This window comes from Fodinicola feengrottensis (genome assembly GCF_039530045.1).
Lineage (GTDB): Bacteria > Actinomycetota > Actinomycetes > Mycobacteriales > HKI-0501 > Fodinicola > Fodinicola feengrottensis.
On sequence record NZ_BAAANY010000030.1, the window covers coordinates 62,100 to 106,250 of the forward strand.

The window sequence follows — 44,151 nt, forward strand, 5'->3', positions numbered from 1 at the left end:
GGTAGTAGCCAGGGCCGCCGTGCAGGATCGTGTTCGGGTCGCCGCCGTTGGCGATGAACGCCCGCGGCGCGAACACCGCGGTCGCCACGCTGGCGATCATCGCGAGCGTGAAGAACATCGACTCGGCGCCACCGTGTCCGAGCCCGGCCATGATCGCGCCGTTGGGCGTACGGTTGCCGCGCATCGATTTCCCCACCCGGAAGCTGAAAAATCGGAGGACCTCCTCACACACCGCGTAGACAGCCGGCGCGATCAGTCCGGTCATCAGCAACCCGGTGGCATGCGTAGTGGCCCGAATGCCCAGAAAAATCGGCTGCTGGACGATCAGGTTGAGCACGTAAAAGCCAGCCGCCACAACGAAAATCACCAATGGCACCCGCAGCCGCTTCCGCAGCACAAACGCCACCACCAGCGCACCCAGTCCGGCGATCAGCGCCGCGACCGCCAACGCCACCAACGCTCCTGTGTTCATTTCACATCCCTCTCAGACGTACAGCTCACTTGACAAGATGTACAGCGCCCTTGACTTGATGTCAAACGACCTTGTCATACGGGAACGTGTGTGTACGCGGGAGGTGTTGCTTAAAACTCAAATGATGTGCAGTTCGGAGCGGGTGGCGCCGGCGACGAAGCGGTCGGTGGACATCGCTGAAACGTCAACGAAAGGCTGCCGGCGCAGGTAGAGATCACGGACGACCTCGCCGACGGCGGGTCCCATCAGGAAGCCATGGCCGGAAAAGCCACACGCGTAGAGGAAACGGGACACCCCCGCCACTTCGCCGATCAGCGCGTCGTGGTCCGGGGTGACTTCGTAGAGGCCCGCCCAGGTGTGCGCGATGCCCACGTCGGCGAGGGCCGGTGCGCGTACGGACACCGCCTCGGCGAGCCCGGACAGCCAGCGGTCATCGGTACGCGTGTGAAAGCCCGGCTCTTCGTCCGGCGACATCCCAAAAAGCAGTCCCGGACCTTCTCGATGGAAGTAGAACGTGGACGAATAGTCCAACGTCATCGGGAATCGCTCTGGCAGAACGGAAACCGGCTCGGTGACGGCGATCTGCCGACGTACCGGCGTGACCGGCAGCGCGGTGCCGGCCATCTCCCCCACCGACCGCGACCACGCGCCAGCGCAGCAGATCACCGTGTCCGTACGCACAAAGCCCGCACTGGTGTGGACACCGACGATCTCGTCGCCGGACTTTTCGATCGAGGACGCACAAACCCCGGTGACCAGCCGAGCACCATGCCGGCGGGCCGCGGTGGCATAGCCCGCGACCGCGGCCTCGGGTGTGCAGTAGCCGTCGCCTGGCGAGTACGCGGCGCCGACCAATCCGTCGGTGACCACCAATGGATTGAGTCGCAGGACCTCGGCCGGGTCGATTATCCGTGATTCCAGAGCAAAATCGGCCTGCACTGCGACAGCTTCCGAGAAGCCGCGCAGATCGTCCTCAGTGGACAGCAGGAAGAGATATCCAACCTGCTCAAGGTCAATCTGCCCGCCTGGACGGTCCGCGAAAGTGCGCCAGGTCCGCAAAGACCGGGCGCCGAGCGCGATGTTCGCCAGCGTGGAAAACGACGCCCGTACGCCGCCGGCGGCCTTGGAGGTCGAACCGGCGCCGAGAGAATCCCGCTCTATCAACAGAACATCTCGCACACCGGCCTCGGCGAGGTGGAATGCCGTGGAAACCCCGACAATCCCCCCGCCGATGACGACAACCGAAGCCCGCTCGGGCAGCGTACGGACCACTAGACGCGGAAGTCGAGATCGGCGGGCAGCACGGTGGTGTCCATCTGCGCCTTCTGCAGCTTGCCGGAGTAGTCCCAGTTGAGAGACTGCCACTGGGTCACCGCATCGAGCACCCAAATGCCGGACTGGCGCGAGCCGTTGCCAGACTTTCCGTTGCCGCCAAAGGGAAGATGCGCCTCAGCGCCGGACGTGGAGTTGTTCACGCTGGTCATGCCGGCGCTGATGCCGTTGGCGAAGGTGAAGGCCGTCCGCGGGTCGTTGGTGTAGATCGCGCTGGACAGCCCGTAACCGTGCCCGTTCGCCAGTTCGATCGCCTCGGCGATGTCGGTGTACGTGCCGACGCCGACCAGCGGCCCGAAGGTCTCCTTCGCATAGAGCTCGTCGCCGGGCTTGATGCCGTCGACGATCACCGGGTGCGCGTAAAAACCGTCACTCGGGTCGCCGACGAAGCCGCGCCGCGGCGCGTCCGCGGTGATCTGGCCGGTGCTGCCGGAGCCGGAAACCTTGTGGTGGTCGGCGATCCAGTCCAGGAACGCCTCGTAGCGGTGCAGATACGTCTCAGAAATCATCGGTCCGTAAAGGACGTTCTCCGACGGGTCGCCGATGACGGCGTTCTCTACGGCGGCGCTGAACCGGCTGAGGAACTCGTCGTGTACGTCCGCGTGCACCCAGATCGTGCCGGTCGACGTGCAGCGCTGGCCGGCCGTACCGAAACTGCCGAAGAGCGCGCCCTCCACCGCCAGGTCGAGGTCGGCGTCAGCGGCCACCACCAGCGGGTTTTTGCCGCCCAGCTCCAAAATCGGGGTCTGCAGGTAACGGCCGGAGAGCTCGCTGATCTTGCGGCCGGTCTCGGTCGAACCGGTGAAGCCGATCTTGTCGAGCGTGCCGGCCTCCAACGCGGCTGCCAGGCCGTCGGACGTACTCGGACCGTCGGCGTGTACGAGGTTCAACACACCCGCCGGCACGCCCGCGCGGACCATGATCTCGGCGAAGGCGTCGCCGATCGCGGGGGTCAGCTCGGACGGCTTCCAGACGATCGAGTTGCCGGCCAGCAGCGCCGGGATGATGTACCACGACGGAACGGCGATCGGGAAGTTGGACGCGGTCACGATCGCGATCGTGCCCACCGGCCGGCGGAAGGTGAACAGCTGCTTGTCACCAACCTCGCTCGGCACGGTCTGGCCGTACAGCCGGCGGCCCTCGCCGAGGAAGAAGTCGCAGGTGTCGATGACTTCCTGCACCTCGCCGAGCGACTCCGCGTACGGCTTGCCCATCTCGCGGGTGACCAGCCGGGACAGCGCTTCCTTGTTGGCCCGTACGAGCTGGCCGATGGCGCCGATGACCTGGCCGCGCACGGGAGCCGGCACGGCCGCCCAGCCGGCCTGCGCGGCGCTGGCCACCCGGCACGCGTCGACGAAGGTCTCGGCGCTGGCCATCGGGAACCGCGCCACCACGTCGGTGCGCTGGGCCGGGTTGGTCGAGTCGAGCAGCTCGCCGGTCGCCGCGACTCGCTGGCCGCCGATCAGGTGGGAGAGCACACGGGTGTCAGAACTAGTGGAGGGCATAAGGGCACCGTAATTTCTCGGACCCTGCGGAATCAACCCGGGCTCCGTGTGAAAGTCTTCCTGCTTTTTGGCAGTGACGCCGGATGACCTCCGGTCGACTCGGCAATATTACGACAAACAATCGCGACCTTCCCTCTTAGTTGTCTACATCTAGTTGCCAAGACACTAGATGTGTGCGTATAGTTGCCAACGACTAAGGAGGTGGTCATGACCCAGCGCAGGATTTCCAACCCACTCGCGCTCGCGGTGCTCGGCTTGCTGTTCGAGAAACCCCTGCACCCGTACGACATGGTCGCCACCCTCCGCGACCGGGAGAAGCACGACAGCATCAACATCAAGTACGGGTCGCTCTACACGGTCGTACGGGCGCTGGAGCGGGACGGGCTGATCGTCGGGGCCGGGACCGTACGCGAAGGGCGTTATCCCGAGCGGACGCTGTACGAGATCACCCCGGCCGGGCGGGTCGAGTTCCACGACTGGCTCGCCGAGCTGATCGGCACGCCCCAGCAGGAGTTTCCGCAGTTTCTCGCCGGTCTGTCGTTGCTGCCCGGGCTGCCGCCAGCCGAGGCAGCCAATCTTTTGGAGGCCCGCGCGGAAAAACTCGCCGCCCGAGTGGCCGAGTTGCGGACCCAGCTGGCCGAGCGGCCAGCGGATTTCTGGGAGGTGTTCGTGATCGAGGACGACTACCGGCTCACCGTTTTCACCGCCGAGCTGGACTGGGTCCGGCGGCTGGCCGCCCGCATCCGCAGTGACGACCTCAGTGGCATCGCCGAGCTGCGCGAGCTGCACCGACACCACGGAAGCGGCCCGATGGAGTGAAACGAGACGGTCCCCGGGCGATGCGGCAACACCGCGCCGGAGACCTGGATGGCACATCCCGGCCGAGGCCTGAGACCCGCGTCCCCAAACCGCACGGTATCAGGGCGCCTCGGTAGTTCGTACGTCCCTGATATCCCGAGGAGTTTTGCTGTGTCTTCACCACGTGTTCTCGTCATTGGCGCTGGTACGGGCGGTCTCGCGTTGGCCCACGGGCTCAAACGCGCCGGCATTGCGGTCACCGTTTTCGAGCGGGACCGCACTCGTACCGACGGCCTGCAGGGCTACCGGGTCGGCATCTCGCCGGATGGTAGCCGAGCCCTGCATGACCTGCTGCCGCCCCAACTGTTCGACATCTTCGTCGCGACTACCGCTCGCGGGCCGATCTATTTCAATCAGTACACCGAAAAATGGGGTGAGCTGCTGTCGATGGGGCCGGAGTCCTCACCCACCCCGGCACCGGCACCGGACGCGGTCGCCCAGGACCGCTCGGTCAGCCGCATGACGCTGCGCCAGGTTTTGTTGACCGGACTGGAGGATGTCGTCCAGTTCGACAAGGTTTACCAACGGTATGAGCAAAACGTCGACGGCACCGTGACCGCCTATTTCGAGGACGGCAGCACCGCGACCGGCGACGTGCTGGTCGCCGCCGACGGCACGAATTCGCGGGTACGCCAACAGTATCTGCCGCAGGCGAAGATGTTCGACACTGGTTTGGTCGGTATCACCGGGAAAACTGCTTTGAACGACCGCACCAGAGCGCTGCTGCCGGAGAAGGCGCAGCGTGGGGTGTCGATGGTCTTCGCTCCCGGCGGCACCAGCTGCATCGTGCACGTGATGGAGTTTGGCTGGGACGAGAACGGAAAACCGAAGAACACCATTGGCGGCAGCGATGCCGAACTGCTGGCCGGCTGGCCGGGGCTGCAGTGGGACAACACCCGCGACTACGTGATGGTCGGTTTTGGTACGGCCGCACGACTGTTGCCGACGAATATCATGCAGATGCGTGGACAGGAGCTAAAAGACCTGCTAGTTGCCCGTACAAGCAGCTGGCACCCGCACTTACGTGAGCTGTTCTCGGTGATCGACCCAGGCAGCTGTTTCCCGCTGAACATGCGCACTACCGAACGACTTCCGCAGTGGCCGACCACGAATGTCACGCTCATCGGCGACGCGATCCACACCATGACCCCGGGCCGCGGAGTCGGCGCCAACACGGCTCTGCGGGACGCCCGGCTGCTGTGCCGGATGCTGGTCGCCGCCCGCGACGGTGAGGTCAAACTGCTCGACGGCATCCGGTCGTACGAAACGAAAATGATCGACTATGCCTTCGACGCAGTCGAAAAGTCGCTGTCCGGGATGACCGTCGACCAGCCGATGTTCAAGCCGGTGATCGGGCCGTTGGCGATGGCCGGCATGCGCACTTCGATGCGGGTCATCAACCGTGTCCCGGCGCTGAAACGCAAAGTGGCCCGCTCGTACGCCGACGTTCGCGACCAGGACGACGACTAGAGCCTCCCGAGCTGGACGTTTTCGCTGTCAGTTTCGACAGCGAAAACGTCCAGTTCACGGAAAGGCACTACGCAAGATAGCCGGCCACCATCGTCAACGGCAGTGCGACGAGCAATGTCATGCCGGCCAATTGCACGCCCCGCAACGGCCAGCCATCGGGTCGAGCGTAGGTCTCGGGTTCCGGAAGCATCACGGCCACCATCAGCGGCACCCCGAAGAAGGCGCCGTACGCGAAGCCGCTCCACTGCGGCGCGACGTTCAGAAACGCGCTGAGCAACAGGACCCACGACGTGCACGAGACCCGGAAGGTGCTCCAGATCAAACCGGTGTCCAGGCCCCAGAGCAGCGGAGTCACCCACCAGGGGCGGTCCGGATCATGTCCGAGGACCTTCGCGGTCTGCCGCTTGAGCCCGACCGTGTACGTGTTGCGAACCACCGCTCGTACGTCGACACAGATGGCTACCACCGCGGCGAGCGCGCAGATCGCCACCGCCAGCGGACGCGCGACGTACGAGCTGACCACCGTGCCGACCTGGTAAACGACCGCGACGACCAGCGCCGCCATCGCGATGTGCGCACTGGCGAGCACGGCCGGGTAGGCGAGCGCTCGACGGTGGGTGACTGGATCCCCTTGCACGAAGGGGCGGATCACTCCGATGAAGGATCGGCCTCAAGGACTGAACAGCTGCGCGAAGCCCGCGGCCGCCGCCACCGCGAGGGCCCACACCGCAGGCCATGGCACCGCCGCGCTACCAGCGGAACCAGATGGAGCAGTTGAACGGCCCCTGCCAGCAGGTCGACGCGTTCCCCGAGCATTCGCCACAGCCCCAGGTGAAGCCGCCGGACGTACACGTCCACAGCACCCGGTGGTAGCCGGACGGACAGGTGTATCGGTCGCGGCTGACCTGGTAGTAGCACCACGTACAGGTGGCGAGCGAGCAGCACGGCGAGCCGAGGCAGTCAGCCGCGGCGGCCTTGGAGTCCAGCAGCACGGCGAGCCCGGCGATGAACGCCGACGACGCCGCCAGCAGGCCGAACCGGCGCCGGCCGGAGATCGTCTGCTCGATCTCCTCGGTCGCCTCGGGAGTGACGCATTCCAGGGACGCAGTCATGTCCGGACCGTTCCTTCCTTCATCACAGAGCGCGGCATGGTGTGCGGCGACAGCAACGGGGTCAGCTGCCGGAACGACGGAATGGTCTGGGCCAGCAGCGGCTCACCGTTTCGGTAAATGGCGACCGACGGGATCACATCGATTTCCAGCGCGACCGCGACATCCCCGCTGACGTCGACCGTCGACCGGTCCTGGGCGATCCCCATGTTCGCCAGCCACTGTGCGCCTTCGGCCTCGGAATGGGCCTGTTGCAGGACGACCCACAGGTTCGACGAGTTCTGCTTGCGCAGTCCGTCGGCGATCGAACGACAGGTCGTACAGGAGGTGGACAGGAACAGCAGGACGAGATAGGGCTCGCTGTCCAGCTCTGCTGGCAGACCGATCGCCGACGGCGCGATCAGCCGGTCGACCGGCAGCTGGATCGGCTCCGGGTTGTCCTCCAGTTTCAGTCTGGCCCGGATCAGCTCCAGAGTCCGGTATTGGTCGACCAGCGCGAGCAGACAGACCGCCAGCAACAGACCGAGAACGGCGATCGCTATCCAGACAAACGTCATGGCATCTCCTGGTTCTTGCCGGCCGCCTGTGTCTGCAGGACCCGCAGGTACGCGCGGTTTCGCAGCATGGGGGCCAGAAGTTGCGTTCCGGCGACCACCACCGCGAGGGCGAGCGTCAGGCCGGCAAACTGCCCGATTCCCGACCAGGCGTGGTCGGGAGCCAGAAAGCTGTCGAGCGCGACGACCAACCACAACGGCAGCGCGGCGAGTTGACGCCAGCCGAGGGTGGCGTCACCGGTGCTGCCATAACACGCGCACCGGATACGCTCACCGCGCGACATCGCGACCACGGCCGCACCGGCAAACGCGAATCCCAGCGCGGCCACCAAAGCCGCGGAGCCGCCGGGTGCGACCGTCAATCCGATGGCGGCGGCGATCTCCACCAGTGGAACGACAATCGCCACCGCCGCGGCGAACGGAACCCGCAATGCTTGCAGGGTCTGCCGAAAAGGACGTGGGGCGGCCAGTTTCTGGGTCGCCGCGTACAGCAGGACCAGCGCCGCGCCGAATCGGAGCGCGACGTCCAACAGCGCGATCACGACTACGCCGTGCGGGTGGCCAGAACCTGCGCGGTGGGCAGTTCGGTGTCCAGGATGCAGACCTGGATCCGCTTTTTGCCCATGTTTTCCAGCAATGGCGTCGGCGCGAGCTGGGTGCCGGCGACGCTGAAACCACCGTTGGGCAAGCTCTTGGGCATGCCCTGGATCCAGTGACAAACCGGAATCGCGGCCACCGCTGCCCCTGGCCAGTCGTCGGTCACGGTGACCAGGTCGCCCACCCGCGGCGTGACGTGGGCCGGGAATCCCGCGTACGGCACCATTTGCGGCGACGTGACGGGCCGTGCGTTCGCGGTGTTGGACCGCTCAACCAGCAAAACGGCGCCGCCGGCCTGACCTACTCGGCCAAGATCAGCGCGCTTTCCCGTTGGCTGATATGGCTCACTTTGCGCGGCATTCGCGGTGTTGTCGACGGCAAGAGTGGTGGCCGTAGCGGCTGCCACCACGGCGCCGACCCTCAGGACCTGGCGACGCGAGATCTGACGGCTGATTGTCATGGAAACCCCCGTTGTCGATGAGCGGGCGTTGTCGATGAGCGGAAAAGGCATAAAAGATGCCTTACTCAGCGTCCTATCGGCCTTACGTGTTGTCAAGGACGAGATGGGATGTCCACGGCCACCAACTCGCTACGTATCGCTCGACGGTAGGTATTTGTCCATTTCAATAGAGAAACGACGCCGCGAATCGGGTCATTTCTCCAGCACGTCAAAATGATTCTTGACCTGAAGTGGTCAGTGGGTGGCCGCCCGCGAGGGTGACGTTGTGAGGCGTCACGACGTCACCCTCGGCGTGGGTCAGCTGCTTGCCGTGAGACCACCGTCGGAGGACAGGACCAGGGCGATGGTGACCTTGCCGGTCTTCAATGCCTGCTTGCTGAGCGGGCCGGCGGCATCCAGCGAGGTGAAAGACCCGAACGACAGGGCGTAGGTCTTCACCAGTCCGGGCACGCAATATGGCCGAGCCGCACTGTTGCACTCCGGCGGACCACCGATGATGGTGGCCTTCCCCGAGCACTTGCTGGCGAAGTCGGACAGGGTCTTCACGCTGTTCTTCTGCGCGAATGCGGTGGTGACGGCGAAAGCGTTCTGGTCGGTGGCGGCGGCCGGCTTGCCGAACGACAGCCCCTTGTCCTTGCCCAGCGCGGTCAGCGCTGCCACCGTCTTGTCAATATCCGGCGTCGCCTGCGGCTTGGCCTTGTCGGGGTTCATGAACTCGGTGAGGGTGGCGGCGTATTCCGGAACCACCTGGATCTCGCCCTTTTCCAACGCCGGCAGGTAAAGCTCGCGGTTGCCGATGGTCTTCACCGAGGAGGTGAAGCCGGCCGACTTGAGCACATCGGCGTAGATGTTGGCCAGCGTCTGGCTTTCGCTGAAGTTGGCCGCCCCGATCACCACTGTGCCGGAACCCTTTTGCAGGCCATCGCTGAGCTTCTGCGCGGCGATGAAACCGCTGGCCGCGACCGCCGAGGTCTGCCGGTCGATGTCGACCTGCTTGTTGAGCGCGATCAGCGTTTTGCTGTCCAGCGCCGCCGACACCTTGTCCAGTGCCGCGGTCAGCGCGGGGGTGGCGGCCTTGGTGTTGATCGCCGGGATGACGTTGTCCGAGTTCTGCAGCTTCTTGTCGTCGTCCAGCACGACCAGGTCGTTGCCGGCGACCGGTGCGCAGCCGGCCTTGGTGGTGGCCGTGCCGTTGGAGCCCGTGCCGCCGCCGGAGGAGCCGGCCTGCCCGCAGGCGGCCAGCGAACCGGCCATCGCCAGTGCCGCTATGCCCAGAACAATGCTTCGAGAGCGCATGAACGCCCGCCTTCTGTGTCCCGCTGGCAACCCTGCCAACGCGTGTCCGACGGGTCGCATCGCGGCCCGCACTTTCCCTAGCAGCGTACTGAAGGCGTACGACAACGCATCCCCAGCCCGAAGATCGGCGTTCCGTACGTACGAGTTTGGCTGGTTTCAGGCTGCCGCGCCGGCTGGATCCGCGGTGATCGGCTTGGTGGTTTTCCGGCGTACGCGGCCCGGGGTCAGCATTCGCTGGGCGAGCGCCAGGATGCCCTCAGTGGCGAGCGCGAGCACCGCCACCAGGAAGCCGCCGGCCAGGATCACGCCACTCTTCTGCTGGCCGAGCCCGAGGTTGATGATGTTGCCAAGGCCACCGCCACCGACCAGCGCGGCCAGCGTGGTGGTCGCCACCACCTGCACCGCGGCGGTCCGGAAACCGGCCGCGATCAGCGGAATCGCCAGCGGCACCTCCACTCGCCACAGGGTTTGACTGGCGGACAGGCCCATGCCGCGAGCCGCGTCCACCACGTCCGGATCGACGCCGCGAATGCCCACATACGTGTTGGAAAGCAGTGGTGGGATAGCGAAAACGGCGAGCGAGATCACGGTCGCTGGCGTACCAAAGAACCACGCTCCGATCGACGACAGGATCGTCAGCAGAGCGAGCGTCGGAATCGCCCGGGAGGCATTGGAGATCACCACCACCGCGTTGCCGCCGCGGCCGGTGTGGCCGAGCCACAGTCCCAGCGACCAGGCGATCGCGCAGGCGATCAGGACGGCCAGGAACGAGATCCACAGGTGCTGGCCGGTGAGCGAGAGGATGCCTTGCGGGCCCTGCCAGTTGTCGGGGTCGTTGAGCCAGACGACGGCGTCGGTGATCGGGTTCACAGAAATGCTCCAGCAATCCGGCTCACGTGGCCCGCCTTCGGGCCCACGGAGACAACATTTTGGTCACAGTTGCCAGCAACACGTCCGCGAAGAGCGCCAGCACCACGCACAGCAGCGAGGCGGTGACGATCTGCGCACGATAGAAGTTCTGGTTGAACCCCTGCAGGATCAGCTGCCCGAGGCCGCCGCTGCCGACCGCCGCACCCACCGTGACGAGCGCCACCGTGGACACCGTCGCGACCCGGATGCCGGTCATGATCGACGGCAACGCGATCGGCAGGTCTACCTGCCAAAACATCTTCCCGGCGCCATAGCCCATCCCGCGCGCGGCATCTCTTACTTCCTCCGGCACGCCGTTCAGCCCCGCGACCGTGTTCCGCACCAGGATCAGCAGCGCGTACATGACCAGTCCGACCACCACCGGTGTGTCGTTCAGGCCAGTGAAAGGCACCAGGGCGGCGAAAAGTGCCAGCGACGGGATGGTGTACATCACCCCGGTGATGCCCACGATAGGGGCCGCCAACCAGCGGACCCGGCTGGCCAGCAGGCCGAGCGGGATGGCGATAACCGTCGCGATCACGATGGATTCGAGCGTTAAGGTGACGTGCTCGAGGAAATGATTAAGGATGGAACCGGCGTTGTCTTGCAGGTACGACCAACTCAACCACGGGTTGGGCGCATCGGCCGGGCTCGCGAGCACGGCAGTGTCACTATGTAACGCGCCGTACCGAATGACCGCCTGGAGATTGGACACGGGGTGGACGCTACCGCGAAGCCCGCGATCCGGCTGGACAATGTCAGCAAGCAGTATCCCGATGGCACGGTCGCCGTCGCATCGCTGACCATAGAGATCCCCGAGGGGGAATTAGTCGCTTTTGTCGGCCCATCTGGCTGTGGGAAATCCACCACACTCCGGATGATCAACCGGCTCACCGAACCGACCAGCGGCACGCTCTGGCTGGAGGGCGAGGACGTCACCCGCGTCGACACCGTTCGGCTGCGCCGCCGGATCGGGTACGTGATCCAGCAGGTCGGGCTGTTTCCGCACCAGGACGTGCGGACCAACGTCGGCACCGTGCCACGGCTGCTCGGCTGGGACGCCAAGCGCATCCGGGAGCGTACGGAGGAGCTGCTGGACCTGGTCGGCCTCGACCCGGCCGTCTTCGGCAAGCGCTATCCGCATGAGCTCTCCGGCGGCCAACGCCAGCGCGTCGGGGTCGCCCGCGCGCTCGCCGCGGACCCGGTCGTCCTGCTGATGGACGAGCCCTTTTCGGCCATCGACCCGATCGCCCGCGGCCGGCTGCAGGAGGAGTTTCTGCGTCTGCAGGCCGAAGTACGCAAGACGATCGTGATGGTCACCCACGATGTCGACGAGGCCGTACGGATGGCCGACCGGATCGCGGTGTTCTCCGAGGGCGGCAAGCTCGAGCAGTACGCCGAGCCGGCCACCATCCTCGGCGCCCCGTCATCCTCGTTCGTGGCCGACTTCGTCGGCGGCGACCGGTCGTTGCGCCGGCTCGCCGTCACCCCGGTCGACCTCACGATGCTGGCGCCGCTGTCGGACTTCTCGCTGACCAACCGGGACGACATCCCGACCATCCCGGTGAAGTCGAGCCTCAAGGACGCCCTCGCCGTCCTGCTGGCCGGCGATACCGGCTGGGTGGCCGTACGGGATGGCTCGGAGACTTTGGGCGTGCTGTCCCCGCAGGCTCTGCACCAGACCCTTCGGCACGCCCTGCCTCCCGAAGCCGCGTCCGTCGACGACTGAGGCTTGCCTTGAGATTGGTCGTTGGGTGATTTCCCGCACTCGACGTCATTCGTGGGAGGAGACCGAGCTGAGCGTCACCGGATCGGGGTCGAACTGGACCTTCGGGTCGAACGTGAGTGTTAGTCGACCCGGTTGCCGCTGACAGGTCACCGTGTAGGAGAACGGCGTCTCGACGAACCTCACGGTGGCCACCAACTCGTCTCCATCGCCATGAGCGCTGGTGAGAATTCGCTGCCTGTCCTGAAATTCCTGCCAGTCGCCGGCCGCGCAGACGACGCTTTCACCGTACTGATACTTGCCATCCTGGAAGTCGAGCACCAGGCTGCCGTCGGTTTCCCACCTCGCGGCAGCGAGCTCGACCTGGTTCGGCTCGAACTGGTACGTCCGACCGTCGCCGGCCGGCGGCGTCGAGCCGGTCGGCGGCTCGATCCGCAGCTGGCCAGGCAGAGCGACCTCTCGTACGTCCTCATGACGCAGCGCCGGCAACCCGAACTCCCACACCACGTCCAGCACCGCCTGCATGTCCGGAACCGCGCCGGTCATGACCACGACGGCGTCTTCTGCCGGGAAAACAACGCAGAACTGGCCGAAAGCCCCGTCCCCACGATAAACGCCGTGCCGGCATCGCCAGAACTGGTAGCCGTAGCCCTGCTGCCAGTCGTCGGCACTGTCCGCGCTGCCGTTGGGCACCTGCCGCGCCGTCGCCGCCTCGACCCAGGCCGCTGGTACGAGCTGTTGCCCCCGCCATTTTCCTTGCTGCAGAAGGAACTGTCCAAAAACGGCAATGCTCTCGGTCACCAGGCTCAGGCCGAATCCGCCGAACGTGACGCCTTCCTCGCTGGCGGGCCACACCGCTTCGGTCATGCCGAGGGGCTCGAACAGCCGCGGCCGCAGGTAGTCCAGAAGAAGCTCGCCAGTCACCCTCTGCAGGATCGCTGACAGCATGTAGGTCGCGCCGGTGTTATAGACGAAATATGTCCCCGGCTCGTGTTTGACCTCGGTCGCGAGGAAAACCCGCATCATCCGCTCAGGATCGGCCCGCATCGGCTCGATGGTGTCCTCGTGGTGACCGGTCGTCATCGTCAGCAGGTCACGGATCCGCATCGCGGCCAGGTTGTCGCTCACCGACTCCGGCAGTTCGGCCGGGAAGAACGAGACCACCCGGTCATCGAGCGACAGTTTCCCGTCCTCGATCACCAGGCCGATCGCCATCGACGTGAAGCTTTTCGACAGCGAAAACAAAAGATGCCGCTCATTCAGCCGATAAGGCGCCCATTCCTCCTCCAGTACGACAGAGCCGTGGCTTACCACCATCAGCGTCTGGATTTCCTGTCCGCAGCCGGCCAACGCGCCGACGAACGAGCGCATGGCGGTGCTCGACAGACCCTGCTCTTCGGGCGTACTCCTGGAAAGTCTCACGAACCGAAGCTACCTTAATTCGCAGCGAATTCTCGACGGCTTTGTCGCCGCGGCAGAATTCGGATACTCAGCCTCGCTGTTTAGGGCGTGTCTCCTCATTCCAGGTGGATGAGGGTCGAGATCCAAGCGTCGTCCTGCGAGTGCCGGGCGGTCGCGCTCATACCTTTGTTGTATGGGTGTGATCGTCCGGTGCTCGCAGGACGGCGCTTGGGCTCGGCCCTCGCCGCCTGGGATGAGGAGACACGCCCTAGTGCTCCACGGCCTCGTGTTTGAGCAGATAGTCGATGAAGGAAGCGCGCAGCACCGGCTCGGCGTCGCCAAGACCGTGCCCGGTGAACTCCCGCCAGAGCGCGACGGCGTCGTCGACGGCCAGCCCGATGTCGCCGGTGGAGTTGTCCAGCCGCTCGGTGTCGGAGGCCGCCGGGAGATGCCGCAGAAGGTCGACGAAAAACCGGATGTCGCCGTGGTGCCGGGCGGTGCTGAAGGCGCGTTGCCGCAACTCCTCGGTGGGCAGCCCGTCCAGCGCCTGGAACCGCGGGTCGTTCGTCATCGGTGTGCTCCTGTCGTCCGAGTTAGCGTACGAGTACGCAGATCACGTCTTCGCCAGCAGGGCGGACCCATCGTGTTCGGTCACCGTCACGTCCCGGTCCGTCAGGATCGCCACGCACCCGACGTGATCCGGGTCCGGCCGCAGATCGGTCAGCCGTACGAGCGGAGCCGGCCGGCCGGGCACCGTCCAGTCCAGCAGTCGGGCCGGCTCGGCCGGTCCGCTGACCCGCAGCCGGGCCGGACTGATCGCCAAGCCGTCGCCAGTGGCCTTCAGCAGGGCTTCTTTTCGGCACCAGTACGTGAAAAAGCCCTCCGGCGGACCGGCAGCCAGCACTCGTTGCTCGGCTTGGGCGAGGACGGTGTCCCGCAGCGACTCCACGTCCAATGCCCGGTCGATCCACTCGACGTCCACGCCGACCGGATGCCCAGCCGCCAGCGCCACCGCGACCCAGCCGCCGGAATGCGAGAGCGACGTCTCCCAGCCCGAACCGGGCAGGAGCGGCTTGCCATGGTCGGCGCCGCAGTGCACGCACACCCGGCTGAAGACGATGTCGGCCGGCGGCTGCTCCAGCCGCTCAGCCAGCAGCAACCGGGTGAGGGCGTGTGCGACCAGGTAGAGGGCGCGGTCATTCGCTCGTACGTACGCACGGTGGCGGTCGCGTTCGGCGGCCGGCAGCACCGCGAGCAACTCGTCGCGAGCGTCGGCGGTCCGCGCCCACCACACCTGGCAGGTGTCAGAACCCGGGAGCATGCGGGTCTTTCGGCTCCGCGACCGGCTTGTCGTCGTCATCGTCCCGCGGCGGGATCCGGCAGGATCGCTCCAGCCACAACGCGGCCGCTATCAGCAGCCCCGCGGTGAGGACGCCACCAGCGGCGATCGGCGTCTCGGTCACCGCGACGTTGAGCCGGCTGGCGGCGGACAGCACGTAGACGAAGGTGCCCGCGTACAGGCCGCAGAACAGCGCGCCGGCGATCGACGACGCCTTGGCCAGCACGATCAACCGGGCGGCGGTCAGCGGCGGGATCGGCTCGGTGCCGGGCTTGCGGGCGATCCGGGCCCGGGTGGACCGGGCCGTCAGGGCCTCGATGACCGCGAGCAGAGCGAAGGTGGCCAACGGCAGGGTCGGCACCGCTATATCGCCGTAGAAGCGCTGGACCAGCACATACGCGGCGATGGCCGCGATCACGAAGGTGACCAGCAGGGTCACCGGCCGGGTCGGTCCGATCGACGGCTTCGGCGGCCCGCTCCTGGACTCACTCACTGCGGCCCCTCCCAGCTGGTGCGACGGCTCCGGCGAATCGTGACGGACACGTCGGTGAAGGTGCGCTGGATCGGCGCCTGCGGTTTGTGGATGGTGACGGTGGCCGCGGCGACCCGCGCATCGGTCAGGCACGCGTCGGCGAGGCGGGCGGCGAGCGCCTCCAACAGGTTGACCGGCGGCCCGGCGACCACCTCGGCCAGCCGCTCGGCGAGATCGCCATAGTCAATCGTGTCGGTCAGGTCGTCGCTCCTGGCGGCCGCGGTGGTGTCGGTTTCGAGCACCACGTCGACGACGAAGTCCTGGCCGTCCGCCCGCTCATGGTCGAAAACGCCGTGAAAACCGCGCACTCGCAGCCCGGTGAGGCTGATCTGATCGCTCATCGCTGGCCGCTGACCGCCTGCCACACCGCGATCGCGTCGGCGGTCGATCGCACGTCATGCACCCGTACGCCCCAAACGCCCGCCTCCAGCGCCAACACGGTGGTGGCGAGGGTGGCGTCCTGGCGCTCCTCGACCTGCCGTGGGGTGCCGTCCGGACCGGCCAGCAGCCGTCCCAAGAAGGACTTGCGGCTGGCCCCGACCAGCACCGGGAAACCCAGCGCGAGCAGCACGTCCAGGTGCGCCAGCAGCTGCCAGTTGTGCTCGGCCCGCTTGGCGAACCCCAGGCCCGGATCGACCACCAGGTTGGCCGGGTCGACGCCGGCCGCGATGGCCGCGTCCGCGCAGGTGGACAGCTCGTCGCGGACCTCGCTGACCACGTCCTCGTACGAGGCCAGCTCATACATGTCCCGGCTGTGGCCGCGCCAGTGCATCAACACCCAAGGGCATCCCGCGTCGGCGACCACCTTGGCCATTTGCGGGTCGGCGAGACCGCCGGACACGTCGTTGACCCAGCGCGCGCCGGCCGCGAGCGCGGCCTCGGCCACCTGCGCCCGGCTGGTGTCCACCGACAGTGCGATGCCTTCAGCGGCGAGATCCGCTATCACCGGCACGACCCGTTTGATCTCAGTGTCGGCGTCCACTCGGCTCGCGCCCGGCCGGGTCGACTCGCCACCGACGTCCACCAGGTGCGCGCCCTCGGCGGCCATCCGCCGGCCGTGCGCCAGCGCCGCGTCGACGTTCACGTACCGACCGCCGTCGGAGAAGGAATCCGGGGTGACGTTGAGAACGCCCATCACCGCCGGTGCCGCTATCCCGCCGGGCTGCCAGTACGTCATCACTTGCCGATAATCAGGCTCATCGCCTCGGCCCGCGAGGTGGCGGACCGCTCGAAGATGCCGCGCACCGCGGAGGTCACGGTTCGCGCGCCGGGCCGGCGAATGCCTCGCATGGACATGCACAGATGCTCGCACTCGAGGACGACAATCGCGCCCCGAGGATTCAACCGCTCGACCATCGAGTCGGCGATCTGCGCGGTCAACCGCTCCTGCACCTGCGGCCGCCGGGCGTAGCCGTCGACCAGCCGGGCCAGCTTGGACAGCCCGGTGATGCGGCCGTCCGCGCCCGGGATGTAGCCGACGTGCGCGACGCCGTGGAAGGGCACCAGGTGGTGCTCGCAGGTCGAATACAGCTCGATGTCCTTGACCAGCACCAACTCCTGGTGGCCGGCCTCGAACGTGGTGGTCAGCGAGGCCGCCGGATCCATCAGCAGACCGGAGAACATCTCGGCGTACGACTTGGCCACCCGGCGCGGCGTCTCCCGCAGCCCGTCGCGGTCCGGGTCCTCGCCGATCGCGATCAGGATCTCGTGCACGGCCGCCGCGATCCGGTCCAGATCCACACGCGGCGGATCCGCCACGGAAACCGTGGCGGATCCGTCCAGATCAGGCCCGTTGCTCCCGGTCAGCTCAGGCTCCCGACGGGTACGGCGGGTTGGTGCCCGGGTTGTGCGGCAGCGGGATCTGCTGGGTCGCTTCGGGGTCCGCGGCCTCGCCGTACGACGGCAGGTCGCCGCTGACCGAGGCCGACTCGCCGTACAGGTCGCCGACCGAACCGTTCGCCGGCTTGCTCATGTTCAGCACCGCCAGCTCGCGCGGGGTCATGACCGGCGGCTTGTCGCTGGGCGTGCGCTTGCCGAAGCCGTTGTACGGAGCCAGCGGCGGACGCTTGACCACCCGGTGCGCGATCCGCTCCAGGTCGGTCTTGACCAGCGTCTCCTTCTCCATCAGCTCCAGCACCATCGCGTCCAGGACATCCCGGTATTCGACCAGGATCTCCCAGGCCTCGTCGTGCGCCATCTCGATCAGGCCGCGTACTTCCTGGTCGATCAGCGCGGCGACGGAGTCCGAGTAGTTGGCCTCGTGACCCATGGTGCGGCCGAGGAACGGCTCACCGTCGGTCTGGCCGTACTTCACCGCACCCAGCTTGGTCGACATGCCGTATTCGGTGACCATCGCGCGGGCCATCCCGGTGGCCTTCTGGATGTCGTCGGACGCACCGGTGGTGGGCTCGTGGTAGACAAGCTCCTCGGCGGCCCGGCCACCCAGCGCGTACGCGAGGGTGTCGATCATCTCGGACCGGGTCTGGTTGTACTTGTCCTCGGTCGGCAGCACCAGGGTGTGCCCGAGCGAGCGGCTGCGCGGCAGGATCGTCAGCTTGTGCACCGGCGCGGAATGCGGCAGCGCCCAGGCGACCAGCGCGTGGCCGGACTCGTGGTAGGCGGTGACCTTCTTTTCCCGGTCGCTCATCACCCGGGTCTTGCGCTGCGGGCCCCCGATCACCCGGTCGATGGCCTCTTCCAACGTGTCGTTGGTGATGGCCTTCAGGTCCGTACGAGCGGTCAGCAGCGCGCCCTCGTTGATCACGTTCGCGAGGTCGGCACCGGTGAAGCCGGGCGTCCGGCGGGCGATCGTGTCCAGATCCACGTCCGGAGCGAACGGCTTGCCCTTGGCATGCACCCGCAGGATGGCCTTGCGGCCCTCCATGTCCGGGCGGTCCACCGCGATCTGCCGGTCGAACCGGCCGGGCCGCAGCAGCGCCGGGTCCAGGATGTCCGGCCGGTTGGTGGCGGCGATCATGATCACGCCGCCCTTCACGTCGAAGCCGTCCATTTCGACCAGCATCTGGTTCAGGGTCTGCTCACGCTCGTCGTGCCCACCACCGAGGCCCGCGCCACGGTGCCGGCCAACCGCGTCGATCTCGTCGACGAAGATGATCGCCGGCGCGTTCGCCTTGGCCTGCTCGAACAGGTCCCGTACGCGAGAAGCACCGACACCGACGAACATCTCGACGAAGTCCGAACCGGAGATGGAGTAGAACGGCACCGCGGCCTCGCCGGCGACGGCGCGGGCGAGCAGCGTCTTACCGGTGCCGGGCGGGCCGAACAGCAGCACGCCCTTGGGGATCTTGGCGCCGATGGCCTGGAACTTGGCGGGCGCGGCGAGGAAGTCCTTGATCTCCTCGAGCTCCTCGATCGCCTCGTCAGCGCCGGCCACGTCCGCGAACGTGGTCTTCGGGGTGTCCTTGCTGACCAGCTTGGCCTTGGACTTGCCGAAGTTCATGACCCGGTTGCCGCCGCCCTGCATCTGGCTCATGAAGAAGAACACCAGAAGCAGCAGCACCGCGACCGGCAGCAGGCTGATCAGCAGGCTGGCCCAGAAAGAGTCTTTCGTCACCTTGGTGTCGAAAGCGACGCCCTTGGCGCCGGCCTTCCCATTTGGCCAGATGGTGGCGAAAATCGCCGAGGTTGCCTCGGCCGGGTAACTGGCTTCCACCTTGGTGGAGCCGTCGACCGGGTTCTTCAGGTTCAGCTGGAGGACCTGCTCACGGTCCTCGATCGTGGCACTGACCACGTTTCCGCTGGTCACCTGTGAAAGGGCGATCGACGTGCTGACCTTTTTGTAGTCGTCACCATTGGTGAAGAAGGTGGTCAGCACCAGCGCGGCCAGAACCACCAGCACGATCCAGACGATGGGCCGACGGAGTATACGAGTGCGATCCATGCTGCATGCGAGGCGCCATGACGGGCCCCGACCCCTCCTGATCCAACGAATGAAAGCTCGGCGGTAGTGCTCATTGGCCGGACGACAACGCTAAGAGAACATGTCCAGCGGTTGGCGATATCCCTCAAGGCTACCTCCCGCTGTCCGCTGACGCCGACAGACCGAGGTGGGATTGCTTACCTCAAGTTCACACAACAGGCAACGATGCCACCCGGCCGCACGTTCCGATCAGACTCTCAGCTGACTCTCAGAGTGTGTCTGCACGTACGCGCAATGGCTAGCGCTCGTACACGCTCGGTTTGAGCAGCCCGACGTACGGCAGGTCACGGTAGCGCTCGTTGTAGTCCAGCCCGTAACCGACCACGAACTCGTTCGGGATGTCGAAGCCGACATAACGCACGTCCACCGGCACCTTGATCGCGTCGGGCTTGCGCAACAGGGCCACCACCTCGACGGACGCGGGGTTGCGGGCGGCCAGGTTGCGGCACAGCCACGACAGCGTGAGCCCGGAGTCGATGATGTCCTCGACCACCAGCACGTGCCGGCCGGCGATGTCCGAATCAAGGTCCTTCAGGATGCGTACAACCCCGGACGACGACGTCGACGCGCCGTAACTGGACACCGCCATGAACTCCAGCTGCGTCGGCAGCGGCACCGCCCTGGCGAAGTCGGCCATGAACATGACCGCACCCTTCAGCACCCCCACCAACAACGGCTCTCGCTCGCCGTAATCGGCCGCGATCTGCTTGCCCAGCTCGGCGGTCTTGACGCGAATCTCGTCCTCGGAGACCACCACCCGCTCGATGTCGGATTCGTACAGGGAAGTGGTCCGGGCCCCAGCGGAAGTCACCCAAACAGACTGTCATGCCGCCAACTGGCCAGCCATGAGTGGGGTCAGTCAGCCCTCAGGTGCGCGCCGGAGCGGCGGACACGGACCCCGCCCGGCAACGCGACCGCGCCCTGGCCGCGATAGGACACGATCAGGGCGTCCAAGGAAGCGATATGGCGGCTGGAGAGGTCGTACGGGCGAGGGGTGATCGTCGATGCCCACGAGTGCAGCACACGGCGGCGGATGGGCTCGGGCTCGGTGGCCACGACGGCCACAAGCAAGCCGTCTTTAGAGACCGCCTGCACTGACGCGGCCAGCGAATCGAGCAGGTCGGCGTCGGCGCGGGCCATCTTCGCCGTACGAGCCAACCCGGCGGTCACCCCGGGAGCAGCCTCCTCCAGCGTCGGCAACAGTTTGCGCAGGCGTGAGCGCGCGTACGCGGGATCGCTGTTGTGCGGATCGCACCACGGCTTCAGGCCGGCGGCCGCGCAAGCCGCGGTGGTGGTCGACCGCGGCAGGTCCAGCAGCGGCCGCAGATAGCGGCCGCGCCGGGCTGGCATGCCGGCGGCGGCCCGGATGCCGGAGCCGCGGGCGAGGCCCAATAACACCGTCTCGGCCTGGTCGTCACGCGTGTGACCGAGCAGGACGGCGGCTGCCCCGAGGCGGTCGGAGGCCGCGTCCAAGGCCGCGTACCGGGCCGTACGCGCGGCGGCCTCCGGCCCACCGGGACCGTCGACGGAGACCGTCAGCACCTCGGCCGGGACAAGACCGCACGACAGCGCCCACGCTCGTACGTCCGCGGCCCGCGAAGCCGATCCGTCCTGCAAGCCGTGGTCGACGGTCAGCAAGCCAGCGGGTAGACCCGCTTGGGGGGCGCAGTACGCGAGGGCGTCCGCCAACGCCAGCGAGTCCGGGCCGCCGGAACAGGCGACCAGGACCAGCTCGCCCGGGGACAGCCCGGTCAGCGCCGCGGCGACCGCGGCGCGTACGTCATTCAGCGGTGGCGGCGGGCCGGCCATGGACTCGGGTGACCCACGCGTGTGGGTCGGTCAGCTCGGAGGTGAGCGGAAGTGTCTCGGGCGAGGTCCAGATCTTGTTGAAGCCGGCCATCCCGACCTCGTCCACGATCGCGGCGACGAACTTTCGGCCCTCAGCATACTGCCGGAGCTTCGCCTCCACCCCGAGCAGCCGGCGGACCAGCTTCTCCACCGGATTCGCGCTGGCGCGGCGGGCGTTGAACGCGGACCGGATCTCGGCGACGGTCGGCACCACCTCCGGCCCGACGCCGTCCATCACGTACTCCGCGTGGCCCTCGACCAGCGTCATCAGCGCCGTCAGCCGGTCGATGATCTCGCGTTGCGCGGGCGTCTGGACGATGTCGAGCAGGTTCGAACGGGACTGCGGGTCGTTGACCACGTCCGAGAGCGTCGAGACCGCCCGTCGGACCCGGTCGGCGACCGCTTCCGGATCCAGCTCGGAGGCGTCGATGAAGGCGTTGACCTCGGCAAAGAAGTGTTCGCGCATCCAGGGCACCGCGGTGAACTGGGTGCGGTGGGTGACCTCGTGCAGGCAGACCCACATCCGGAAGTCGCGCGGGTCGGCGTTCAGCTTGCGCTCGACCTCGACGATGTTCGGCGCCACCAGCAGCAGGGTGCCGACGCCGCCGGAGAACACCTCGTACTGCCCGAGGACCTTGCCGGACATGTACGCCAGCACCGTGCCGGCCTGCGCGCCGGTGACCTTCGGACCGACCGTACGCAGCACCGGATTGGCCTGCACCGCCTGCATCCGGCTGGCCAACGGGCCGGTGACCTTGCGCAGGCCGGCGATGTTCGCCTTCGCCCAGTCGCCGCGGTCCACCACCTGCACCGGCGCCGCCTCGACCACCGGCGGCATCTCGGTGAAGGCGGCCACGTGTTCGGCCGCTTCCTCGGTCAGCCGGCGCAGCTCCGAGACCACCCCGGCGGCCTCACTGAAGGTGACCGACGGGCCGGGGCGGGCCAGTCGGGCCGCGGTGAGCGCGGCCAGATCCCAGTCGACGATCTCAGGCATTCCCTTACGTTACGGCCAGCGGCCGCCGATGGCTGGCCACCCGGCCGCCAACCCGACGCGAGGGTGACGTTCCAGGGCCGGAATGCCCTACTTTGTCGCCCTAGAAGTCACCCTCGACGAGGATTAACCAGACGCTGTCTAGGAACAGCCGCAGCCGGCGAGCTTGGCGGCGACCGCGTCGAGGGCGTCTTCGGCCGCTGAGGTGCCGCCGTTCGGGACCTTGTCGGCTACGACGGCGAAAACCAGAACCTGGCCGGAGCTGTCGACCAGAGTGCCGGCCAGCGAGCTGACGCCGGAGAGGGTGCCGGTTTTGGCTCGTACGAGACCGGCCCCGGCTCGCGACTTCCCGTCCTGGAACCGGCTGTCCAGGGTGCCGCTGTAGCCGGCCACCGGCAGCCCGGTAATCGCCGGTCGCAGGTTGGGATGGGCGGGCGAGGAGGCGGTGGCCAGCACCGAACTCAACAGTCGCGCGCTCACCCGGTCGTTGCGGGACAGGCCGCTCGCGTCGGACAGGGTCGCGTCACCGGCTGGCACGCCGAGCTTGGACAGGGTCGCGATCACCGCGGCGGCCCCGCCGGCGAAGCTGCCGGGCTGCCCGTTCTTCAGTCCGACCTGGTGGGCCAGCACCTCGGAGATCACGTTGTCGGAGATCTGCAGGTTGTCGTAGACAATCCCGGACAGCATCGGCGAGCTGACCGAACCGAGCTCGCGGGCGCCGGCCGGCGCCTTGCCGCTGGTGATGTAAGCGGACGGCACGCCGAGTGCCTGCGCGAAGCCCTGGGCTGCGAAGACCGCGGGTGTGGTGGTACGGCCGCGAGCATCCTCGGATGGGGACGTACGGCCGCCGTCGACCATCAGCGCGGTGATCGGCGCCACGTCGCCGCCACTCACGTCGGTCGGATCCCACCCAGCCGCCTGCGTCGGGCCGCTGAACAGCGAGGTGTCGACGATGATCTTGCTGACCGAGGCGCCGCCGAGCGCCTTGCGCACCTGCGCGGCCAACTGGTCCAACCGGGCCGCGTCTGGATATGCGGTCTTCGGCCCGATGCCGAGCGTCGGATCGCCGCCACCGACGAGATAGACCGCACCGGCGGCACCCGCCACCGCGCGGGTCTTGAAGCGGTAGTCAGGACCGAAACTCTCCAACGCGGCCGTCGCGGTGAGCAGCTTGGTCGCGGACGCGGCCGGCACCGAAGAGCTGTCCGTGTGGCCGTACAACGACTCGCCGGTGTTGCCATCGCGTACTGACACCGAAACGCTCGGTCCGAGCCTGCTGTCCGCCAGCGCCTGGCCGAGCTGGCTGGCCAGGCCCTCGGCGGTCGGATCGGCGCCACCGGCCGCCGCGAGCACCGGCTGCGGGGCAGCCTGCAGGCCGGGCACTGGGTACGCGACTTCCGGGGTCGGTGGCAGCGGGGTCAGATAGCCGCGGATCGGCGCCGCGAACGCGACGGACACCACAGCACCACCGGCGGTCCCGGCAATGCCCACCAGCACCGCCGCCACCAGGCCGGTTACCAGCAACCAGCGCGGGGCTCGCGCGACCACCCGTCACCTCCCACGACAACTCCGTAAGCGACACTACAAGCAAGCATGGAGTGCGCTTTTCGCAGAGGAGTAGATAGTGGAATTCGACGTCACCATCGAGATCCCCAAGGGACAGCGCAACAAGTACGAGGTTGACCACAAAACCGGTCGGATCAGACTTGACCGGGTGCTTTTCACCGCCACCCAGTATCCAGCCGACTACGGATTCATCGACAACACCCTCGGCCAGGACGGTGACCCGCTGGACGCGCTGGTGCTGCTGCCGGAGCCGACCTTTCCGGGCTGTGTGGTGCTGGCCCGCGCGATCGGCATGTTCCGGATGCGCGACGAGGCGGGGCCGGACGACAAGGTCCTGTGCGTACCAGCGCGCGACCCGCGGCAGGAGCACATGCGGGACATTCACCACGTACCGGAGTTCGAAAGGCTGGAAATCCAGCACTTCTTCGAGGTCTACAAGGACCTGGAGCCGAAGAAATCCGTCGAGGGCGCCACCTGGGTCGGCCGAGACGCCGCCGAGGCCGAAATTCAGGCGTCGTACAAACGCCTCGAGGACAACCCCGACCACTGATTACTTCAGTGTGATCACCTCGAGTTCACCGTCCGCGTAGCGCGCCCGGATGCGCTTCTTGTCGAATTTGCCGACGCTGGTTTTCGGGACCTCGTCAATGAAAGTCCACCGCTCCGGCAGCTGCCATCTGGCGACCTTGGCGGCCAGGAAATCGCGCAGCTCGGCGGCGCTGACCTGTTCCCCTTCGCGCACCACGACGGCCGCGAGTGGTCGCTCGTCCCAGCGCGCGTCCGGCACGCCGACCACCGAGGCCTCCGCCACCTTCGGGTGGCCCATCAAGTGGTTTTCCAGCTCTACCGAGGAAATCCACTCGCCGCCGGATTTGATGACGTCCTTGGAGCGGTCGGTCAGGGTGAGGTATCCGTTCGGCGTCACCATGCCGACATCGCCGGTACGCAACCAGCCGTCGTGAAACTTTTCCTCCGGTGGCGCAGCATCGCCGTGGTACGAGCCAGCCACCCACGGCCCTCGCACTTCCAGTTCACCGACCGCGACCCCGTCGGTCGGAACCAGGTTCCCGTCCGGGCCGGCCAGCCGGAACTGCACGGCGGCCGGGAAGCGGCCCTGAGTTTTCCGGTATTCCCACGCTTCGTCGGCGGTCGCGCCGGCCGGTGGCCGGGAAACCGAACCCAGCGGCGAAGTTTCGGTCATCCCCCACGCGTGAATGACGTCGATCTGGTGCCGGTCGCGATAAGCGGCCATCAGCGCCGGTGGGCAGGCCGAACCGCCGATGACGACCTCTTTCAGCGATGACGTATCAACATCGTGGGAGTCCAAATAGGACAGCAGGTCGGCGAAAACTGTCGGCACCGCGCCACCGAAAGTCGGCTTCTCGGCCGCGATCATCTTCGCCAGCGGCTCGGCCTGCAGGAAACGGTCCGGCATCAACAACGTCGAACCGGCCATCAGGCACGCGTACGGCAGCCCCCACGCCATGGCGTGGAACATCGGCACGATCGCCAGAATGCGATCGTCTCCGTTGATCCCAAACGACTCGCGGGTCAGGATCTGCAGCGAATGCAGGTAGATCGAGCGGTGCGAATACACCACTCCCTTGGGGTCTCCGGTCGTACCGGACGTATAACACATGGCGGCCGCGTCCCGCTCGTCCGCGGGCTCCACCCAGTCGAAGGTGTCTGGCTGCGCGGCCAGCAGCTCCTCGTAGTCATGGAGCTGCTTGCCGGCGTCCGCGATCGGCGCGGTGTCGGCGGGGCCGACCACGATGACGTGCTCGACAGTGATCAGTTTCGCCAGCACCCGCGCGAGCAGCGGTACGAGTGTGTTGTCGACAATGATGATCTTGTCTTCGGCGTGGTTGGCGATGTAGGTCAGCTGGTCCGGGAACAGCCGCAGGTTCAGAGTGTGCAGCACCGCGCCCATCGACGGCACGGTCAGGAAGACCTCAAGGTGCTCCGCGTTGTTCCACTGGAAGCTCGCGACCCGCTGGTCGCCGTCGATGCCCAGCGCCCGCAGCGCGTTCGCGAGCTGGGCCGCCCGGCGGCCGACCTCGGCGTACGTCCGGCGGCGGGGACCTTCCGTGGTCCAGCTCACCACCTCGGCGGCACTGTGCACGGTAGTGCCGTACTTCAGGATCCGGGTGATCGACAGTGGTGTGTCCTGCATCGTGCTGCGCATCGAAAACCTCCGCTGGCCGAGCGCCTGGCAACGTGAGCTGGGGTGACGTGGATCATGCCCTGATGGCAGCGAGCCTAAGGCTACGCACGCGTACGCGCTAACTATCCGAACGGCTGTGTCCGTACGAAAGCGGCAGGCCCCCACGAAGTTCCGTGGGGGCCTGCCGAGCAAACGTGCTCTTTCTATATCTCCAGTGCGCCTAGTGGATGGCGGCTGGAGCGACGGTCGCATCGGCGTCCGCCTGCTGCGCGGACAAGCCGTTGGTCGTCCGCAGCGGGATCTCCTTGACGAAGAACCCCAGCACGATCAGCGGGATCGCGACCGCGGCGGCCAGGATGAAAACGGTGGTCATCGAGTCGTTGAAGCCATGCAAGAAGATGTTCTTCAGCACGTCCGGCAGCCGGGTGATGAAGCTGGTGTCGTTCAGGCTGCTTGATCCCCCGCCACTGCCGGCGAGCAGGTCGCGCTGGCTCTTGGACAGATGCGCGACGGCCTGCCCGAGCGCCTGCGGCTCGGTGTGGGTGGCGTCGGTGAACCGGTCCTTGATGTTGCCGGCGACCGAGTTGAACAGCACCGACAGGAAGATCGCGGTGCCGAACGTGCCGCCCATGGTCCGGAAGAACTGCGCCGAGCTGGTCGAAACGCCCATGTCGCGGGCTGGCACGGCATTCTGCACCGACACGATCAGGGTCTGCATCGACAGGCCCAGACCAATCCCGAAGACCGCCAAATACGCCATCGGAACGATGATCGCCACGTCCGGGGTCAGCGTGGAGCAGAGCACCAGGCCAATCATCAGGAATGCGGCGCCCACGATCGGGAAGACCTTGTAGCGCCCGGTCCGGGACATCACCTGGCCGGACAGGAAAGACGCGCCCATGATCCCGAGCATCAATGGCAGCGACAGGAAACCGGCCGCCGTCGGCGAATAGCCGCGGACGATCTGCAAGTAGAGCGGAATGGCCGCGATGCCACCGAACATCACCATGCCGACCAGGAAGTTCATCACCGACGTGACACTGAAGACGCTGTTCTTGAACAGCCGCAGGGAAAGGATCGCGTCCTCGCCCATGTGCCGCTCCCAGAACACGAAGGCCACCGTGGCCACCACGCCGAGCGTGATCAGGCCAATCGACCGTCCCGAGCCCCAACCCCAGTCATTGCCCTGCTCGGCCACGGTCAGCAGCGGGACCACCCCGAGCGCCAGCAATGCGGCACCGACGTAGTCAACGCGGGAGTTGCGCCGGGTGTGCGGCAGGTTCAGCACCCGCGCCACCACGGTCAGCGCGGCGATCCCGACCGGCACGTTCACCAGGAAGATCCAGCGCCAGCCGTCGAATCCCAGAATCGTGTTCTGGCCGGCCAGAATGCCACCGATCACCGGGCCGAGCACACTGGACGTACCGAAGACGGCCATAAAGTACGCCTGGTAGCGACCGCGTTCCCGAGGCGGCACGATGTCACCGACGATCGCGAACGCCAGGGACATCAGGCCACCGGCACCAATGCCCTGCACCGCGCGGAATGCGGCCAATGTGTAGATGTCGCCGGCTATACCGCTCAGCAGCGAGCCGGCGATGAAGATCCCGATCGCGAACAGATAGAACGGCTTGCGGCCGTACATATCCGACAGTTTTCCGTAAAGCGGCGTGGAAACCGTCGACGTGATCAAATACGCCGTGGTCACCCATGCCTGCGCGGTCTGGCCGTCCAGCTTGTCGGCGATCGTACGCATCGCCGTGGAGACGATGGTCTGATCAAGCGCGGCAAGGAACATCCCCAGCAGCAACCCGGAAAGGATCACCAGGATCTGCCGGTGGCTCAGAGCCAACCCCCGCTTGGTATCGCCGGCGGCTTCGGCCAACGACTGACTCATGCTTTGTTCCGTCCTTCCTCACTACCAACCGCCTCGGCGTACTGCCGGCGACGATTGTCAAGATTTGCGTTGAAACGAACCAGAGAGCGCAGGAAACGCTTGCGCTCAGCTTCCGAAAAATCCGACACAAGCGCGGAAACGCCGTCGATCCGGGCCCGATGCTCGGCTGCCAGCAGCGCCTCACCGGCCGGGCTTACTCGAATAAGGTGCGCCCGCTTGTCCACCGGATCGGTCTCCCTGGCCAGATATCCGGCCGCGGTCAGACTCGACAGGTGCCGGCTGACCGTGGACAGATCCAGGCACAGGTGCTCGGCCAGCGCCGACGGCCGGACCGCGCCGCGCTCGGCGATCGCCCACAGCACGCCGTACGCAGGGCCTTCCAGCTTGAAGCCGTGACCTGGCGGCAGCGCGTTGTGCAGCCCCTTAAGACCCCGCATCAGCCCGAAAAGCTCCCGGACCAAGGCCTCGGCGGTTGTCTCCGCCGCAGTGTCGACCGACATGCCCTCACCTCGATAGTTACTTGCTCTCTGCAACTATCGACTGGTTGCTTGTGCCATGCAAGCGATTTTCCCGGTGACGATCATCACCGGGAAGATCGCCCGTTCGACGGGAATACCAGCCACCGCACCAAGAAGGAGCCACCGCGCGTACGCGACACGAATCCGGACAAAATCGCCAGCCAGCATAACGAAGGCGGGGCCCGTCCGATAAGGACAGACCCCGCCTTCGATTTGTCAACCGCCGGGCTCCTGCTGAGCTACTTCCCCGGCCACACTCCGATCACCCGGTGATAGACCTCCGCACTGCCGCGATCGACCGCGGTCTTCACCAAGGCGAAAATGACCGCCTCGACAGCGGCGCCAGTGAGCACTTCGGCCCAACTGGAGTCCGCCGCGGTGGGCTGTGGCCGGTCACCTTCGTGCCCCATCGCCCGCCAAACCTTGCGGAACACCATCCCGGCCAGCAACCCGCCGGCTATTCCGGCGCCAAAGCTGATCGGCTTGTACGCCAAAAGTGCCGGCTTCATGACTTCTTCTTCCTGCCGCGCAGAACCACCAGCACGCCGATCGCCAGCAGCCCGATCCCGATCGCGGCTCCGATCACCGGCGCTTTCTGGATCAGCGCCGCGCGGCCTTGCGCGATCTTCTCCTCGGCCTGCTTTCGAACGTCGAGACGACCAGCCAGCTGATCGACCGTGCCGCCGAGTTCCACCCGCAGCCGCGCGATGTCGGCATGCAACTCGGCCTCGGTGAGCTCGACCGGCTTTTGGGCATCGGTAGCGGTGGGCGCCGGCTTTACCTGCTCCGCCGTCATCGATCCGACCTTTCTTTCAGGTTCTTGAGGATGCTCACGTCCGTCTTCAGGCCTTCGATAGCCTGCTGCGGCACCGGCGGGCTGCCACGTTTGACCAACCGAATCCCGATCAAAACCAGCACCGCCGCGACCACGAGCATCACGCCAAAGACAATCAACGCGGCCGCCCACGCCGGCAACACCACGGCGAGGCCGAGAACCGCGGCGGCCAGCAGAACGCCGACGGAATAGAAAGCGATGACGCCAGCGCCGGCGAACAAGCCGATGCCCGCCCCCAGCTTCTGGGTCTTCGCCTTCAGTTCGATCTGGGCCAGCTTCAGTTCACTGCGGACCAGTTGAGACACTTGCCCGGAGAGCTGGCCGACCAGTTCTCCGGTGGAACGCTCGTCGGCCGGATCTCGTCGCGCGTCTACCGATTGCGCCACCTCGCGGCCCCCCTTTCCCATCTCTGCCGGCCGGTCCGTCGCGGTATTGCCGCGGGCCAGCACCGATCATCTTGCTGCGCAACGCTACTCGTACCGCGTTGACCGGGCGATTCGTGCACGCCGATTCCGCACCCTGGTGCGCAATCAGCACCGATCGGTGGCCGGCGACGGGCAATAGTTACCACAGCACGAGAACATTGCGGCGGGCGGCCGTACCCACGATCCGTCGAGCGAAACGCTCAGAAGCCCGGCGATCCAGCGGAGCCGACCTCCTTGATAAATGCGAACAAGATCTGCACGCCAGGTGGCGGCCCGATCGCGGCACCCGATTTTTGGCCGACAGGCTGATCAGCGGTCACCGGCGAGTCACCGCCGACCCGCCGGAAAATGACCGTCCGCAGCGGCCAGTGGTTTTGCGGACAACCGCCGGCCACGGTCTGGACCACAGATCTTCCACCGATGGCGGGCAATCGGAGGATGCGCGGCCACCGGAACCGATCGAAACAGGTGCCCGAATGGGCCGCTTCGGTGCCGTTACGGCGTACCGGCCGGCAACCCAACCGACACCGAGCCCGGCCGCCAGACTTGTGAACGAGGAACATCACCCCGATGAGAACAGGATGAGAATGCCGTCGCGGTGGCCGCCGGTGGTCGTGTTTGGGGCAATCGCGGGTGCTTTGCCGATCGTGACAGCGCCGTCAATCCGGTGTGGTCCGGGTGGAAATCGAAGTTCCTATCGATTATTCTGCTCCCGAGGCGACAAGCGGACTAGAGAAGTGGTATTAATTCCTCTAGTGATCGCGGATGTCACGCGCGCTGCGATCGAAATCATCTACTACGATTGTCGGACGCGTCAACAGTTCGACATGAGGAGAGTGCACATGCAGGTCAAGCTGGACATCGCAGACGCGGTCATCACTGTTGGCGACAAGGGGCTTCTGCTCTCCATTGCCGACAACTCCGGTTCGCCCATCGGGCATTTGCGGATCGGTCAGTCCGCAGTGGAATGGCGCAAGGGCGCGAGCCGGGCCGGGCGGGGCAAGAAGGTTCCGCTGCAGCAGTTCATCGCGGTTCTCGAAGAGACCATCGAAGGTGGCGGCGCGGCCGCGGCCCGGCCGGCCGCAAAGAAGGCCAGCAAGGCTGCCAAGGCAGCGAAACCGGCGCCCGCGCCGGTGAAGCGTGGCCGTGGCCGTCCGCGCAAGAATGCCGCCGCACCGGCCCGTCCGGCCGCCAAGCGGGCCGCTCGGCGCGCTTCCGCGGTCGATACTCAGGCCGTCCGCGCCTGGGCACAGGAACAGGGCCTGCAGATTTCCACCCGTGGCCGGCTGCCCGGCTCGGTCCTGGAGCAGTACCGTCAGGCCAACTCGTAACCTCGGCCCGACAAAGGTAAAACGCCGAGCTGCGGTTCACTCGGACGCGTCCAACGGCGCGATGCCAACCGGCATCGCGCCGTTTCGCATTGCCGGCGTTTCGATCTCCACCAAACGGGTATTGCCCAGGAGCCAAGGTCTCGATGACCAAAGTCATGCCTATTCGACACCGTCGGCCATCGGCCGAAAAGACGAGTGCCGTACGGGCCGAAATACCCTGACACCAAGCCGATCGGTCCAGCGATTGACGTTCCGGGTCGCGGGGGCTGACCCCACCAGCACCGCATCCTGCCACCATTGGTTTACTCCTGGTCATGACCGATTCCTCGCCAGCGTCCTTCCGGGTCGGCCTCATCGGGTTTGGGCTGGCCGGGTCGGCCTTTCACGCCCCGCTCATCTCAGCGACGCCCGGACTGCAGTTGAGCGCGGTGGTGACCGGCAATCCGGAACGGGCCGACCGGGCCAGCCGCGACTATCACGACGTCATCGTCGTACCGACCGCCGAGGAATTGCTTTCCCGGCCGGACCAACTCGATCTGGTCGTGGTCGCCAGCCCGAATGGTTCCCATGCCGCGCTGGGGATGGCAGCGCTGGCAGCGGGCCTGCCGGTGGTGATCGACAAACCCCTCGCCACCACCCCACAACAGGGCCGGGAGTTGGTCATCGCGGCCCGAGAACGCGGGCTGATGTTGACCGTCTTCCAAAACCGGCGCTGGGATTCGGACTTCCTGACACTGAAGAAACTCCTTGCCGAAGATGTCCTCGGCACCGTGCACCGGTGTGAATCCCGGTTTGAAAGGTGGCGGCCACAGCCTTCCCGAGGCTGGCGCGACCAAGCACCCGCGGACCAGGCCCCGGGCATCTTGTTCGACCTGGGCAGCCATCTGATCGATCAGGCCATTCAGCTTTTTGGTCCGGTTCATTCGGCGTACGCCGAAATCGACCGGCGGCGCCAGGGCACCCGGTCCGACGACGACTCATTCATCGCCATCACGCACCAGTCCGGCACCCGGTCGCATCTTTGGATGAGTTCGGTGGCCGGCCAGGGCGGGCCGCGCTTTCGCGTACTTGGCGACAAGGCCGCATTCGTCAAGACTGGCCTCGATCCACAAGAAGCGGACCTGCGAGCCGGCCGGCATCCGGCCCGGCCCGGGTGGGGCGAGGACCCGGTGGCGCAATGGGGACAGCTCGGCACCGACGACAACCTGGTCACCATTCCCAGCGTTCCCGGCACTTATCCGGAGTTCTACCGGCAAGTCCGGGACGCCCTTCGCGGAGTGGCACCGGTGCCGGTCGATCCGGCCGACGCGGTCACCGTGCTGGAGGTCATCGCGGCCGCCCGCGAAGCCACCGGAGTGACCTCCTGACCTGTTCCGGTCAGAAGAGGCGGACCCGGCGGGCCATTGACCTGCTTCGTTCGGCGGAATGCGACTGTCGGCTCGTAGACAATCGCCGGCAAATCACATAACGTCCGGCGACGGGTGTGATTGGGCACACAATGTTCACGCCCTCGGCTGAGGAGGCGCTGTGAATCCTGGCTCCATCGTGCTTTGGGAGCTGATCGGAACCGCGATTCTAGTGTTGCTCGGCACCGGGGTGGTGGCAAATGTCACCCTTACCAAGACATATGGGCACGCCGGCGGCACCTTGATGGTGACCTTTGGCTGGGGATTCGCGGTCTTCGCCGGTGCCAGCATGGCGAATGCGAGCGGCGCGCACCTGAATCCGGCGGTGACGCTCGGACTGGCGATCGCCGGCAAGGTCGCCTGGAGCCTCACGCCTTTCTATCTACTGGGCCAACTCGCCGGTGGAATCGTCGGCGCGGTCCTCTGCTGGCTGGTCTACAAGCTGCAATTCGACACGTACGCCGACAACGAGCACACGCTGGGGATTTTCTCCACCGCGCCGAACGTCCGGAACGCGCCGTGGAACCTGGTGACCGAGATAATCGGCACCTTTGTCCTGGTGGGCTGGATTCTGCTCTCCCCCGGCGCGGCCGCGACCACCGGCGGCGTACCGCACTTCGGCAATTCCGCGCTGGGATATGCCGGCGTCAGTTTCGTGGTAATGGGCATCGGCCAGTCCCTCGGCGGCCCGACCGGCTATGCCATCAATCCCGTCCGCGACCTCGGGCCGCGGATCGCGTACGCGTTCCTGTTGCCCATCAAGGGCAAGGGAAGTCCGGATTGGGGCTATTCGTGGATTCCGGTGGTAGGCCCGTTGATCGGTGGCGGGCTCGCCGGGCTGCTGGCCCTTATCCTGCCCTCAGCAACGTAACCGACCCGGCCCGCAGATTCGGCACCGCACAGGAGGAACCCAGCAGCCATGAGCAGGTATGTCGCGGCTATTGATCAGGGCACCACATCCACCCGATGCATGGTTTTCGACCATTCCGGCCGGGTGGTCGCCTCCGACCAGACCGAGCACGAACAGATCTTCCCGAAAGCCGGCTGGGTCGAACACAACGCCGAGGAGATCTGGAAGAACACCCGGCAGGTCTGCGCCGGCGCGCTCGCGAAAGCAGACCTTTCGCCGTCCGACATCGCCGCGGTGGGCATCACCAATCAGCGCGAAACGACCCTGGTGTGGGACGTGAAGACCGGGAAACCGGTCTACAACGCGATCGTCTGGCAGGACACCCGTACGGACAAGATCTGCGCCGAACTCGGCGCGCTCGGTGGCGGCCAGGAGCGATATCGGCAAAAGACCGGGCTGCCGCTCGCGACCTACTTCGCCGGCCCGAAGATCCGCTGGGTGCTGGACAATGTGGACGGTGCCCGGGAACGCGCCGAGGCCGGCGACCTGAAGTTCGGCACGATGGACTCGTGGGTGCTGTGGAACATGACCGGCGGCCCGGACGGCGGGCTGCACATCACCGACCCGACAAACGCGTCCCGTACTTTGCTGATGGATCTCGACACCCTGACCTGGGACGAGGAAATCTGCGGCGAAATGGGCATTCCGGTCGCGATGCTGCCGGAAATTCAGTCCTCCTCGCAGGAATATGGGCAGGTACGCGATCGAGGCGTGCTCGCTGGCGTACCCATCGCCGGCATTCTGGGTGACCAGCAGGCGGCGACTTTCGGCCAGGCGTGCCTGAGCCCCGGCGAAGCGAAGAACACGTACGGGACAGGTAACTTCGTCCTGCTCAACACTGGCACCGAAAAGGTGATGAGCGACAACGGCCTGCTCACCACGGTCTGTTACAAGATCGGGTCGGCAGACACGGTTTACGCGCTGGAGGGTTCGATCGCGGTCACCGGATCGCTGGTGCAGTGGATCCGCGACAACCTGAAAATGATCAGTTCGGCGGCCGAGATCGAGCAGCTGGCGAGCAGCGTCGACGACAATGGCGGCTGCTATTTCGTACCAGCCTTCTCCGGTCTGTTCGCGCCGCATTGGCGTTCGGACGCGCGCGGCGCGATCGTCGGCCTCACCCGTTACGTGAGCGCTGGCCACTTGGCTCGCGCGGTCCTGGAAGCGACCGCTTTCCAGACCAAGGAAGTCATCGACGCGATGAACGCGGATTCCGGCGTACCGCTGACTTCGCTCAAGGTCGACGGCGGAATGGTGGTCAACGAGCTGCTGATGCAGTTCCAGGCCGACATTCTCGACGTGTCGGTGATCCGCCCGGTGGTGAACGAAACCACCGCCCTCGGCGCCGCCTACGCGGCCGGCCTCGCGGTCGGTTTCTGGGAGTCGGAGGACGACATCCGCGCCAACTGGGCCCAGGACAAGCAATGGGACCCCTCGATGGAACCAGCCGACCGCGACCGGCAGTATCGCAATTGGAAGAAGGCAGTCACGAAAACCTTCGACTGGGTCGACGCCGACGACTAACCGTCTGTTACCACCTCTTGTCCGCATCGACGCGATGCGTGCGTCCAGCGCACGCATCGCGTCGATGCGGACGTCTGGGCGGTACGGGCAGTGACGGCGACTTAACGGAATATATGGCGACAGGCGGGTACCGGGCCGGCATTGCTAATGTCAGGGGAAAGCCGGTGACAACGGCGTCGGCAGGTGAAGGAAAGACGTGCAACCGCTGTCTGGTGGGGCCGAGCGGTTCGTGGGGCGTGGTCCGGAGTTGGCCGCGCTCTCCGACGTGCTGCGGGCATTCGGCGAGGCCGAGTCGCCGCGGCTGCATCTGGTGGAGATCACCGGCGAGCCCGGGATCGGAAAGACCCGGTTCCTCGCCCAGCTGCGCCAGGCCGCCCGCAAACACCGAGTGCTGTCCGGGCGGGCCAGTGAGCTCACCGGCATCGTGCCTTTCTCGGTGCTCGTCGACGCCATCGACGACGAGTTGGCCGCGCTCGCCGCACATCGCGAGCGGATCGTCGGCACCGAATCGGCGGCGCTGCTCGCCGAGGTCTTCCCGGCGCTCGCCGAGGCCGGGTCGTACGCCGAACAGTCCGCCGACGACCGGGCGAGCGTCGAGCGTTACCAGACCCACCGGGCGATCCAGGATCTGATCACTCGGCTGTCCGCGCCGCGCGGGGTGGTGCTGACGCTCGACGACATGCACTGGGCGGATGCCGCCTCGATGGAGTTCATCGCGCACTTGCTGCGCCGGCCGCCGGCCGCGCCGGTGCTGGTGGCACTCGCGTACCGGCCGCGGCAACTGCCACCGCCACTGGCCGCCGCGCTGCGAGCCGGGCCACCGCCAGACCTGCGGCTGGACCTCGGCCCGCTCAGCCTGACCGAGGCCGCCGAGCTGCTCGGCGCGGCCGTGCCAGCGAGCCGCCAGCGCGAGGTTTATCGGCGCAGCGGCGGAAACCCGCTCTATCTCGACGCGCTGGCCCGGGTGGTGGCCGGCGGCAGCCGGCGGCCCGGCGGCGGCCAGCACCCGCAGTATCCGCCGAACTGGCCGGTGCTCGCGGTGCTGCGGGCCGAGTTCGAGCAACTACCGCCCCGGCAACGGCTGATCGCGCAGGCCGCCTCGGTGCTGGACGACCCGTTCGACGCCCAGCAGGTGGCCGAGGTAGCCGATCTGACGTCCGAGGACACTCATGCCGGCCTGGACGGGCTCATCCAGCGGGACATGATCCGGTTGGAACGCGGCGGCAAGTCGATGCACTACCGACATCCGCTGGTACGGGACGTGGTCTACCGAACGGCCGGCCGCGGCTGGCAGCAGATCGCCCACACCCGGGCCGCCGAGGCGCTGGCCCGGGCGAGCGCGCCGCTGACCCACCGCGCACCGCACGTCATGCGGGTCGCCCGGGTCGGCGACCAGGCCGCCGTGCACCTGCTCACCAACGCGGCCACCGTAACCATGATGACCAGCCCGTCGACCGCCGCCCAATGGCTGCAGGCGGCACTGCACAACCTGCCCGAAGACCAGGTTGAGCGGCGGATCGAGCTGCTCGACGACCTGGCCAAGGCGCTCCAGCTGGCCGGTCGGCTGTCAGACAGCCGGACGGCGTACGAGCAGCTGCTGGCCCTGCTGCCATTCGGCACCCAGCAGCGAGTGGACGCGGCGGTGGCCTGTTCGCGGGTCGAGATCATGCTCGGCCGTTCCGCGGTGGCCCGTGACCTGGTCGTCAACGAGCTGCGCCGGCTGCCCGGTGATGCCACCGACCACCTGATCGCGCTGCATGTCGAGCTGGCGTCGGCGCGGGTGCTGAGCGGCGAGTTCTTCGGCGTTGACCGGGACCAGATGATGGAGGTCCTGGAGATCGCCCGGCAGCGCGCCGACCGCGGTCTGGAAGCGACCGCATTATGCGAGCTCGCGGCGGCGCATATGGGTGTCGGGGACATCCCGGCCGCGCTGGACTGGCGGCGGCAGGCCGCCGAGCAAATGGACTCGCTCAGCGACGACGAGCTGGTCACCTGGCTGGAGGCGCTCACCGCGCTCGGCTGGACCGAGTTCTTCCTGGGGTTGAACGAGGCCGCGCTGCGGCACCTGGAGCGCGGGCTGCGGCTGTGCCAGCGCGCCGGAAAGCACGACCTGCTGACGTATTTGCTGGCTGGTACGGCCATGGCGCTCTGGGATCTGGGCCGGATCGCGGACTCGCTGCGCTACGTCGAGGACGCGGTCGACGCCGCCGAGCTGTCCGGCAGCGAGCATCTACGGGTGGTCGCGTACTCGATGCAGAGCCTCGTGCACGTCTCTCGGCGAGACGGCCCGGCCGCGATGAAAACCGCCGAAACCGCGGTCGACTCGGGGCAGGAGCGGCGGAACTGGTTCGACGCGGTGGCCGGCGGCGCGCTGGGCTTCGCGAAGCTGATCATGGGCGACCCGGTCGGTTGCCTGGACACCGCGGTCCCTGCCTTTGGTGGCCCCGAAATGCCGCTGATCGATCCGCTGCACCGACCGTTTTTCGCGCAGGGCCTGGTTCTTGCCGAGCTGGCCCGGGGGCGTACGGACGAGGCCCGCGGCTGGCTGCGGATCATCGAGAAGGCCGTCGAAAACGGCGTCGACCTGCCAAAATACCTGGGATACCAGGAAATCAGCCGGGCCCGGATCGCCATTTTCGGCGGCGCCCCAGCGGCCGCCGCCGAGTACGCGAAAGCGGCCGCCGTCGCCTTCGCGACCGGCAACCATCGCGCCAACGAAGCCGATGCGTGGCTGCTGGCTGGCATCGCGCTGGCTCCCCTTGGACCGGATCACCGCGAAGCCGCCGTCGCCGCCCTCGAACGCGCCGGCGAACTTTTCGAGTCAGGCGGCCTGCTGGCCCGCCGCGCCGAAGCCGACGCTCAGCTGGATCTCTTGCGTACGCCCAAAACTCCCGAACCAGAAACGCCCGCCCGCACTCGCCTCACCACCCGTGAAGCCGAAATCGCCCAACTGGTCGCCGCCGGCCTCACCAACCCAGAAATCGCCGACCGCCTCGGCCTTCGCCCCCGTACCGTGGAAACCCACATCACCAACATCCGCGGAAAACTAGCCGTAAAGTCCAGAACCGCGCTAGCCGCCGCCGTCATTGACTCACCCCCCACCCATTGACCTCAGACATTCTTGTTAGAAGGGGTGTCTGCTTGGGAGGTAAGCGCCGTTGGTTTAAGGGCGTTTGCTGCGGAGGTGAGCGTCCTGGTTAAGGGCGTTTGCTGCGGAGGTGAGCGTCCTGCTTAAGGGCGTTTTCTGTGAGGGTGCGGCGTCTCGTCTACCAGGCACGAGAAAACCCCACCCCGACACCAAAGGGCGGTGTCGGGGTGGGGTTTTCTCGTGCTTACTGCCGATCCGCCCTGTATTTCTGGCGGCTTCGGCGCGGGCGCCGTCGACTACGGCTACGAGAGCCGGTCCTCAGACCCTGCAAAAACCGCAGGGTCTGAGGACCGGCGCCCCTGCCGGAGGGGCGACAACATCGGCCTGGCGGCCGATGGCGCCGGACGGGGCTGGGTCCCGCACAAAGTTGACCAACTTTGGTGTGAAAGTAACGGTGCGCATGGGGTGGGGACTAGATCTGGTCACCTGCAAAACCGGCTGATTAAGTGTGCGAGCCGGATTCGTGGTCGGCGTGGCAGGCCAGTTCCAACTGGAAAGTGGAATGTTCGACGTCGAAATGGCCGGAGACGCAGCGCTGGAGGGCGTCCAGGATCGTGCCGGAGCCGCATTCCAAACGCTCGTTGGCGACCACCACATGGGCGGAGAGAACCGGGGCGCCGCTGGTGATGGTCCAAGCGTGCAAGTCGTGCACGTCCAGGACTCCGGGAGTTTCGCAGAGATGTTTGCGTACGTCGTCAAGGTCGACGCCCTCGGGAGTGGCTTCCAACAGCACTTCGACGGCTTCTTTGAGAAGTTTGAGCGTCCGCGGCACGATCAGCAGCCCGATGCCGAGCGAGGCGATCGCGTCGGCACGTTCCCAGCCGGTCAGCGCGATCACCACAGCGGCGACCACGACGGCGGCCGAGCCGAGCGCGTCACTCATCACTTCCAGGAAAGCGCCCCGAATCCCGATGCTGTCGGCCTGCGCGCGGGCCAGAATCAGCAGCGAAACAGCGTTCGCGGCCATCCCGACGACCCCGAAGATGATCATCGGTGTGGTGGCCACCTCGGGAGGCTCGATCAGCCGGCGAATGCCTTCCACCACCACGAAACCGCCGACGCCCAGTAGCAGAACGGCGTTCGCAAGAGCGGCCAGCACCTCGGCACGCTGGAAGCCGAAGGTCCGCCGACTGCTGGGCGGACGCTGGGCGATCCAGATGGCGAGCAGCGTCAGCGCCACCCCGGTCGCGTCGGTGAGCATGTGGCCGGCATCGGCGAGCAGCGCGAGGCTGCCGGAGATGAGCGCTCCGACGATTTCGACGACCAGGATCGTGGTGGTGATGCCGAGCACCACAGCGAGCCGGCGACGGTGCGCACCGGCCGCGGTGCCACCGCTGTGCCCATGCCCGTGACCGACTCCCATAACCTGCTCCACCTTGTCGGGATTGCGCTGTTGCCATCGCCGACTATAGCAACACATAGTCAAACACGCATATGTGGGACCGGTTGTCATTACGGTTTCCCGTACGAGCGGAGTTACAGCAGCTCGCGGCGTTGCATGGCGACGAAGGCCACCCAACCCGGGAGCACCGGCAGCCAGAAAGTCAGCAGCCGATACAGCAGCACGGCCGACACCGCGGTGGCCGGATTCAACCCGGTCGCGGCCGTCAGGCCGGCGGCCAGCACAGCCTCTACCGCGCCGAGGCCGCCCGGCGTTGGCGCGGCCGATCCGAGCGCAACCCCCACCACCACAACGAAAGTGACGGTCAGCAGCGACGCTTCTCCGTGGAAGGCCCGAATGCTGACGGCCATCACCAGAACCGTACAGACAGACTGGAAAAACAAGCCGCCCATGCCGGTGAGCACGCGGCCTGGCCGGGTCAGCACCGAGGCCATCCGGGGCCGAACCTGGTCCAGATACGGCTGGACGCGCGCTCGTACGAACCGGCGTACGCGCGGGACCGCGAGCGCGGCGAGGACCAGCACGACAGCGGCGCCAATGACCGGTAGGCCGATCCCGCGCGGCACCGGGATCAGCGGCTGGCTGATCCCGTACACCAGGTTGAAAACCAGCACCCAGAAGACGTTGACGGCGAGGCTGCCGAGCTGCCAGAGCGCGATGCTGGCCAGCGCCGGGGCCGCCGGGACGCCGCTTTTGCCGAGGAAACGTACGTTCAGCGCCGCCACTCCGACGCCGGCCGGTGCGGCCAGTCCGACGAACGAGCAGGCCAGCTGGGCCAGCACCGACCGGCGCAGGCTGATCCGCTCCGCGACGAACCCGGTCAGGCCAACGCCGGCGCCAAGGAACCGCGCCGCCGACAGCGCCACACCGGCCGCCAGCCAGGTCCAGTCGGCGTGCCGTACGACCGACCAGAGGTCGAGGCCGGCGACCTGGCTGACGAGTACGACGACGGCGACGATCACGATGACCGTCGACACCACCGCGCGAATGCTGAACCGCTCGACCTTCACCGGACCGGCTGGCGGGGTCGGCACCACGGCCAGGATTTCCTCGCGCAGCCGGTCGATCAGGCCGTCCTCCTTGCGCAGCGCGGATCGGGTGGCCGACGGCATCACGATCGGTTGCAGCAACGGCACCGCCGTGGTCAGCGCCCCCGCGCCGACCACCCGCAGGGCGCTGGCGACCGCGCGGGCCGGGCCGACCAGTAAACCGGTGGCGACCAGCAGCTGAGCGCGGTCGATCGCGAGCGCCACCTCGTCCGCGGCGACCACGCCGCCGGCCGTCAGCCGAATGTCCACCCGCTCACGACCGCCCTCGGTTGCACAATCGGATTCCGATTGTGCAACGAGGTGGACGTTGTCGAGGCAGCGGTGGGCGACCGCCCGGCGCTGCAGGAGAGCGACCTGCTGCCAGGCCGAGTCGAGCAGTTCGTCGGACACTTCGGCCAGTTCGGACAGCGGCCGGCCACCGATGTCCTCGATCACCAGCATGGCCGCGTCGGGAGCGACCGGCGCGGTGGCGACCAGGGTTTCGGTGCGTACGCCGGCGGCGGCGATCGCCATCGCCATCAAGCTGCGGTGCTCGACCGTACGACGAAGGGACACCACCGGAAAGGCCCCAGCCTGCTCCCTTAAGCGCGCGTTGCGCCACAGCGCCAGCACCGCGCCGGCGTGGTCGCGGTCCAGGATCTGTACGAGTAAATGGCGCCCGGCGGAGTCGGTGACCTCCATCCGCGAGCCCTCGCGAATCCGCAGCTCAGCCGGGTCGACGTCAGTCCGGCGCAAGGCGGCGAGTACGTCCACCGGGCGCGGCCGGGTCGTCGACGCACCACACACGACACGTACGAGCAGACCGACGACCCGGCCGGCCAGTAGGGCGACCACCACCGCCAGCACGCCCGAGCCGACGAAGACCATCGCCACGGCGACCAGCGCGACCACCACGGTCGCGACCATCCGCCAGCGGGGCCGGCGGCCGAGCTGGGCGACGGTTGTCAGCGAGGCCAGGCCCGCCACCAGGCCTTCCAGCGGCCGGGACGGGTCCAGGAGGGCCATCGCGGTCCCAGCAACGGCGAATCCGGCGGCGGCCTCCACCACTGTCCGGAGTCGCCGCCGGACCGCGAGATCCACCACGATCCCACCGGCCAGCGCGAGCCCAGCTGCCGCCGCGACCGCCAGCACCAACCGCGGCGCGACCGCCCCCAGGTCGGTGGTGACCACCGCGATCCGGCCGATCAGCAGCGCGAGCACCAGCCCGCCCGCCGCGACGCCCATCCGAAGCAGATCCAGCGGCCGTCGTACCCGCCGCGGCGGGTCCGGCACGCCAGCCAGGATCTCCGCGTCCGTCAGCAGCCCAGGGTCAGCCGCCGTTGGTCCCAGCGGTAGCGCCCGGCGCAGCTGCTTCACGCCGCCCATGCTCCCCTATCGACCCGCCTCCTCAGGTTCTACCTCTTCGTTTTCGTCGTCGACACCGGCGTGTTGGCGACGAAAAGGTCACGTTCGCGGCGGGCGTACGAAGAGGAAGGTGACGAGTGTGGCGGCGAGGAAGCACGAAGCGCCGAGGATGACACCGATGTGCAGGCCGGAGATCAGGTCGCTCGCGACGATGAAGGAGCCGACGATGCCGACACCGACGGCGGTGCCGACCTGGCGGCCGGTGTTGAAGACCGCGGAGGCGACGCCCGCTCGGTCCGGTGGGGCGGCTTCCATGATCGCGGCGGTGGAGGCGGGCATCGTGAAGGAGATGCCGAAGCCGGCCGCCACCATCGGGGCCACCAGCAGCCAGTACGGGGTGCCGGCGGCGGCGACCAGCCAGCCGAGTACGCCGGCCGCGCCGATCGGAAGGCCGATGAGCATCGGGATCCGCGGCCCCAGCCGCGCGGTGAGCCGGCCGGACACCGCGGACGCGATCGCGACTATCGCGGACAGCGGCAAGATCGCGAGGCCGGTCAGCAGCGGCCCGTACCCGAAGATCCGGCTGAAATACAGCGGCGCGGCGAAAAGCAGGCCGTAGAAGCCGACGTTGATCAGTACGCCGACCGCAGCCGTGGCCGAGAACTCGGCCCGGCCGAACAACGCGGGCGGCACCATCGGGTGCCGGGATTTTCGTTCGCTCAGAACGAAAGCAGCCATCAGGCCGAGCGCAGCGACCAGCAGGCCGACAACGACCGGCGCCGCCCAGCCGCGGCTGCCGGCTTCGTTGAGCGCCGCGGTCAGTGCGACCAGGCCGGCGATGCCGATGGCCTGGACCAGCAGCTCAGGCAGCAGCCGGTCGGACGACGGCCGGGCCGCTGGCGCCGGTACGGACCAAGCCGCCATCACCAACGCCGCGAGGCCGATCGGCACGTTCACCCAGAACACCGCCGGCCAACTGACGGCCGCCACCAGCACTCCACCGAGCACTGGACCGGCGGCCGCGGCCACCCCGCCCATAGCGGCCCAGATGCCGTACGCGCGCGCTCTGCTCGCTTTATCCGGGTACGAGGCTTGCAACAGCGACAACGAAGTCGGCACCATCAGTGCCGCACCCGCGCCTTGGACCAACCGGGCCACCACCAGGGCGCCGGCCGCCGGCGCGAGCGCACAGCCGACCGAGGCAAGCGCGAACACCGCCAGCCCGATCAGGAACACCCGCTTCCCGCCGTAGCGGTCCCCCAAGCCGCCGCCGATCAACAACAAGCCGGCGAAAACCATCGTGTAGCCGTCGACCACCCACTGCAGCGAGGTCACGCTCGCGTGCAGCGCGGCGCCGATGCTCGGGTTCGCCACCGTCACGATCGTCACGTCCAGGATGACCATGAAATAGGCGAGACAAACCGCTATCAGCGGAAGCCGACCGGTGGTCTGTCTATCGTGGACCGTTTCGGAGATTGCCATGCCTTGAGTATTGGGCCGAAAAGCTTTGGTCCTCGCCGAAGCGTGGTTGTCACAATCGGAATCCGATTGTGACAACGGCAGGCCGCTGAGCTGCGGGTTTAGCCGCCGCCGTAACAATCGGGCGATTCACCCGGCGACGACGGCCGCGGATTCATGGCGGATTCACAGAGAACTGATCAACCTGCGTTCCCCGTACGCCGTGCGTATGCTGCCCTCCGACGGTCCACCAGCACGCGACACTAAGCCGTTGGGATCGAGAGGGAGACATGGCCTACCCGCCCGTGTCACGCAGTGCGCCGTTCGGGCCGCCGCCCAACAGAGGGCTCGGCACCGGAGCGATGATCGGCGTCCTCGCCAGCGGCCTGGTGGTCGTGCTCTGCCTGTGCTCGGTCGGCATCGGTGGCGTGCTTTATCTGAACCTGCGCAACAATCCGGGCACCAGCGCGAGCTCCGCGCCGGGCGGCGACTCGGTGCACACGGTGACCTATTCGGCGACTTCCGCTGACGGCACCATCTTCGAGGTCGATTACTACGACGACAGCGGCGCCGTGGTCACGGACGACCTCCGCGGGTCGCCGTGGACGGACTCCGAAACGCTCGACAGCGACGACATCAGCTACATCACGCTCGACGTACACAACAATGACGTGTACGACGGCACGTTGACCTGCTCGATCACCGTCGACGGCCGGCAGGTCGACAGCGACTCGACCAGCGGTTCCTTCGAGTCCGCGATCTGCAGCGCCGCTCTGGACTAGCCCTCACTCCCCGTACACGCCACCCTGTCCGCATCGACGCGATGCGTGCGTTG

General features: G+C 67.0%; 43 protein-coding genes. 10 read left to right on the top strand and 33 right to left on the bottom strand.

What is annotated here, in order from left to right; translation table 11 throughout:
* The 3 genes from ABD301_RS31120 to ABD301_RS31130 form a co-directional block, all read right to left on the bottom strand.
* Positions 1-472, bottom strand: a 472-nt coding sequence (locus tag ABD301_RS31120) for a YhfC family glutamic-type intramembrane protease (RefSeq protein WP_344313850.1), incomplete at its 3' end; no start/stop codon positions are given.
* 117 nt (positions 473-589) lie between these two features.
* Positions 590-1,744: an NAD(P)/FAD-dependent oxidoreductase gene (locus ABD301_RS31125; RefSeq protein ID WP_344313851.1), complete on the bottom strand. Its 1,155-nt coding sequence runs from the start codon at positions 1,742-1,744 to the stop codon at positions 590-592.
* Positions 1,744-3,309: an aldehyde dehydrogenase family protein gene (locus ABD301_RS31130; RefSeq protein WP_344313852.1), complete on the bottom strand. Its 1,566-nt coding sequence runs from the start codon at positions 3,307-3,309 to the stop codon at positions 1,744-1,746. The genes ABD301_RS31125 and ABD301_RS31130 overlap by 1 nt, the downstream gene beginning before the upstream one ends.
* 207 nt (positions 3,310-3,516) lie before the next feature.
* On the opposite strand from ABD301_RS31130, the gene ABD301_RS31135 reads away from it, so the two are divergent.
* Together ABD301_RS31135 and ABD301_RS31140 are read left to right on the top strand one after the other, a co-directional pair.
* A complete protein-coding gene (locus ABD301_RS31135) occupies positions 3,517-4,128 on the top strand; it encodes a PadR family transcriptional regulator (RefSeq protein WP_344313853.1) in 612 nt (203 codons plus the stop codon).
* Between the two features lie 150 nt (positions 4,129-4,278).
* Positions 4,279-5,637 carry an FAD-dependent oxidoreductase gene (locus tag ABD301_RS31140; RefSeq protein ID WP_344313854.1) on the top strand — a complete coding sequence of 453 codons (1,359 nt, stop codon included), beginning with the start codon at positions 4,279-4,281 and terminating at the stop codon, positions 5,635-5,637.
* 67 nt (positions 5,638-5,704) lie between these two features.
* On the opposite strand, the gene ABD301_RS31145 is transcribed toward ABD301_RS31140, so the two are convergent.
* The 8 genes from ABD301_RS31145 to ABD301_RS31180 all read right to left on the bottom strand — a co-directional run bounded on the left by ABD301_RS31145 (position 5,705) and on the right by ABD301_RS31180 (position 11,277).
* The gene (locus tag ABD301_RS31145; protein WP_344313855.1) at positions 5,705-6,289 is read right to left on the bottom strand and encodes a hypothetical protein; all 585 of its coding nucleotides are present in this window, start codon (positions 6,287-6,289) and stop codon (positions 5,705-5,707) included.
* Between the two features lie 97 nt (positions 6,290-6,386).
* Positions 6,387-6,749, bottom strand: a complete 363-nt coding sequence (locus ABD301_RS31150; protein WP_344313856.1) for a hypothetical protein — start codon at positions 6,747-6,749, stop codon at positions 6,387-6,389.
* The gene (locus ABD301_RS31155) at positions 6,746-7,303 is read right to left on the bottom strand and encodes a thioredoxin domain-containing protein (protein ID WP_163566978.1); all 558 of its coding nucleotides are present in this window, start codon (positions 7,301-7,303) and stop codon (positions 6,746-6,748) included. Before ABD301_RS31155 ends, ABD301_RS31150 begins: the two co-directional genes overlap by 4 nt.
* Positions 7,300-7,842 carry a MauE/DoxX family redox-associated membrane protein gene (locus ABD301_RS31160; RefSeq protein WP_163566977.1) on the bottom strand — a complete coding sequence of 181 codons (543 nt, stop codon included), beginning with the start codon at positions 7,840-7,842 and terminating at the stop codon, positions 7,300-7,302. Before ABD301_RS31160 ends, ABD301_RS31155 begins: the two co-directional genes overlap by 4 nt.
* Positions 7,843-7,844: 2 nt before the next feature.
* Entirely contained in the window at positions 7,845-8,357 is a 513-nt protein-coding gene (locus tag ABD301_RS31165; protein WP_344313857.1) for a twin-arginine translocation signal domain-containing protein, read from the bottom strand.
* A gap of 297 nt (positions 8,358-8,654) precedes the next feature.
* Positions 8,655-9,653 (bottom strand): glycine betaine ABC transporter substrate-binding protein, encoded by a 999-nt coding sequence (locus tag ABD301_RS31170; RefSeq protein ID WP_344313858.1) that lies wholly within the window; start codon positions 9,651-9,653, stop codon positions 8,655-8,657.
* A gap of 156 nt (positions 9,654-9,809) precedes the next feature.
* The gene (locus tag ABD301_RS31175) at positions 9,810-10,523 is read right to left on the bottom strand and encodes an ABC transporter permease (protein WP_163566974.1); all 714 of its coding nucleotides are present in this window, start codon (positions 10,521-10,523) and stop codon (positions 9,810-9,812) included.
* Between the two features lie 22 nt (positions 10,524-10,545).
* The gene (locus ABD301_RS31180; protein WP_279579252.1) at positions 10,546-11,277 is read right to left on the bottom strand and encodes an ABC transporter permease; all 732 of its coding nucleotides are present in this window, start codon (positions 11,275-11,277) and stop codon (positions 10,546-10,548) included.
* 3 nt (positions 11,278-11,280) lie between these two features.
* Here ABD301_RS31180 and ABD301_RS31185 point away from each other — a divergent pair, with 3 nt between their 5' ends.
* On the top strand, positions 11,281-12,291 hold the full coding sequence (locus ABD301_RS31185) for an ABC transporter ATP-binding protein (protein ID WP_344313859.1): 1,011 nt from the start codon (positions 11,281-11,283) through the stop codon (positions 12,289-12,291).
* Positions 12,292-12,336: 45 nt separating this feature from the next.
* Here ABD301_RS31185 and ABD301_RS31190 read toward each other — a convergent pair whose 3' ends face one another.
* From ABD301_RS31190 to dacB, 12 genes are all read right to left on the bottom strand, one after another.
* Complete coding sequence (locus tag ABD301_RS31190) at positions 12,337-13,710, bottom strand: serine hydrolase domain-containing protein (RefSeq protein WP_279579251.1); 1,374 nt, start codon at positions 13,708-13,710, stop codon at positions 12,337-12,339.
* Between the two features lie 247 nt (positions 13,711-13,957).
* Positions 13,958-14,260, bottom strand: coding sequence for a hypothetical protein (locus ABD301_RS31195; RefSeq protein WP_344313860.1), 303 nt, complete (start codon positions 14,258-14,260; stop codon positions 13,958-13,960).
* Between the two features lie 42 nt (positions 14,261-14,302).
* On the bottom strand, positions 14,303-15,010 hold the full coding sequence (locus tag ABD301_RS31200) for a 4'-phosphopantetheinyl transferase family protein (protein ID WP_344313862.1): 708 nt from the start codon (positions 15,008-15,010) through the stop codon (positions 14,303-14,305).
* Positions 14,994-15,521 carry a DUF3180 domain-containing protein gene (locus tag ABD301_RS31205; protein ID WP_344313863.1) on the bottom strand — a complete coding sequence of 176 codons (528 nt, stop codon included), beginning with the start codon at positions 15,519-15,521 and terminating at the stop codon, positions 14,994-14,996. Before ABD301_RS31205 ends, ABD301_RS31200 begins: the two co-directional genes overlap by 17 nt.
* Positions 15,518-15,901: a dihydroneopterin aldolase gene (folB, locus tag ABD301_RS31210; RefSeq protein WP_344313864.1), complete on the bottom strand. Its 384-nt coding sequence runs from the start codon at positions 15,899-15,901 to the stop codon at positions 15,518-15,520. The genes ABD301_RS31205 and folB overlap by 4 nt, the downstream gene beginning before the upstream one ends.
* On the bottom strand, positions 15,898-16,737 hold the full coding sequence (folP, locus tag ABD301_RS31215; RefSeq protein WP_344313865.1) for a dihydropteroate synthase: 840 nt from the start codon (positions 16,735-16,737) through the stop codon (positions 15,898-15,900). Before folP ends, folB begins: the two co-directional genes overlap by 4 nt.
* Positions 16,737-17,318, bottom strand: coding sequence for a GTP cyclohydrolase I FolE (gene folE / locus ABD301_RS31220; protein WP_344313866.1), 582 nt, complete (start codon positions 17,316-17,318; stop codon positions 16,737-16,739). Before folE ends, folP begins: the two co-directional genes overlap by 1 nt.
* Positions 17,319-17,367: 49 nt before the next feature.
* On the bottom strand, positions 17,368-19,461 hold the full coding sequence (gene ftsH, locus ABD301_RS31225; protein ID WP_344313867.1) for an ATP-dependent zinc metalloprotease FtsH: 2,094 nt from the start codon (positions 19,459-19,461) through the stop codon (positions 17,368-17,370).
* 277 nt (positions 19,462-19,738) lie between these two features.
* Positions 19,739-20,281 (bottom strand): hypoxanthine phosphoribosyltransferase, encoded by a 543-nt coding sequence (gene hpt / locus ABD301_RS31230; RefSeq protein WP_344313925.1) that lies wholly within the window; start codon positions 20,279-20,281, stop codon positions 19,739-19,741.
* 74 nt (positions 20,282-20,355) lie between these two features.
* Positions 20,356-21,309 (bottom strand): tRNA lysidine(34) synthetase TilS, encoded by a 954-nt coding sequence (gene tilS, locus ABD301_RS31235; RefSeq protein ID WP_163566971.1) that lies wholly within the window; start codon positions 21,307-21,309, stop codon positions 20,356-20,358.
* Positions 21,281-22,342: a zinc-dependent metalloprotease gene (locus tag ABD301_RS31240; protein ID WP_344313868.1), complete on the bottom strand. Its 1,062-nt coding sequence runs from the start codon at positions 22,340-22,342 to the stop codon at positions 21,281-21,283. Before ABD301_RS31240 ends, tilS begins: the two co-directional genes overlap by 29 nt.
* Positions 22,343-22,480: 138 nt before the next feature.
* Positions 22,481-23,887 carry a D-alanyl-D-alanine carboxypeptidase/D-alanyl-D-alanine endopeptidase gene (dacB, locus tag ABD301_RS31245; RefSeq protein ID WP_163566969.1) on the bottom strand — a complete coding sequence of 469 codons (1,407 nt, stop codon included), beginning with the start codon at positions 23,885-23,887 and terminating at the stop codon, positions 22,481-22,483.
* A 76-nt stretch (positions 23,888-23,963) separates the two neighbouring features.
* On the opposite strand from dacB, the gene ABD301_RS31250 reads away from it, so the two are divergent.
* The gene (locus ABD301_RS31250; RefSeq protein WP_344313869.1) at positions 23,964-24,455 is read left to right on the top strand and encodes an inorganic diphosphatase; all 492 of its coding nucleotides are present in this window, start codon (positions 23,964-23,966) and stop codon (positions 24,453-24,455) included.
* On the opposite strand, the gene ABD301_RS31255 is transcribed toward ABD301_RS31250, so the two are convergent.
* The 7 genes from ABD301_RS31255 to ABD301_RS31285 form a co-directional block, all read right to left on the bottom strand.
* Positions 24,456-26,090 (bottom strand): long-chain fatty acid--CoA ligase, encoded by a 1,635-nt coding sequence (locus ABD301_RS31255; RefSeq protein WP_344313870.1) that lies wholly within the window; start codon positions 26,088-26,090, stop codon positions 24,456-24,458.
* A 199-nt stretch (positions 26,091-26,289) separates the two neighbouring features.
* A complete protein-coding gene (locus ABD301_RS31260) occupies positions 26,290-27,966 on the bottom strand; it encodes an MDR family MFS transporter (RefSeq protein ID WP_344313871.1) in 1,677 nt (558 codons plus the stop codon).
* Positions 27,963-28,466 carry a MarR family winged helix-turn-helix transcriptional regulator gene (locus ABD301_RS31265; RefSeq protein WP_344313872.1) on the bottom strand — a complete coding sequence of 168 codons (504 nt, stop codon included), beginning with the start codon at positions 28,464-28,466 and terminating at the stop codon, positions 27,963-27,965. Before ABD301_RS31265 ends, ABD301_RS31260 begins: the two co-directional genes overlap by 4 nt.
* Before the next feature lie 257 nt (positions 28,467-28,723).
* Complete coding sequence (locus tag ABD301_RS31270) at positions 28,724-28,993, bottom strand: DUF4235 domain-containing protein (RefSeq protein WP_163566966.1); 270 nt, start codon at positions 28,991-28,993, stop codon at positions 28,724-28,726.
* Positions 28,990-29,280, bottom strand: coding sequence for a DUF3618 domain-containing protein (locus ABD301_RS31275; protein ID WP_163566965.1), 291 nt, complete (start codon positions 29,278-29,280; stop codon positions 28,990-28,992). The genes ABD301_RS31270 and ABD301_RS31275 overlap by 4 nt, the downstream gene beginning before the upstream one ends.
* Positions 29,277-29,768, bottom strand: a complete 492-nt coding sequence (locus ABD301_RS31280) for a phage holin family protein (RefSeq protein WP_279579246.1) — start codon at positions 29,766-29,768, stop codon at positions 29,277-29,279. The genes ABD301_RS31275 and ABD301_RS31280 overlap by 4 nt, the downstream gene beginning before the upstream one ends.
* 176 nt (positions 29,769-29,944) lie before the next feature.
* Entirely contained in the window at positions 29,945-30,151 is a 207-nt protein-coding gene (locus ABD301_RS31285) for a hypothetical protein (protein ID WP_163566964.1), read from the bottom strand.
* 348 nt (positions 30,152-30,499) lie between these two features.
* Here ABD301_RS31285 and ABD301_RS31290 point away from each other — a divergent pair, with 348 nt between their 5' ends.
* The 5 genes from ABD301_RS31290 to ABD301_RS31310 all read left to right on the top strand — a co-directional run bounded on the left by ABD301_RS31290 (position 30,500) and on the right by ABD301_RS31310 (position 38,024).
* Entirely contained in the window at positions 30,500-31,075 is a 576-nt protein-coding gene (locus tag ABD301_RS31290; protein ID WP_163566963.1) for an Lsr2 family DNA-binding protein, read from the top strand.
* 314 nt (positions 31,076-31,389) lie between these two features.
* Positions 31,390-32,442: a Gfo/Idh/MocA family oxidoreductase gene (locus ABD301_RS31295; RefSeq protein ID WP_344313873.1), complete on the top strand. Its 1,053-nt coding sequence runs from the start codon at positions 31,390-31,392 to the stop codon at positions 32,440-32,442.
* Positions 32,443-32,602: 160 nt separating this feature from the next.
* Entirely contained in the window at positions 32,603-33,352 is a 750-nt protein-coding gene (locus ABD301_RS31300; protein WP_163566962.1) for an MIP/aquaporin family protein, read from the top strand.
* A 48-nt stretch (positions 33,353-33,400) separates the two neighbouring features.
* On the top strand, positions 33,401-34,915 hold the full coding sequence (gene glpK / locus ABD301_RS31305) for a glycerol kinase GlpK (protein WP_344313874.1): 1,515 nt from the start codon (positions 33,401-33,403) through the stop codon (positions 34,913-34,915).
* A 196-nt stretch (positions 34,916-35,111) separates the two neighbouring features.
* Entirely contained in the window at positions 35,112-38,024 is a 2,913-nt protein-coding gene (locus tag ABD301_RS31310) for a helix-turn-helix transcriptional regulator (RefSeq protein WP_344313875.1), read from the top strand.
* A gap of 481 nt (positions 38,025-38,505) precedes the next feature.
* On the opposite strand, the gene ABD301_RS31315 is transcribed toward ABD301_RS31310, so the two are convergent.
* The 3 genes from ABD301_RS31315 to ABD301_RS31325 all read right to left on the bottom strand — a co-directional run bounded on the left by ABD301_RS31315 (position 38,506) and on the right by ABD301_RS31325 (position 43,340).
* Entirely contained in the window at positions 38,506-39,426 is a 921-nt protein-coding gene (locus ABD301_RS31315; RefSeq protein WP_344313876.1) for a cation diffusion facilitator family transporter, read from the bottom strand.
* A 113-nt stretch (positions 39,427-39,539) separates the two neighbouring features.
* Entirely contained in the window at positions 39,540-41,870 is a 2,331-nt protein-coding gene (locus tag ABD301_RS31320) for a lysylphosphatidylglycerol synthase transmembrane domain-containing protein (RefSeq protein WP_344313877.1), read from the bottom strand.
* A gap of 87 nt (positions 41,871-41,957) precedes the next feature.
* A complete protein-coding gene (locus tag ABD301_RS31325; RefSeq protein ID WP_344313878.1) occupies positions 41,958-43,340 on the bottom strand; it encodes a DHA2 family efflux MFS transporter permease subunit in 1,383 nt (460 codons plus the stop codon).
* Positions 43,341-43,606: 266 nt separating this feature from the next.
* On the opposite strand from ABD301_RS31325, the gene ABD301_RS31330 reads away from it, so the two are divergent.
* The gene (locus tag ABD301_RS31330) at positions 43,607-44,098 is read left to right on the top strand and encodes a hypothetical protein (RefSeq protein ID WP_344313879.1); all 492 of its coding nucleotides are present in this window, start codon (positions 43,607-43,609) and stop codon (positions 44,096-44,098) included.
* Positions 44,099-44,151: the final 53 nt, after the last annotated feature.

What these genes read in the sequence shown, in the direction of transcription:
- ABD301_RS31130 (WP_344313852.1), bottom strand. Translation starts at nt 3,309, where the DNA reads ATGCCCTCCACTAGTTCTGACACCCGTGTGCTCTCCCACCTGATCGGC.
- ABD301_RS31135 (WP_344313853.1), top strand. Translation starts at nt 3,517, where the DNA reads ATGACCCAGCGCAGGATTTCCAACCCACTCGCGCTCGCGGTGCTCGGC.
- ABD301_RS31150 (WP_344313856.1), bottom strand. Translation starts at nt 6,749, where the DNA reads ATGACTGCGTCCCTGGAATGCGTCACTCCCGAGGCGACCGAGGAGATC.
- ABD301_RS31155 (WP_163566978.1), bottom strand. Translation starts at nt 7,303, where the DNA reads ATGACGTTTGTCTGGATAGCGATCGCCGTTCTCGGTCTGTTGCTGGCG.
- ABD301_RS31165 (WP_344313857.1), bottom strand. Translation starts at nt 8,357, where the DNA reads ATGACAATCAGCCGTCAGATCTCGCGTCGCCAGGTCCTGAGGGTCGGC.
- ABD301_RS31170 (WP_344313858.1), bottom strand. Translation starts at nt 9,653, where the DNA reads ATGCGCTCTCGAAGCATTGTTCTGGGCATAGCGGCACTGGCGATGGCC.
- ABD301_RS31195 (WP_344313860.1), bottom strand. Translation starts at nt 14,260, where the DNA reads ATGACGAACGACCCGCGGTTCCAGGCGCTGGACGGGCTGCCCACCGAG.
- ABD301_RS31200 (WP_344313862.1), bottom strand. Translation starts at nt 15,010, where the DNA reads ATGCTCCCGGGTTCTGACACCTGCCAGGTGTGGTGGGCGCGGACCGCC.
- folB (WP_344313864.1), bottom strand. Translation starts at nt 15,901, where the DNA reads ATGAGCGATCAGATCAGCCTCACCGGGCTGCGAGTGCGCGGTTTTCAC.
- folP (WP_344313865.1), bottom strand. Translation starts at nt 16,737, where the DNA reads ATGACGTACTGGCAGCCCGGCGGGATAGCGGCACCGGCGGTGATGGGC.
- ftsH (WP_344313867.1), bottom strand. Translation starts at nt 19,461, where the DNA reads ATGGATCGCACTCGTATACTCCGTCGGCCCATCGTCTGGATCGTGCTG.
- tilS (WP_163566971.1), bottom strand. Translation starts at nt 21,309, where the DNA reads ATGGCCGGCCCGCCGCCACCGCTGAATGACGTACGCGCCGCGGTCGCC.
- ABD301_RS31240 (WP_344313868.1), bottom strand. Translation starts at nt 22,342, where the DNA reads ATGCCTGAGATCGTCGACTGGGATCTGGCCGCGCTCACCGCGGCCCGA.
- ABD301_RS31255 (WP_344313870.1), bottom strand. Translation starts at nt 26,090, where the DNA reads ATGCGCAGCACGATGCAGGACACACCACTGTCGATCACCCGGATCCTG.
- ABD301_RS31260 (WP_344313871.1), bottom strand. Translation starts at nt 27,966, where the DNA reads ATGAGTCAGTCGTTGGCCGAAGCCGCCGGCGATACCAAGCGGGGGTTG.
- ABD301_RS31265 (WP_344313872.1), bottom strand. Translation starts at nt 28,466, where the DNA reads ATGTCGGTCGACACTGCGGCGGAGACAACCGCCGAGGCCTTGGTCCGG.
- ABD301_RS31270 (WP_163566966.1), bottom strand. Translation starts at nt 28,993, where the DNA reads ATGAAGCCGGCACTTTTGGCGTACAAGCCGATCAGCTTTGGCGCCGGA.
- ABD301_RS31275 (WP_163566965.1), bottom strand. Translation starts at nt 29,280, where the DNA reads ATGACGGCGGAGCAGGTAAAGCCGGCGCCCACCGCTACCGATGCCCAA.
- ABD301_RS31295 (WP_344313873.1), top strand. Translation starts at nt 31,390, where the DNA reads ATGACCGATTCCTCGCCAGCGTCCTTCCGGGTCGGCCTCATCGGGTTT.
- glpK (WP_344313874.1), top strand. Translation starts at nt 33,401, where the DNA reads ATGAGCAGGTATGTCGCGGCTATTGATCAGGGCACCACATCCACCCGA.
- ABD301_RS31315 (WP_344313876.1), bottom strand. Translation starts at nt 39,426, where the DNA reads ATGGGAGTCGGTCACGGGCATGGGCACAGCGGTGGCACCGCGGCCGGT.
- ABD301_RS31325 (WP_344313878.1), bottom strand. Translation starts at nt 43,340, where the DNA reads ATGGCAATCTCCGAAACGGTCCACGATAGACAGACCACCGGTCGGCTT.
- ABD301_RS31330 (WP_344313879.1), top strand. Translation starts at nt 43,607, where the DNA reads ATGGCCTACCCGCCCGTGTCACGCAGTGCGCCGTTCGGGCCGCCGCCC.